Below are 57671 nucleotides of genomic sequence, written 5' to 3' on the forward strand. Positions count from 1 at the left end.
CTGGGCTTCGATGACCTGAAGCAACCCGCTGTCGAATTCCGCGTAACTACTTGTTTACCAAGGAGTTTTCCGTTTCGACTGCGCCGGAAGTGGGGCGAATTATAGACGTCCAGAATCTGCCGTCAACCCTTAATTTTGTATTCTTTATCAATTAGTTAGGATTGATTAAAAAATCATCAACAACCTACTCCTTCTATATAGAAGAGATAGATCAGACAACTCCAGCTGCCCTCAGAACAGCGACCTTCTCAGGCCCCAACCCCAGTACCGTTTGTAGCACCTGGGCCGTATGCTCACCCAATAGAGGAGGCGCGCTTCGATATTCAACAGGCGTCTTGGACAGCCGCATAGGACTGGCTACCTGAGGCACCCTCCCCGCCAGCACATGAGGCAGCTCCATCGCCAGGCCACGCGCCTTTACCTGCGGATCGGCAAACACCTGCGCAAGATCATTGATCGGCCCACACGGCACACCGATCCGCTCCAGCAATGACACCCACTCGGCTGTCGTCTTGAAAACGGTGACCTGGCGAATCAGCGGGATCAACTGCGCTCGATTAGCCACCCGCATCTGGTTAGTGGCAAAACGCGCATCATCCGCCCACTGCGACTGCCCGGCAGCCTCAGCAAACTTGCGAAACTGCCCGTCATTACCCACCGTCAGGATGAAATCGCCATCGGCGGTGGGAAAATCCTGATACGGCACGATGTTCGGATGAGCATTACCCAGGCGCTTGGGCGAAACACCTGTGGTCAGGTAGTTCATTGCCTGATTAGCCAGACAAGCCACCTGCACATCCAGCAACGCCATATCTATATGCTGCCCGCCACCGTCATGGTCGCGATGCGCCAGCGCCGCAAGGATCGCTACGCTTGAGTAAAGCCCAGTCAGAATGTCCGTCAAAGCCACCCCAACCTTGACGGGCCCCGCCCCCTCCTCGCCCTCGGGCCGACCGGTCAGGCTCATGAGCCCACCTAAACCCTGGATCATGAAGTCGTAACCCGCGCGCGACGCATACGGACCGGTCTGACCAAATCCCGTAATCGAGCAATAAATCAGCTCCGGGTTGATTGCCTTGAGCGACTCATAGTCCAGCCCATACGCGGCAAGACCACCCACCTTGAAATTCTCGATAAGAATGTCTGACTTGGCTGCCAGCTCACGCACCAGCTTATGACCCTCCGGCCGAGTGAAGTCGATGGTCACCGACTCCTTATTACGGTTCGCCGAAAGGTAATACGCCGCCTCACTCGTATTCTCGCCGTAGGCGTCCTTAAGGAACGGAGGCCCCCATGCTCGAGTGTCGTCACCTTTACCCGGTCGCTCAACCTTGATCACCTCAGCCCCAAGGTCCGCAAGAATCTGCCCGGCCCATGGCCCCGCGAGCACCCGCGATAAATCCAGTACTCGTAAATGCGAAAGCGCGCCCATGCCCATGCTCCTATTAATAGAAAGCCTGGAGACCGGTTTGCGCACGCCCCAGAATCAAGGCATGTACATCGTGGGTGCCTTCATAGGTGTTGACCACCTCAAGATTGACCAGGTGACGCGCCACGCCGAACTCATCGGAGATCCCGTTGCCACCCAGCATATCCCGCGCCATACGCGCGATATCCAGCGACTTGCCGCACGAGTTGCGCTTCATGATCGATGTAATCTCTACAGCAGCCGTCCCCTCGTCTTTCATCCGCCCCAGACGCAGGCAGCCTTGCAAGGCCAGGGTGATTTCGGTCTGCATGTCGGCCAGCTTCTTCTGGATTAACTGGGTAGCGGCCAGTGGTCGCCCGAACTGCTGGCGATCAAGGGTGTATTGGCGAGCGGTGTGCCAGCAAAATTCCGCAGCACCCAACGCGCCCCATGAAATTCCGTAGCGCGCCGAGTTGAGGCACGTGAAAGGCCCCTTCAAACCACGCACGTCGGGAAAAATGTTCTCTTCCGGTACAAATACGTTTTCCATCACGATCTCACCGGTAATGGACGCACGAAGACCCACCTTGCCATGGATCGCCGGAGCACTCAGGCCCTTCCAGCCTTTCTCCAGGATAAACCCACGGATATCACCGGCATCGTCCTTTCCCCACACCACGAACACATCCGCGATCGGGCTATTGGTGATCCACATCTTGGCACCGGTAAGGCTGTAGCCCCCATCCACTTTGCGCGCGCGGGTTATCATCGCGCCCGGGTCGGAACCATGGTCAGGTTCCGTCAGACCAAAACAGCCGATCCACTCGCCGGACGCCAGCTTCGGCAGGTACTTCTGTTTCTGCGCCTCTGTACCGAACTCATTGATTGGCACCATGACCAGTGACGATTGCACACTCATCATTGAGCGATAACCCGAATCGACACGCTCCACTTCGCGAGCAATCAACCCGTAGCTGACGTAATTCAAACCGCTGCCACCGTACTGCTCGGGAATCATTGCCCCGAGCAGTCCGGTTTCGCCCATTTCACGGAAGATGGCAGGGTCGGTCTTCTCATGACGGAAGGCTTCAAGTACGCGCGGCGCCAGCTTGTCCTGCGCGAATTGCTCGGCCGTGTCGCGCACCATGCGCTCTTCTTCGGTGAGCTGTTGATCCAGCAGGAGTGGATCGATCCAGTTGAAGCTTGCCTTGCCAGCCATGAATAAGTCCTCGGGGGGAGAATCAGAAGTCGTGCATGCAGCGTAGGTCGACCAAGAGGAGACGGCAAACGAGGTTTCCGCATAGCCTTGTGATAATTTGTCACTTCGTAATACCCAAGATCGCCGCAGACGCGCCTTTGATGTGAGAGCACGGTACATGCGCAGAAAAATCCCCAGCACCACCGCCCTTGTCAGCTTCGAAGCCGCAGCCCGTCACGAGAGCTTTACCAAGGCGGCCCAAGAGCTATCCATTACCCAAGGCGCCATTTGTCGACAAATTGCCAGCCTTGAAGAGTTCTTGAGTGTGGAGCTGTTTCGACGCTCGCGACGTGGCGTCAAACTCACCGAAGCGGGGTTGTCCTATAGCCGCAGAGTTGCCACGCAACTGGACGCCGTGGAGCGCGACACCTTGTCGGTGATGGGCCAGCAGGGCACCAATGTCATCGAGTTGGCCGTGGTGCCGACTTTTGGTACGCAATGGCTGATCCCACGCCTGAAGGACTTCCAGCATCAGCGCCCGGAAGTCATCGTCAACCTGACCAACCGCACGCGCCCTTTCCTGTTTGCAGACACGGAATTCGACGCAGCCATCTACTTTGGCGACGCCGACTGGTCCGGTACCGAATCCCACAGACTGATGGGCGAAAACCCCGTTCCGGTCTGCAGTCCAGGCTTGCTCGGCACACGAAAGCATTTCAGCCCACAGGAAATAGCTGAACTGCCACTGCTGCAACAGACCACGCGCCCTTATGCCTGGCGCCATTGGTTCAATGCCCAGCAGCTGAGCGTACCCCGCGACATGACAGGCCCCCGTTACGAACTGTTCTCGATGCTGTCCCAGGCAGCCATGCACGACATGGGCATAGCCCTGATTCCGCCTTTCCTTATCCAGCGAGAGCTTGAAGATCAGCGTTTGGTGATCGCTAACCCGGAAGCGCTGAACAGTTCCAAAGCCTATTTCCTTATGATTCCCGAGAGAAAGGTCGAATCTGCCTCGCTGCGCGCTTTCAAAGACTGGCTGCTTGAGCAGTCGCGGCGCTACAACCCCAGCATTTAAAGGACAAAACAGAATTGCTGACCTTGTAGTCAGACTACATAAAGCCCTACAGATATATTTATATGTCGCAATTTAGCCGACCGTACCTTCCTGATCAAAAAAGCCTAAACCTCATTATTTCCAAGGCTTTCAGCGACTCTCATTGTTCAATGCGCGACGTTTTATGGCAGTCACTAAAAAACACGCTATAAACACTGTTATCCCTCTAACTCTATGACGTTAAAGAGATTACTTTCTTATATTGCGACAATCAGTCACACGGTGACTTGTAGTTAATTATTCGTCACCCGTCATAATCCCTTGAAGGCCGTAAAGTTCGCCTGCAAAATGCCGCGCCCCGCTGTCATTTTTGCGGGGCCGTGCTGATCGGCCGCCCCAGTTGCGCCACTCGCGGCGCACTGGCCTTTTTACAAAAAGATCAAAAGCAAAAAGATCATGCAGGAGATTTGACGTGCACATTGGTGTTCCTCTCGAAACCCAGACCGGTGAAACGCGGGTGGCTGCCACCCCGGAAACCATCAAGAAGCTGATCGGCCAAGGCCATAAGGTCACGGTACAAAGCGGAGCAGGCGCCAAGGCCAGCATCGTCGACAGTGCCTATGAAGCGGCGGGCGCAATCATTGGCAGCGCCAACGATGCCTTCAGCGCCGAGCTGATTCTCAAGGTGGCGGCGCCCAGCGACAGCGAACTGGCGCTGATCAAAAGCGATAGCGTCCTGGTGGGCATGCTCAACCCGTTCAGCAACGAAACCATCGCCAAGCTCGCCGGGCATGGGATTACTGCCTTCGCTCTCGAGGCGGCGCCGCGTACATCACGCGCCCAAAGCCTCGACGTGCTGTCTTCTCAGGCTAACATCGCCGGTTACAAGGCGGTGTTGCTGGCCGCACACCACTACCCGCGCTTCATGCCAATGCTGATGACCGCCGCAGGTACCGTGAAAGCGGCGCGCGTGTTGATCCTTGGCGCCGGCGTTGCGGGCCTGCAGGCCATCGCCACGGCGAAACGTCTGGGTGCAGTGATCGAAGCCTCCGACGTGCGCCCGGCAGTAAAGGAACAAATTGAGTCTCTCGGCGCCAAGTTCGTCGACGTGCCCTACGAAACCGATGAAGAGCGCGAGTGCGCCGTCGGGGTCGGCGGCTACGCACGCCCAATGCCCGCGAGCTGGATGCAGCGTCAGGCCGTGGCCGTGCATGAACGCGCCAGGCAGGCCGATATTGTCATCACCACCGCCCTGATCCCTGGCCGCAAGGCGCCGACCTTGCTCAGCGCCGAGACCGTCGCGCAAATGAAGCCAGGTTCGGTGGTCATCGACCTCGCCGCCGCTCAAGGCGGTAATTGCCCACTGACCGTCGCCGATCAGGTCGTCGTGGAAAACGGCGTGATCATCTGCGGCCCGACCAACCTCGCCGGCGCAGTGGCCGCCGACGCCTCGGCCCTGTACGCGCGCAACCTGCTGGACTTCCTGAAGCTGGTTTTCACCAAGGAAGGGCAGTTTGAAATCAACCTCGAAGACGACATCGTCGCCGCGTGCCTGATGTGCCGCGACGGCCAAGTCATCCGCAAAAACGCCTAAGCAGGGATTCAGACAATGGAAGAGCTTATCTCCCCAGGTATCTACAACCTGATCATCTTTGTGCTGGCGATCTATGTCGGTTATCACGTGGTCTGGAACGTCACCCCTGCGTTGCACACGCCGTTGATGGCCGTGACCAACGCAATCTCGGCGATCGTGATCGTCGGCGCCATGCTCGCAGCCGCCCTCACGGTTACCCCACTGGGCAAGACCATGGGCACCCTGGCCGTTGCCCTCGCGGCGGTGAATGTATTCGGCGGTTTTCTGGTAACCCGCAGGATGCTTGAGATGTTCAAGAAGAAAGCGCCCAAGGCTAAAGAAGAGGTGCAGAAATAATGAGCATGAACCTTGTCACGACGCTTTACCTGATCGCCTCGATCTGTTTCATCCAGGCTCTCAAGGGCCTGTCACACCCCACCACGTCGCGGCGTGGCAACCTGTTCGGCATGCTCGGCATGGCGCTGGCGGTGCTGACGACCGTGGGCCTCATCTATAAGCTGGGCGCTGAACTGGCGACGGCCGGCATCGGCTACGTGATCGTCGGCCTGCTGATCGGCGGCACCGCCGGCTCGATCATGGCCAAGCGCGTGGAAATGACCAAGATGCCGGAGCTGGTGGCATTCATGCACAGCATGATCGGCCTGGCTGCGGTATTTATTGCGATTGCCGCAGTGGTCGAGCCGCAGTCCCTGGGTATCGTCAAACAGCTGGGGGACGCGATCCCTGCCGGTAACCGTCTGGAACTGTTCCTCGGCGCAGCCATCGGCGCCATCACCTTTTCCGGTTCGGTGATCGCCTTCGGCAAACTGTCGGGCAAGTACAAGTTCCGCCTGTTTCAGGGCGCACCAGTACAGTTCGCGGGTCAGCATAAGCTGAACCTCGTGCTCGGCCTGACAACCCTGGGCCTGGGCCTGCTGTTCATGCTCACTGGCAACCTCACGGCCTTTGCGCTGATGCTGGCCCTGGCGTTTGTACTGGGCGTGCTGATCATCATCCCCATCGGCGGTGCCGACATGCCGGTGGTGGTGTCGATGCTCAACAGCTATTCCGGCTGGGCCGCGGCGGGCATCGGCTTTTCGCTGAACAACTCGATGCTGATCATCGCCGGCTCACTGGTGGGCTCCAGCGGTGCGATCCTGTCGTACATCATGTGCAAGGCCATGAACCGTTCCTTCTTCAATGTACTGCTCGGCGGTTTCGGCAATGCGCCGGATGCCGGTGCGGCGGCAGGGTCTAAAGAAACACGCCCGGTGAAGTCCGGCTCGGCCGACGACGCGACCTTCCTGCTGACCAACGCCGACACCGTGATCATCGTGCCAGGCTACGGCCTGGCCGTGGCGCGCGCGCAGCATGCGCTCAAGGAACTGACCGAAAAACTCACTCACCGCGGCGTCACCGTGAAGTACGCAATCCACCCGGTGGCCGGCCGTATGCCGGGGCATATGAACGTACTGCTGGCCGAGGCGGAAGTGCCCTACGACCAGGTGTTCGAGATGGAGGACATCAACTCCGAGTTCGGCCAGGCCGACGTTGTGCTCGTGTTGGGCGCAAACGACGTGGTCAACCCGGCCGCCAAGAACGACCCGAACTCGCCGATCGCCGGCATGCCGATCCTGGAGGCGTTCAAGGCCAAGACCATCATCGTCAACAAGCGCTCGATGGCCAGCGGTTATGCCGGCCTGGACAATGAACTGTTCTACCTCGACAAGACCATGATGGTCTTTGGTGATGCCAAAAAAGTCATTGAAGAGATGGTTAAGGCCGTCGAGTAACCTGCTCCAGCGCAATACACCAAACCCCGGCCTGTCGTAGGCTGGGGTTTTTTATGTGCGGGCAAAACCGACCAAAGGCTCTAAATCAAGGCCTGGCATGCGACCATGGTAGCGCGCCGAAACTTTTTGAAATGACTAAACTGCGCACTTTGCTTCCGTAGCCCGAGATAACTATCCATGTACCGTGATCGTATCCGCTTGCTTTCATTGATGAACAAGGTCATGAGCGCGGCCGACGCCGCCGCACTGATCGAGGACGGCATGACCGTCGGCATGAGCGGCTTCACCCGCGCCGGCGAGGCCAAGGCCGTCCCCCACGCCCTGGCCGAACGCGCCAAGACGTCACCGCTGAAAATCACCCTGATGACCGGTGCCAGCCTGGGCAACGATCTGGACAAGCAATTGACCGAAGCCGGTGTGCTATCGCGCCGCATGCCGTTCCAGGTCGACAGCACACTGCGCAAGGCGATCAACGCTGGCCAAGTGATGTTCATTGATCAGCATCTGTCGGAAACCGTTGAGCAACTGCGCAACAGCCAGCTCAAGTTGCCGGACATTGCCGTGATCGAAGCGATCGCTATTACCGAGCAGGGGCATATCGTGCCCACCACATCGGTGGGCAATTCGGCCAGTTTTGCGATCTTCGCCAAGCAGGTGATCGTCGAGATCAACCTGGCCCACAACCCGAACCTGGAAGGGTTGCACGACATCTATATCCCCACGTACCGGCCGACTCGCACACCTATACCGCTGGTGAACGTCGACGACCGCATTGGCAGCACCGCAATTGCGATCCCGCCGGAAAAAATCGTCGCCATCGTCATCACCAACCAGGCGGATTCGGCTTCGACCGTGACGCCACCGGACAGCGACACCCAGGGCATCGCCGATCACCTGATCAACTTTCTCAAGCAGGAAGTCGATGCCGGGCGCATGACTAACAAGCTCGGCCCGCTGCAGGCCGGCATCGGCAACATCGCCAACGCGGTAATGTGCGGCTTGATCGAATCGCCGTTCGAAGACCTGACCATGTATTCGGAAGTGTTGCAGGATTCGACATTCGACCTGATCGACGCCGGCAAGCTGAGCTTCGCCTCCGGCAGCTCGATCACATTGTCGGAACGGCGCAATGCGGACGTGTTCGGCAACCTGGAACACTACAAGGACAAGCTGGTACTGCGACCACAGGAGATTTCCAACCACCCTGAAGTAGTCAGGCGTCTGGGCATTATTGGTATCAACACGGCGCTGGAGTTCGACATCTACGGCAACGTCAACTCCACCCACGTCTGCGGCACGCGGATGATGAACGGCATCGGCGGCTCCGGCGACTTCGCGCGCAATGCACACCTGGCGATCTTCGTCACCAAGTCGATTGCCAAGAATGGCGCGATTTCCAGCGTGGTGCCAATGGTCAGCCATGTGGACCACACCGAGCATGACGTCGATATCCTCGTGACCGAAGTCGGCCTGGCCGACCTGCGAGGCCTGGCGCCAAGGGAACGTGCACGGGTAATCATCGACAACTGTGTGCACCCGGCGTACCGCGATGCCCTCAACCGTTACTTCGAAGCGGCCTGCGCTGTCGGCGGGCACACGCCGCACATCCTGCGCGAAGCACTGAGCTGGCACATTAACCTGGAAGAAACCGGGCATATGCTCAAGGCGTGATGGATACAGATCCGAGCTGATGCACATACAGTTTGCTCAGCTCGCATACATCGCCCGTGATTATGTAAAAAACTGTACTGCTGTACCGGTGACTTCCTACTGAAATATCCTACAGCTCGCGGCGAAATTGCATATTTCGCCCCATTTCAGTGCGGACAAGTACAGTTGCCCCATTTACGTACAGTACAGCACCTCTAGACAGTTAACTGGGCCCTCACAATACAGGTGAACTGTATCTGGAGAGTCTTGCGCTCGAAGAGGATGATTGGCATCAGTTAAACCACTACCTAATCCCGCCATAAGCGGAAGGATGCAATCATGGAACGTACACTCAGTTCCGAACTGTTCTTCGAAGAAAAAGCTGTAAACAACCAGGCTTCCATGCCTTTGCGCGTTCTCGCCAACCTGATGTTGTGGCAACGTCGCATCTCCAGCCGCCACCAACTGGCTCGACTGGATTCGCGTCTGCTGGCTGATGCCGGTATCAGCGAAGCTCAACGCTACGAAGAGCTGAGCAAGCCGTTCTGGCGCTGATTGGCGCTCGCTGGCCCTGACCTTCCAAGTCCCCCGCCAGCAACCTGATTTGTCAAAACAAAGCCCGCCCCGGGAGACCGATGGCGGGCTTTGTTGTATTCGACGCCTGGACTTAAAGCAACTTGCATACAAACGGTACAGTTCTTTAAATGAATTTTTAGACAGGTACAATTTTGGCGTCGATATAAAACTACCCGAACACTCAAGCCGCAGCCTAATATCCCGGTACTACGTGGCAGACCGTGTACAGCTGACGTCTTATGCCCAACGGCAACAATTGCCCACTGCGCCACCTTGATTGTCCATCCACAGGAGTCACCCCATGTCCCGTCTTCGCCTGTTGAGCGCTGCCACGCTTCTTGTTGTGGCCACCAATGCTCACGCCAGCAGCTTTATCGTCACCACCGACTCCATCGTCGGCGCGCTGAAAGCCACATCCGATGCAACCTCCGACGCCACGTCCTCCCTGCGCGACAACAAAGTCGTACGCGCCGCCCGTGACGATGCCGCCAGTTTTGTTGCCAGTGAAGGCGCCATCCGTGGCGTCAAACTGGAGAGCGCCCTGGCGCAGATCCGCCAACAAGCGCCGCAGCTCAATACCGCCACCGATGCACAACTGGCCCAGGCAATTCTGGCCATCTGATAACAGCGGTGTAGGAAAAGGGAGCGCCAGCCGCTCCCGAACGCCGCTGCGCTGGCTCTCGCTGGGGCATTGCGCTAGCCTTGGCGCTCGTTTTCAAGCGTCGAGTCCCATGGCTTTTTCTTACCGCCTCTTCACCGTTGCCTTGTTGATGTGCGTCGGCTGGTCACCGTTGGCTTCGGCCTTTGATGTGACCGTGCAGAGCACCGTCGTCAGCGTATATGCCACCAGCAAGGTGACGTCTGCACCCTTCGACAGAAAAAGAATACTGGCCGCACGGGATGATGCTGCCGCTTTCATTGCCACTGACGGCCAATGGCGAGGCGCACGTCTGGAGTCCGCGCTGGATTACCTGCGCCGCACCCGGCCAAAACTTCATGCAAGCGACCTTGAACTGGCGCAGGCAATTCTCGTCCAATCGTCATCTTAATATTCTGGAGCCCTTCCATGCGTAGCCCGCTGATCGTCGCCGCCCTCGGCCTGCTGTTCCTGGCCGATATCGCCCAGGCGCAAACCCTCAAGGCCACCAGTAACATCGTCGTCCGCGCTTCTGCGCGCACCATCGATTTCACCTCGGACACCACCACCTCCATCCGCGACTCCAAAGTCGTGCGCGAAGCCCACGATGATGCCGCCAGTTTCGTCGCCACCAATGGCGAGATCCGTGGCGCACAACTCGAAGCCGCTTTCGATACCCTGCGCACCCGCGTGCCCGAAGCCCGCGATGCCACTGACCAGACCCTCGCCGAAGCTATTCTCGCTCTGTGAGGCGCCTGGTCGCCTGGCTCCTGGCCGGGACTGTGCTGCTAGGTGGCGGCGCAGCCCAGGCCAGCCTGCAACTGCGGCTCAAGACCGACGGTCTGAGCCCTGCCGAACAGCAAGCCAGCCAGGCGTTGCTCGATGAAGCGATGAGCGCCTTGCCGCCCCGTTTTATCGAGCAACTGGACCGCCGCATCGATGTCGGCTGGACCGACCAGATGCCCGAAAACGCTTATGGCCAAGCCTCACTGGTGTCCGAGCTGGACCTCAACCGCAACCTGCTCGCCAGCCTCACCGACGGCAGCGCCGCCGCCCAAAAGACCCACCGCCCCCACGGCACCGTGCGCCGGGAAATGCTCGCCACCGTGCTGCATGAACTGACCCACATCTATGACCGTGCGCGCCTGTGGTCCAAGGACGACCGCGCGCTGATCAACCGCTGCAGCCGCCAGAACAGCATCACCGGTCTGATCGGCCTGCCGGACGAATGCCGTGGGCAGAACAACCGCCGCTTCACCCTCAGCGATGATCCACGCCTGCTGGACATCGCCGGCTGGCCGCAATATGTGGGCCGGCGCGGCGAACGCGAACAGCACAACCGCCAGATCGCGCGCAGCCCTGACCTCTACGAAACCACCAGCCCGCTGGAGTTCGTGGCGGTCAACATGGAGTACTTCCTCCTTGATCCGAGCTACGCCTGCCGTCGCCCTTCGCTGTTCCGCTATTACAAGGAACACTTCGGCTGGGCTCCTCCCCAGCAGGATGCCTGCGAAAAGACCTACGCCTTTCTCAATGCCGGCAATGACTTTGCCAAAACGCCACTGGGCCATGTCGATCCCGAGCGCGTCTACGAAATTGATTACCTGCTCGCCGAAGCCAACCAGAACCTGGTCAGCCGCTGGGGCCACAGCATGCTGCGGCTGGTGATCTGCGCCCCCGGACGCCCTCGCGGCCCGGATTGCCGGCTGGACCTGGACCAGCACCTAGTGTTGTCCTACCGCGCATTCGTCGGTGACGTACAGCTGTCGAGCTGGGATGGCCTGGTGGGCAAGTACCCTTCACGCCTGTTCGTGCTGCCGCTGGCCCAGGTGATCGACGAGTACACCAAGACCGAGCTGCGCGGCCTCGCCTCCGTGCCGCTGAAGCTGTCACGTCAGGAAATCAACGACACCGTCGAACACGCCGCCGAGATGCACTGGAGCTACGACGGCAACTATTTCTTCATTTCCAATAACTGCGCCGTCGAAAGCCTCAAGCTGTTGCGCAGCGGCAGTGCCAACCCGCAACTGACCGGGCTGGACAACATTACCCCCAACGGTCTGCTTGAAGTTCTGCAGGCACGGGGCCTGGCGGACACCAGCGTACTGGACGACAAACGCAAGGCGCTGCGCCTGGGTTATCACTTCGACTCGTTCCGCGAGCGCTATCAGGCGATGTTCGATGTGCTACGCAAATACCTGCCGATCAAGCAGGCCGAGGTCGAAGACTGGTTGGCGCTCAGTGCCGAAGAGCGCCGTCAATGGTTCGGCCAGGCCGACCTGCGCACCAGCGCTGCCTTGCTGCTGCTGGAGCAGGCCAGCTTTCGCAGACAGCTGATGCTGGCCCAGGATGAAGTCAAACAACGCTACCTCGGTGCCCGCGAGCTGAAGAATGGCGGCATGGAGAAGGCCAACGCGACGCTGCAACAGATCCTCGCCAACAGCGGCTTTCTCAGCCGCCCGGCGGAGTTGCTCGGCAGCAGCGGTTACGGTCTGCCGCAGCCGTCCGAAGCCAAGCGCCTGGAATCGGAAAGCGCCGAACGCCAGAAGCAACTGCAATCGCTGACCGGTGAGCTGGATAAGGAGGTAAGGGCGCTGCTGGAGCCATCCCGCGCCGCCGAGATTGCCGCGTGCGAGGCTAACCTCAAGCAACTCGGCGAACACCTGCGCAGTCTCCATAAAGCCGCTGGTGGTCTCGAACTGCCATAGACCCTGTGTTGCAACACAGTCCAAATGTGAGAGGGAACTTGCCCCCTCCCCCATAAAGCCAGGCTGTATAAATTCAAGCAGCCTGAAATTTTTACCGTGTGTCCCCTGTTTCCCCGGCGAAAGCTGGCTGAAAGCTTACGCGTCTAGGATCGCCTTCACTGTCGGCAACAGACCGACTGTTAACAACAACAATGGTGACCCTGATGTCCGCTAGTAAACGCCTGCTTGCCCTCACTCCCCCCGTACGCCTCGTGCCTTTCGTTCTGCGCTGACCCAACCGGTTCGCCATTCCCTAGCCGCGCTACGCCTGGAGTATTCCTATGCTGACTTTCCTTGGCTTTGCCATGGTCATCACGTTCATGTTCCTGATCATGACCAAGCGCCTGTCCGCGCTGATCGCCTTGATCATCGTGCCGATCCTGTTCGCGCTGTTCGGCGGTTTCGCACCGAAGATCGGCCCGATGATGCTCGAAGGCATCACCAAGCTTGCGCCGACCGGCGTGATGCTGATGTTCGCCATTCTCTACTTTGCCCTGATGATCGACTCCGGCCTGTTCGACCCGGCCGTGCGCAAGATCCTCAAGATGGTCAAGGGCGACCCGCTCAAAGTGTCGGTCGGCACCGCCGTGCTGGCTCTGGTTGTGTCGCTCGACGGTGACGGCGCCACCACCTACATGATCTGCGTGGCGGCCATGCTGCCGCTGTACAAACGCATCGGCATGAGCCCGCGGATCATGGCCGGCTTGATCATCCTCGCCGGTGGCGTGATGAACATGACCCCCTGGGGTGGCCCGACCGCCCGTGCGGCCAGTGCGCTGCATGTAGACCCATCCGACATCTTCGTGCCCATGATTCCGGCCATGGCTGCCGGTGTAGTCGCAATCCTCGTGATCGCTTACATGTACGGCAAACGCGAACGTGCGCGCCTGGGTGAGCTGCACCTGCAGGGCGACGACATCGATCACAGCGACATCAGCGTGTCGCAATTCCCGGACGCCCGCCGTCCCAAGCTGATCTGGTTCAACGGCGCGCTGACCCTGGGCCTGATGTGCACACTCATCGCCGGCCTGTTGCCGCTGCCGGTGCTGTTCATGGTGGCGTTCAGTATCGCCATGATCGTCAATTACCCGTGCCTGCAACAACAGAAAGACCGCGTCGCCGCACACGCCGGCAGCGTACTGGCGGTGGTCGGGCTGATCTTCGCCGCCGGTATCTTCACCGGCATCCTGTCAGGCACCGGCATGGTCGACGCCATGTCCAAAAGCCTGCTGGCCGTGATCCCGGAAGCTCTGGGCCCATACCTGGCGGTAATCACCGCACTGGTGAGCATGCCGTTCACGTTCTTCATGTCCAACGATGCGTTCTACTACGGCGTACTGCCGGTACTTGCCGAAGCCGCCAGCCACTACGGCATCACCGCCGTGGAGATGGCCCGCGCCTCGATCGTCGGCCAACCGGTGCACTTGCTCAGCCCGCTGGTGCCGTCGACGTACCTGCTGGTGGCCTTGGCCGGTATCGAATTCGGCGATCACCAGCGCTTTACCCTGAAGTGGGCAGTGCTGGTATGCCTGTGCATAATGGTCGCCGCATTGCTGATGGGGATTTTTCCGCTGTTCAGCACTCTATAATCCTACCGACTCACTCACCGCGCGGCGCTGCAGCTTGCGCGGTTTAACATTTGCTCAAAGGAATACACATGGAATGGCTGACCAATCCGGAAATCTGGATTGCCTTCTTCACCCTGACGGCCCTCGAGATCGTCCTGGGCATCGATAACATCATCATGATTTCGATCCTGGTCAGCCGCATGCCCAAGCACATGCAGGCGCGCACCCGGATCTTCGGCCTGGCCCTGGCGATGGTCACGCGCATCCTGTTGCTGCTGTCGATCACCTGGGTCATGCGACTCACGGCTGACCTGTTCGTGGTGTTCGGCCAAGGCATTTCCGGTCGCGACCTGATCCTGTTCTTCGGTGGCCTGTTCCTGCTGTGGAAAAGCTCCCAGGAGATGTACCACGCCCTGGAAGGTGAAGACGAATCCCACGACGAACCCGGCGGCAAGGGTGGCAAGTTCATCTACACCATCATCCAGATCGCGATCATCGACATCGTGTTCTCCCTGGACTCGGTGATCACCGCCGTCGGCATGGTGTCCCATGTGCCGGTGATGGTCGCGGCCATTGTGGTCGCGGTGCTGGTGATGATGCTGGCAGCCGGCACCATCAGCGCGTTCATCGACAAACATCCGTCGCTGAAGATGCTGGCGCTGTCGTTCCTGCTGGTGGTGGGTACCGTGCTGATCGCCGAATCCTTCGACGTGCACGTGCCAAAAGGCTACGTCTACTTCGCCATGGCGTTCTCGCTGGCGGTGGAAGCGGTCAACATCAAGATGCGTACCGCCATCGCGAAAAAGAAGAAACAGCAGGATCCGGTGAAACTGCGCAAGGATGTTCCGGGTCAATAACCCGGAACGTCGCGCACCACAAACGGCCTGCAGGAGCGAGCTTGCTCGCTCCTGCATATGACAGTTTTGTTTCAATCCTCACTTTAGCTATGCGATGCTGGCGCGCAGCCCATTCGCCAACTACAGCTTAAGTACAAGACGTAGAACGGCACGCGGCAACTTTCCTTCGCTCCTCATGGAGCACACCCACACGGGGGGCCGAGCATGCTGACCTTGCTCAATCTGCTTTCCGCCGTGACCCTGCTTATCTGGGGCACGCACATCGTCCGTACCGGCATTCTGCGGGTCTACGGTTCCAATTTGCGCCAGGTCATCGGGCAGAACATGTCCAGGCGCTGGCTGGCCTTCGTTGCCGGTATCCTGGTAACAGCCATGGTGCAAAGCAGCAACGCCACCGCGATGCTGGTGACATCCTTTGTCGGCCAAGGCCTCATGGGGCTGGTGCCTGCACTGGCGACCATGCTCGGTGCCGACGTCGGTACGGCGTTGATGGCGCGGGTGCTGACCTTCGACCTGTCCTGGCTGTCACCGCTGCTGATTTTCCTCGGCGTTATCTTCTTCCTTTCGCGCAAACAGACGCGTGCCGGTCAAATGGGCCGCGTGAGCATCGGCCTAGGCCTGATCATCCTCGCCCTGCAATTGATCGTCGAAGCTGCCGGGCCGATCACCCATGCTCAGGGCGTCAAAGTGATCTTCGCCTCGCTCACTGGCGACATCCTGCTCGACGCCCTGATCGGCGCGCTGTTCGCGATGATTTCCTACTCCAGCCTGGCCGCCGTGCTGCTCACCGCCACCCTGGCCGGTGCGGGTGTGATCGGCCTGCACGTGGCCATCGGCCTGGTGATCGGCGCCAATATCGGCAGCGGCATACTGGCCTTCCTCAGCACCAGCATGCAAAACGCCGCCGGGCGCCAGGTAGCGCTGGGCAGCCTGCTCTACAAACTGATCGGCCTGCTGCTGATCATCCCGGTGCTCGACCCGCTGGTGCTGTGGATGGACAGCCTGGACTACAGCGCCCAGGGCATGGTCATCACCTTTCACCTGCTCTACAACGTCAGCCGCTGCCTGATCCTGCTACCCACCATCGGCCCGATGGCGCGACTGTGCGAGTGGCTGCTGCCGGAGCGCGAAGAGGTCAACGGCAAGGCCAAGCCGCGCCATCTGGACGCTGCCGCCCTCGCCACACCGAGCCTGGCCCTGGCCAACGCCGCGCGGGAAACCCTGCGCCTGGGTGACCTGATCGACAACATGCTGATGGCCATGCAGGAAGTGCTACGCGGCAAGCAAACCGCCATCACCCAGGAAATGCGCAGCCTCAGCGACGACGTCGAGGCACTGTACAGCGCGATCAAGCTTTACCTCGCGCAAATGCCCCGCGAAGACCTGGGCGAACACGACAGCCGCCGCTGGGCCGAAATCATCGAACTGTCGATCAACCTGAAGCTGGCCGGCGACCTGATCGAGCGCATGCTGCGCAAGGTGCAGCAGCAGAAGACCTCGCAGCGCCGCCAGTTTTCCGAAGTCGGCCTGGAGGAGCTTTCGGGCCTGCACAGCCAGTTGATCGCCAATCTGCGCCTGGGGCTGTCGGTGTTTCTGAGTGCCGACCCGGAGAGCGCACGCCAATTACTGCGCGAAAAACGTCGCTTCCGCGCCCAGGAGCGCCGCCTGGCCCACGCCCACGTCAGCCGACTGCAGCACAAGGTCGTACAGAGCCTGGAGACCAGCTCCCTGCACCTGGAGCTGATTGCCGACATGAAGCGTCTCAACTCGCTGTTTTGCAGCAGCGCCTATGTCGTGCTGGAAACGTCCGACACCGGCGCACTCTCCGCCGACGATATTGCCGACATCACGCATTCACCCTGAACGGATGGTGGCCTGTGAAGTCAGTTAAAGCTGACCTCACTCGCCAGGAAGCTTGTTATGCGTCGCCTGTTGTTCGCTTGTCTGCTCATGGGTTCTGCCCATGCCTTTGCTTTTGACCGTTTGCAAGTCGAGGGCTACACCTTGCCCAACGGCCTGCAAGTGCTGCTCAAGCCAGGCACCGAGCGCGGGCATGTGGCGATCCGCATGGTGGTCGGCGTGGGCCTGGATGACTTCAGTTGTGAGCAAAAAGAGCTGCCGCACCTGCTCGAACACCTGCTGTTCAGCGGCATCGACGGCGGCGGCGAAGGTGATCTCGAAGACCGCATGCAAGCCCTGGGCGGTGAGTGGAACGCCTACACCAGCAACGCCGACACCACCTTCGTGATCGAGGCCCCGGCGCAAAACCAGCGCAAGGTGCTCGACCTGCTGCTGGCCATCCTTACCCGTACCGAACTGACCGACGCCAATATCAGTGCCGCCAAGCGCGTCGTCGAGCGCGAGGACGGCGGTCATTACTCGCACCTGCAGCGCCTGCTCGACCGCCAGGACCTGGGCCACACCGCCAGCAATCAATTGGCTGTCGAGCTGGGCCTCAAGTGCGCCGAACGCGCCGAGGTCGGTCAACTCACGCGCGACCAATTGGAGGCGCTGCGCAAAAACTGGTACGCCCCCAACAACATGACCCTGATCATCGTCGGCGACCTCGACAAACTGCTGCCGGCCTACCTGGAGCGCACCTACGGCGAACTCGATCCAGTCGAGCCGACCGACCACCTGGCCCTGCCCGAAATCCAGCACACCGCAGCCCACCATCGCGACCTGATGCACGGCTGGGTCGGTGACGGCGCCAAGCTGCATTGGCTGTTTCCCGAACCGATGCTGGACGATCAGCATGACCAAACCTACGACCTGCTCAAGGATTACCTGGACTGGGCGTTGTACCGCGAACTGCGCCTCAGGCACGGTTTGTCCTACGGCCCCTGGAGCGAGCGCGAAGTACTCGGTGGCGTTGGCTTCCTCAGCCTGAATGCCGATCTTGAACGCGAAGACCTCCCCGAGGCCGAACAGGTGCTGCACGACCTCACCGCCAGGTTACTCAAGGACGGCCTCGACCCGGCCACCTTCGCCCGCCTGAAGCAGGCTGCCATCGCTCGCCAGGCCTGGGCCGTGCAGGGCAACAGCGCCCTGGCCGACTATTATTGGGCCGCGTCCGGCGAGTACGCCAACGGGCGCTTCAGCGACCCGGTCAAGCGCATCAAGGCGGTCAGCCTGGAGCAGACCAACCAGGCCATGCGCCGGGTGCTCAAGCAACCGGGCTACTGGCGCATTGAAAAACCGCTGCTCAGCTACGACGCCCTGAACTGGATCGGTGCCGGCATGCTTGGGCTGATCGCAATTGTGTTGATCGGCGTACGCAGTTATCGCAAACGGATCGCGCAGTGAGCCACCGCACACGCGCACCGAAACGCTATCCTGTCCTGGACCTTTTCCTACACCTACTGCGAATCGCCGAATGCCAAACCTGAGTCACGTAATCCAGCGCATCCTCGAACTGATGAAGCGCTACCCAGGGGTGATCGCACTCGGCGGCTTCATCTCGGGTGTGGGTAGCTTCATTCTGGTGGACCGCCAGCAGGGCATGGCCAGTTGGATCGCGGTGATCATGCTGGTGAGCTGGTTGTGGCTGATGCTGGAAAACAGTTTTACCCAACTGTTCGCCAAGCTGTTCAAGCGGGAAATTCCCGAGCCCCTGTTGCGCTATGCCACCCAGATGATCCATCAGGAAAGCCTGTTTTTCGTGCTGCCGTTTTTCTTCGTCACCACCGCCTGGAACAGCGGCCAGTCAGTGTTCACCGGCCTGCTCGGTGCGGCGGCGCTGGTGTCGATCATCGACCCGCTGTATTACAAATGGCTGGCACCCAAGCGTTCGCTGTTCCTGGCTCTGCACACCCTGACACTGTTTGCCGCACTGCTGACCGCGCTGCCGATCATCCTGCACCTGACCACCGCCGAGAGTTACAAGCTGGCGCTTGGCGTGGCCATGGCGCTGTCGATTCCAAGCCTGGCGTTGAGCCTGCCGCTGCGCAGCCTCAAGGGCTGGGCGATGCTGCTGGGGGTCACGGCCGCCATCGGCTGCGCCGGCTGGTTCCTGCGCAGTTGGGTGCCGCCCGCCACGTTGTGGATGACCGAAGTGGCCATCAGCACGCAGATGCAGGATCGCACACCAGGCGACGACCTCAAGGAGGTCAACGCCGCCCAGTTGCGCAGCGGCGGGTTGTACGCCTACACCGCCATCAATGCGCCGCGCGGGCTGGATGAGCGGATCTACCATGTGTGGAAATTCAACGGCAAAGAGGTCGACCGCATCGCCCTCGATATCCACGGCGGGCGCAAGGAAGGCTACCGCGCCTGGACTCACAAACAGAACTTCCCCGGCGACGCAGCAGGGCGCTGGCAGGTGCAGGTGCTCACCGAAGATGGGCAAGTGATCGGCGTGCTGCGCTTCAAAGTGACGGACACAGCACAAACGGACAATCCCACGTAAGCGGTGGAGAAATCCCCCGATAGCGATTTCAGCCTCAGCCAAAAAACCAGTAGCACACCGAAATCGCCGCAACCACACCAGCAAACTCTGCCAGCAACGCACACCCAACGGCATGCCTTGCCCGCTGGATCCCGACCGACCCAAAGTACACCGCCAACACGTAAAACGTGGTCTCGGTGCTGCCTTGAACCGTCGCCGCCACCAACGCGGGAAAGCTGTCCACGCCCTGAGTCTGCATGGTCTCGATCAGCATCGCCCGTGCCGCGCTGCCAGAGAACGGTTTGACCATCGCGGTTGGCAGGGCATCGACAAACCGCGTGTCCATGCCGGTCCACGCCACCAGATGACGGATGCCTTCCAGGCCGAAGTCCAGCGCCCCGGAAGCACGCAATACGCCGACCGCGCAGAGCATCGCCACCAGGTAGGGCAGCAGGTTTTTCGCCACATCGAAGCCTTCCTTGGCCCCTTCGACAAACGCCTCGTACACCTTGACCTTGCGCAGCGCGCCGATCAGCAAAAACAGCATGATCAAGCCAAACAGCGTCAGGTTGCCAAGGATCGACGACAACCCGGCCAGCGCAGTGGCGGACAGGGTCGCCAGCAACGCCATGAAACCACCCAGCACCAGCGCACCGGGGATCAGGTAGGCCAGCACCACCGGGTCCCACAACCGCAGGCGTTGCATCACCGCCACCGACAGCAGGCCCACCAGGGTCGAGGCGCTGGTGGCCAGCAGGATCGGCAGGAACACCAGTGTCGGGTCAGCGGCGCCTTGCTGGGCGCGGTACATGAAGATAGTCACCGGCAACAGCGTCAGCGACGAGGCGTTGAGCACCAGGAACAGGATCTGCGCGTTACTGGCGGTGTTGGGGATGGGATTGAGTTCCTGCAGCGCCTTCATGGCCTTCAGGCCAATGGGCGTCGCGGCGTTGTCCAGGCCCAGGCCGTTGGCGGCGAAGTTGAGGGTAATCAGGCCGATGGCCGGGTGGCCGGCCGGCACTTCGGGCATCAGTCGGCGAAACAGCGGCCCGAGGGCCTTGGCCAGCCAGTCGACGATCCCGGCTTTTTCAGCGATGCGCAAAAAGCCCAGCCATAACGTCAGGGTGCCGAACAGCAGCACCATGACCTCCACCGACAATTTGGCCATGGCGAAAATGCTTTCGACCATCGCCGCGAAAATCCCGGCGTTACCGCCCACCAGCCATTGCGCCAGTGCTGACACCATTGCCACGACAAAGAAGCCAAGCCACAGGCCATTGAGCATCAGTTGAATCCCCCCGAAAGATGGGGCGAATGATAGCGGGGCTGACAGAAACGACAAACCCCGGAATGTTCCGGGGTTTGTTTCAGCACCTGAGTGCAATCAGCCGCGAGTGGCCTGGGCGGTCGGCACCGCAGTCCGGGTGCGCCAGTGCGGCAGCGAGTTCCAGTAGCGCTCGCCCTTGGCATCGTCGTACATGCCTTCCCAGCGAGAGATCACCAGCACGGCCAGGGCGTTGCCGATCACGTTGAGCGCAGTGCGCGCCATGTCCATGATGCGATCGACGCCAGCGATGAAGGCCAGGCCTTCCAGCGGAATGCCCACACTGCCCAGGGTAGCCAGCAACACCACGAAGGACACGCCCGGCACGCCGGCAATCCCTTTGGAGGTGACCATCAGGGTCAGCACCAGCATCAGTTGCTGGCCGATCGACAGGTCGATGCCGTACAGCTGGGCGATAAAGAGGGCGGCAATGCTCTGGTACAGGGTCGAGCCGTCGAGGTTGAACGAGTAACCGGTCGGCACCACAAAGCTGCAGATCGCCTTCGGCGCGCCGTAAGCTTCCATCTTCTCGATCACGCGCGGCAGCACGGTCTCGGAACTGGCGGTGGAGTAGGCCAGTACCAGTTCATCCTTGAAGATGCGCATCAGCTTGAGCACCGAAAAGCCGAACAGGCGGGCGATCAGGCCCAACACCACAAAGGCGAAGAACAGGATGGCGACGTAAACCAGGATCACCAGCTTGGCCAGCGGCAGCAGGGAGGCGAAGCCGAAGTTGGCGACGGTCACTGCGATCAGCGCGAAGACCCCGATGGGGGCGTACTTCATGATCATGTGCGTGACTTTGAACATGCTCTCGGACACGCCCTGGAACATGGTCACCAGCGGCTCGCGCAACTCCGGCTTGAGACTCGACAAGCCGAGGCCGAAGAGTACCGAGAAGAAAATGATCGGCAGCATCTCGCCGCGGGCGACGGCGGCAAAGATGTTCGAGGGGATCAGGTTGAGGATGGTCTGGATGAACGCGTGTTCATGCTGCACCTCAGCGGCAGTCGCCTGGTACTTGGAAATATCGACGGTGCCCAGGGTGCTCATGTCGATGCCCGCACCCGGATGGAACAGGTTGGCCAGCAACAGGCCGACCACGATGGCGATAGTGGTGACAATTTCGAAGTAAAGGATGGTTTTGACACCAATTCGACCCAGTTTTTTCGCGTCACCAACACCAGCGATGCCGACGATCAGCGAGGAAATCACAATCGGGATGACGATCATCTTGATCAGGCGAATAAAGATATCGCCTGCCGGCTGCAAGACATTGCTGATCCACCAGGCCTTTTCAGCACTGAAATGGTTGAGCACCGCACCGATTGCAATCCCCAGCACCAGACCGATGAGGATCTGCCAGGCGAGGCTTAGTTTTGCCTTCTTCATGTCATTACCCTTACTTCACGTGAACTTAAGGCAAATGCGCCAGCCGCAACGCTCGAGAGCGAAAAAGTGTGTGCACCAGCCTCCGTCGAAAGTTACCGCCGCATGGCCGAAATGGCTTACTGGCAGGCGAAAAAAGCCGCAACTATTCCCATGCAAGGGAGCAACGTCTAATGCCGTAAACGCCTACCCTATGCAGAATCGGCATGGCTTTTTGGGGGAATAACTGTCTGAGTGGTCAGCTCGATTACGCCAATCTGAACGGCAAATAGGCCGTGAACCTGCCATTACAGGCTTGCTCAGAGCGTCAGACGCGTGCTGGGTGGCTGGCACGGCCTCTCGAAAATTAACGGAGCTCGCGTCAGAAATACCCGATGGCGCAGACAAAACTTTCTCGATAGATGGTCGCGAAGACACAACCGGCAATGGTTGATGACGAGCGAAAACGAAATGTTCGGCTAAGGCCGACATGGGACGCCGCCATCAGAGCAGTGAGCCCGTCGCAAGTTCAACAAGCTTGAGGACCTGTGAACTTGCGCCGCAGCTTTTCGCCTGACCCGGCCCTTGCGCAGGCACTCCCTGTACCCGTAGGTCACGCCGATCTCGATTGATCAGAGCAACCCGGCCCCCTGGCCATGCATCGCCCTTGGCGAGCGATGCAGACATAAAGAAGCGACGGGCCTCTTTCTATGGACGCCGGCCCCGCAGACGCTGGACGCGTCATACGGAACCTAGTACCAATTCGGATCTTTCTTGAGCTGTTCCATCAACAGCTTTTGCATGCCTTCGTCCGGCTTACCGATAAATCGGTAATCGGCGTGCCGCGTCGGCGATTTGTCCTTCGGCAAACCGGCCGGGACTTGCACCAACAGGGCGTAGGCATCTTCCTTGTCGAAGCTGACGGCGACGATCAGACGCTTGTTCAGGCAAGTGTCTGCGGTCTCGCAGAGCGGCCCCATCAAGTACTTGTCGCCATCTTCCTCAACAGCAGTCATCTGCTGTTCGGCCGAGCCGGACAGGTTCATCACCCATTCCGGCAAGCGCTCTTCTTTCTTCACCACGTCTCGCCAGGTTTCACGGTACTGCGGGTCCGCACTGAGCAATTCGTTGGCTCGGGTCTGACCATCATTGGCGGCCATCGCCAAACCGCTGCCGCCCAATAAAAGGGCGACAGTAATGGCTTTAAAAGAAAGAGTGGTCATCTTCAGCCTCGGCCTTTACGACCAAAGAAGAACGAAGCGATGAACATCACCAGGAAGACAACGAACAGGATCTTGGCGATACCCGTGGCGGTGCCGGCGATGCCACCGAAGCCCAGGACTGCAGCCACAATGGCGATGATCAGAAACGTGATTGCCCAACTCAACATGGTGATTCTCCTTACGCTTTCATAGGGGGTAACAGCTGTAGTGCAGTGCGGTCGCTCAATACAGCGCCCGATTTATTGCCTAGAACACCCAACGCTCTTGTACCGGCAGCTCGTCCAGGGTGTTGTCCTGGTCGACCACGCGCAATTGCGGGGCAGTCACATCGGCAGCCGCGCTGGCGATGGAACGAAAATGGTTTTGCGTCATGGCTGGACGGTCGAATTGGGGCATTTGCTGCTGACTCTGCTGCCAGTGCTGCAGCTGCTGGCCGCCAATCAACGTGACCATGAGGGCCAGGCTGGCGAACAAACCCTGTTGCAGGCGCAGTGGCGATACACGCAGTTGGCTGAGGCTTTGGCGAGTCATGCTGCATTTCTCCCGCATTCTGATTATTCGTTCATGACGTTCTTGGGAGATGTATTGCAGAGCGCATGCCAGCTTTTTTTCAAAATAAATATCAATAAAATCAATAAGTTATAATTACATCCAATACAAACGCCCCAGCATCCTGCACGATGCCCGCCTGTAGGCCGTGCGAAATGCACGATGGCCAGTGGTCGGGTCAAGGGATAGAACCTGTCGCATCGCTTGCCGAATTGGCACCAAGGGCTAAAAAGGGCGTGCTGTAGGAAGGTGCGCAGATAGCTGCGCGAAGTCGCCTTTTATGAATCAGAATAAACCATGCAACTTGCCCGATTATTCCGGGACTAATCACCATCATTATTTAAAGTTAAGGAGCGCGGGACAGATGGAATCAGCCAAGGAACTTCAAGGCCGCATTCTTTTAGTGGATGACGAATCCGCGATCCTCCGCACCTTCCGTTACTGCCTGGAGGACGAAGGCTACACCGTAGCTACCGCCAACAGCGCCGCCCAGGCCGATGCCTTGATGCAGCGCCAAGTGTTCGACCTGTGTTTCCTCGACCTGCGCCTGGGCGAAGACAATGGTCTGGATGTGCTCGCCCAGATGCGTATTCAGGCGCCGTGGATGCGCGTGGTGATCGTCACTGCGCATTCGGCCGTCGACACCGCCGTGGATGCAATCCAGGCCGGCGCGGCCGATTACCTGGTCAAGCCGTGCAGCCCGGACCAATTGCGTCTGGCCACCGCCAAGCAGCTGGAAGTGCGCCAGCTATCCGCGCGCCTGGAAGCGCTGGAAGGCGAAGTACGCAAACCCAAGGACGGCCTCGACTCCCACAGCCCGGCGATGATGGTGGTGCTCGAAACCGCACGCCAGGTGGCCGGTACCGACGCCAACATCCTCATACTGGGCGAGTCTGGCACCGGTAAAGGTGAGCTGGCGCGGGCCATTCATGGCTGGAGCAAGCGCACCAAAAAATCCTGCGTCACCATCAACTGCCCGTCGCTCACGGCGGAATTGATGGAGAGCGAGTTGTTCGGCCACAGCCGCGGTGCCTTCACCGGGGCCAGCGAGAGCACACTGGGTCGGGTCAACCAGGCAGACGGCGGCACGCTGTTTCTCGACGAAATCGGCGATTTTCCCCTCACTCTGCAGCCCAAGTTGCTGCGTTTCATCCAGGACAAGGAATACGAACGTGTGGGCGATCCGGTTACCCGCCGTGCCGATGTGCGTATCCTCGCGGCCACCAACCTGAACCTGGAAGACATGGTGCGCGACGGCCGCTTCCGTGAAGACCTGCTTTACCGCCTCAACGTGATCACCTTGCACCTGCCGCCGCTGCGCGAGCGCAGTGAAGATATCCTGACCCTGGCGGACCGCTTCCTGGCGCGCTTCGTCAAGGACTACGCCCGACCGGCGCGAGGTTTCAGCGACCAGGCCCGCGAAGCGCTGCTCAACTACCGCTGGCCTGGCAATATCCGCGAACTGCGCAACGTCGTGGAGCGCGCGAGCATCATTTGCCCCCAGGAAAAAGTCGAGATCAGCCACTTGGGCATGGCGGAGCAACCGACCAACAATGCGCCGCGCATCGGTGCCGCGCTGAGCCTGGATGAGTTGGAAAAAGCCCACATCGGCGCCGTGCTGGCCACCAGCGACACGCTGGATCAGGCGGCCCGTACCCTCGGTATCGACGCCTCGACCCTGTACCGCAAACGCAAACAGTACAACCTGTGAGCTGTACCTTATGAAGCTTGCGATGAAACTGCGCACTCGGTTATTCCTGAGCATTTCCGCACTGATCACCGTGGCCCTGTTGGGCTTGGTGCTGGGGCTGGTCAGCGTGATGCAAATGGCAAAAAGCCAGGAATCCCTGATCCGCAACAACTTCATCACCCTGGACCTGGGGCTCAAGCTGCGCCAGAGTCTGGGGGACCAGTTGATCCTGATGCTGGAGGAGCAACCGGATTCCAAGGCCCTGGAAACGGCCAAGCAACAGTATTTTGCGTTGCTGGACGAAGGCATCGCCCATGAAAAGCGCGATGGACGAATCAACGGTTTCAGCCAGGCGCGCGTCGACTACCTGGATTTTCTCAAAGCCTTCGACGAAGCCCAGCGTTCGCCACTGGCGAACAAAAAAAATCAGAAACTGACCGAGAGCTTCAATGCCCTGCGCAACGGCCTGATCACCGAACACAAACAAGCCCTGGAAAACATCAACACCAGCGAACACAAATCGCGCAGCCGTGCCTTGTTGATCGCCGCAGCCCTGGGGGTGGTTGGGCTTGCCGTGCTGATTATCGGCTTCATCACCGCCCATGGCATCGCAAGGCGCTTTGGCGGACCGATCGAAGCCCTGGCCAAGGCGGCCGACAGGATCGGCCAAGGTGATTTCGAGGTGACGCTGCCGATCTCCTCAGCGGCGGAAATGAACCAGCTGACGCGGCGCTTCGGCATCATGGCCGAGGCGCTGCGCCAGCATCAGGCAACCAATGTCGACGAACTCCTGGCCGGCCAGCAGCGCCTGCAAGCGGTGCTCGACAGCATCGACGACGGCCTGCTGATGATCGATCGCCAGGGCCGCCTGGAGCACCTCAATCCCGTGGCGCAGCGTCAGTTGGGCTGGGATGAGGAGCGCCTCGGGCAAGGTTTGGGTGAAGCGCTGATGCGTCCGGAACTGGACGAACAACTGCAACTGGTGCTGCGCGGTGGCAACCTGGAGCGGGCGCCGGAAGATCTGGAAGTGGAAGTCGAAGGCGAATTGCGCCTGCTGACCTACAGCCTGACACCCGTAAGCCACACCCAGGGGCATATCCTCGGCGCGGTGATGGTGCTGCATGACGTCACCGAGCAGCGTGCCTTCGAGCGGGTGCGCAGCGAGTTCGTCTTGCGCGCCTCCCATGAGCTGCGCACGCCAGTGACCGGCATGCACATGGCGTTTGGTCTTTTTCGCGAGCGCGCGAAGTTTCCGTCGGAGTCGCGGGAAGCGGACCTGCTGGATACGGTCAACGAAGAAATGCAGCGCCTGATGCAGTTGATCAACGACCTGCTCAACTTCTCGCGCTACCAGAACGGCCTGCAGAAACTCACGCTGGGGCCGTGCGACGTGACGGATTTGCTTGAGCATGCGCGCGCCCGCTTTGCCGAGACGGCAAATGCGCAACATATTGAATTGCTGGTGGAGGCCCAGGCTGACGTGCCACGGCTATACGCCGATCAGGCGCAACTGGAACGAGTGCTCGACAACCTCTTGGCCAACGCACTGCGTCATACCGCCGAAGGCGGGCAAATCCACCTGCAGGCGCGACGCCATGGCGAGCGGGTGATCGTCAGCGTCGAGGACAATGGCGAAGGCATCGCCTACGGCCAGCAAGGACGCATCTTCGAACCCTTTGTGCAGGTGGGGCGCAAAAAAGGCGGTGCCGGCCTGGGGCTGGCGCTGTGCAAGGAAATCGTGCAATTGCACGGCGGCCGCATGGGCGTGTATTCACGGCCGGGGCAGGGCACGCAGTTTTATATGGCGTTGCCCCTGTAGTTCGCAGGCTCTATCGGGAGCGAACCCTGTGGCGAGCAGGCTTGCCCAAATGCCTTCCAGTTAAGCGCAGATTCCCTGTGGCGAGCAGGCTTGTCCTGCGTTGGGCTGCGCAGCAGCCCCAAAACCAGGCGCTGAGCCGTATCAGGTACACCGCGTTTTGCTGGATTGGGGGCGCTTCGCACCCCAACGCGGGGCAAGCCTGCTCGCCACAAAGCCCGCTTGCCACAAGGCCCGCTCACCATAAAGGTTGCTCTCCACAGGCCTGCCCGGGGTTTAGCGTTGGTTCAGGGCACTCAGGATCGCCGCGCTTTCGGCGTCCGGCGTACCGTCGAACAGCGAGGCACGGAAGTGCATCTGGAATGCCGAAATCACATGCCGCGTGGCCACGTCCAGCTCGCCGGTCTGTGGCGTCGGGTAGCCCAACTTCGCCAACTCTTCCTGGAACCAGGTGATGCTCGGCAGCTGCGTGGCGTACTGCTGCTGGAAGCGGGCAACCGCCTTGGCATCGGGCCACAGGCCCAGGCCTTCGTTGGCCAGACGCTTCCAGGGGAACAAGGGACCAGGGTCGAGTTTGCGCAGCGGCGCGATGTCGCTGTGACCGATGATGTTCTTGGGATCGATGCCGTTGCGCTTGCTGATGTCCTTGAGCAGCACCACCAGGGATTTCACCTGAGCCTCCGAATAGGGGTACCACAGGCGACCGGTCGGAGTGTCCTTGTACCCGGGGTTGACGATTTCGATGCCGATGGAGCTGGAGTTGAGCCAGGTGCGACCCGCCCACTCGCTTTCACCGGCATGCCAGGCGCGCTGGCTCTCATCCACCAGCTTGTAGATGGTGGCGCTGGCGTCGTCGCCGATCAGGTAATGGCTGCTGACCTGGCCGTGGGTGAGCAGGGCCAGCGAGCGTTCAAGGTTGGTCGAGGTGTAATGGACGATCACGAACTGCACGCGATTGTCGTGGTTGACCGAAGGATGGTTGGTGTCGAGGCGCGGACCGCTGGAGCAGCCGGCGAGCAGAACAAGCAGGAAGGCGAAGTACAGGGTTTTCATGGCGGGAGACGTCACGCTGAAGACGGTAATGCAACAGTGTAACGTAACGTGTGTGATGCAGCGCTCAAATTACAAAATGGAACATCTTTATGCCGCCTGCACCTGATTACGCCCCGCAGCCTTGGCTCGGTACAACGCTTCGTCGGCGCGTTTGAGCGCCAGATCGCTGCGCTCGCCCGGCTGGAACTGCGCCACGCCCATGGACAGGGTGATCGTCACTGGCTCGCCCTTGAAGTGGAAGGGGCAGGCCTCGATGGCCGATCGCAACACTTCGCCCACCGCCAGCGCCTGGGTGAGTGAGGTGTCGGGCATCAGCAACACAAATTCTTCGCCGCCAAAGCGCGCAATAAAGTCGCGGCCATGCAGGTGCTTGCGCAGCACGTTGGCGATGATCTTCAACACTTTGTCGCCGGCCAGATGGCCGTAGCCGTCGTTAACGCGCTTGAAGTGGTCCAGGTCCAGCATCGCCAGGGACAGGCTGTTGCCCTGCTGATGCCAGGCGTTGACCTCGTGGTCCAGGCGCTCGCTCCACGCCGCGCGGTTGGGCAGGCGGGTCAGCGGGTCAATCAGGGCCTTCTGGCGCTGCACTTCCATGTGTTCGCGATAGCCCAGGGCTTCCTGTTCCATGTTAGCGACGCGTTCGGCCAGCCCCTGTAGCCGCGCCGCCATTTCTTCCTCGCGCTGGTCCCGCTGCTGGCGGTGTTCGTCCATGGTGCCGAGCAAGCCTTCGATATGGCTTTCCAATACCTGCTTGAGGCTGTCCAGATCGGCCGCGTCCTGCACGCTGCTTTGCAGGCCGTCGACCTGTTCACGTATCTGCGTGTCCAACTGGCGGGCAGCGGAGCGGCTGTCAAGATGATCATCGCTGGCCACCTGCAGGTGGCCCTGGAACGCTTCAAGACGCTCGTTGAGGTGCTTGAGATACGCTTCGAACTCATGCTGGCCGCTGTCGGTGACCGCCAGCATCAGCACCGCCAAGTCATCGAGGATCGGCAGCAGCTCGTACCAGTTCAAGCCATTGGCCAGGCGCTCGCGCATGGCTTCGGCCTGGGGCCGGTGGCGCTCGGGCAGGCTCAGGTCTTCCAGCAGGCCGAGCAAGGTGCTTTCGATGTGCCGGGCCACGGAGCTATAGGTAGGCTCCGGCGAGTCGGGCAGGGCATAACCGCTTTCTGCGAGCTGCTCGTCGGCTTCATCGTTTTCAAGAACGGGTGGCAGCGACAGGCTGCCGATGCTGGTCTCATCGGGTGTCTCAACCGGCACTTCGGGGGTTTCGATAAAGGCCGCAAGTGCGCTTTCTTCGCGCGGCTGTTCGGTTTGAGGTTCGGGTTCAGGATCAACGGTGGGTTCAGCGACGGCGCTTTCTGCAACCGCCGCTTCGACCTTCGGTTGTACGTTGACATCAACCGGAGGCGCCGCCGCCAGCTTTTGCGGCGTCGGCGAGACCTGGGGTAGCGGTTCGGATGACGCAGCGGCCTGCTCTTCAGTGACAGGCTCGGGGGTGGCCGGTGTTGGCGCTGGCTTTGCCGCAGGCTCATCGGCCACCGTCTCGGGAGCGACCTCCCTGGCGCTCCCGAACAAGCGTTGCAACAAACCTGGACCAGGCCGTGGGGTTTCGCCGTCAGCTTCCAGGTTATTCAACGCCTGCCCTTGCAGGCTGCTCAATTCGCTGAGCAGCAACGGAATCTCACGCGCCTGCCCCACACGACTGTCCAGTTGCTTGGCGAAAGCTTTGAGCGGACGCGCTACCTCGCGCGGTAGTGGCAATTGCTGCAACTGCGCGACCAGAGCGGTGAGCGCGGTGCTGATCTGGTCAACCCGGGTTTCGCGGCGCTGTTCTGAATCGAGTACGGCTTTTTCCAGGCGCGGCAGCAAGGCGGCGAGGGCAGCGTCCATGTCGTCGGTGCGCACCACATCGCGCATTTCCTTCATGCATTGGTCGACGGCGCGGTCGGTACCTTCAGCGGCCAGCGTGCTGCGCACCAGGCCGCGCCGCAGCAGGTCGAGGCGGGCAGCCCAACGACGTTCGAGCTTGTCTTGCTGCTCGATACTTAACAGGTATTTTTCTTTCCAACGCTCGGCATCGTCGCTCATGCAAGGGGTCCGCGAGGGCTGGTGCTCAACGCGGGCAATGCATCAACCGTGAGCGAACCCGGCAGACGAATCTCTACCGCGACGGGCAGGTGATCGGAAATGGGCTGCGCCAGCACCTGCACACTTTCCAGCGTGAGGGTCGGGCTGAGCAGGATATGGTCCAGGCAGCGCTGCGGGCGCCAGCTGGGGAACGTCGCCTCGACCTGCGGCGCCAGCAGCCCGAGGTCACGCAACGGTGAATTGAGCAGCAGGTCGTTGGCGTGGGTATTCATGTCCCCCATCAACACCTGGTGCTTATAGTTGCCGATCAGCTCGCGCACGTAGGCCAGCTGCAGATTCCGCGTTCGCCCGCCGAGGGCGAGGTGCATCATCACCACTACCAGGGCTTCCGGGCCTTCGCCAAACCGCACAAGGATTGCGCCACGCCCCTTAGGGCCTGGTAACGGGTGATCCTCAATGGCCGTTGGCTTCAGGCGGCTGAGCACGCCATTGCTGTGCTGCGCCAGACGCCCGAGGTTGCGATTGAGTTGCTGATACCAGTAGGGAAAGCCACCGAGCTGGGCCAGGTGTTCCACCTGATTGATATAGCCCGAGCGCATGCTGCCGCCGTCGGCCTCCTGCAACGCGACCAGATCAAAGTCGTTGAGCAGGGTGCCGATTTTCTGCAGGTTGCCGGTACGTCCCTTGTGGGGCAGCAAGTGCTGCCAGCCACGAGTGAGGTAGTGCCGATACTTCTCGGTACTGTTGCCCACCTGGATATTGAAGCTGAGCAGGCGCAGCCGGCTGTCCGCTGGCAGGCCCGTTGATTCCAGGTGATGTTCATTGACCCGCGGTTCGTGCAGGCCAATGCCACGTTCGGTTCCCCAGCGGCGCATGACGAGCCCCTTACTTGGCTGCACGCTCTTTGGCGATCAACTGGTCGGCGACATTGAGGGTCGCTTCAGGACCACCAGCAGTGCCCAGGTCGAAACGGTATTTGCCGTTGACGATCATGGTAGGCACGCCTTGCACGCCGTACTTCTGCGCGAGCTCCTTGGCCTGCTTGATCTGGCCCTGGATGGCGAAGGAGTTGAAGGTGGCGAGGAATTTGTCCTTGTCGACACCCTGGGTGGCAACGAAGTCAGCCATTTCGTCCGGCTTGGTCAGGCGCTTGCCTTCTTTCTGGATCGCGTTGAATACGGCGTTGTGCACCTTGTGCTCGACACCCATGGCTTCTAGAGTCAGGAACAGCTGACCGTGGGCATCCCAAGGGCCGCCGAACATGGCGGGGATGCGTTTGAAGTTCACGTCTTTGGGCAGTTTCTCAACCCACGGGTTGATGGTCGGTTCAAACTGGTAGCAATGCGGGCAGCCATACCAGAACAGCTCCACCACCTCAATCTTGCCTGGCACCGAAACCGGCACCGGGTTGGCCAGCTCTACGTAGGTTTTACCGGCTTCAAGCGACACATCGGCAGCCTGAGCGGTCATGCCGAAAAGACTGGCCGTGACGAGAGCGGCGCTGAGGATCAGATTACGCATGCTTTACTCCTGGACAAATAAAGTCGCCTCACGCGACCCTTTGTTGTGACAGGTCTACGCGGACATGAGTTCGTTAGTGTAACGGCAGCGGCCACAAAAAAGGGCGGCCTGGGCCACCCTTTTTATGCTTGCATCGCGCGATTAATCGAGTGTTAACGTCGTAGCCCGTCAGTGCAGACCCTGGATGTAGCTGGAGAGGGCCGCAATGTCCTCATCGCTGAGCTTGCGGGCGATGGTGCGCATGGTCATCGCATCGCCATCGTTGGCCCGGCCTGCGTCTTCCTTGCGAAAATCAGCCAGCTGTTTGGCGATGTACTGCGCGTACTGACCGCTCAGGTGCGGGAAACCGGCAGCGGCATTGCCTGTGCCATCGGGCGCGTGGCAACCGGTGCAGGCCGGCAGGCCCTTGCTCAGGTCACCGCCACGGAACAGCTTTTCGCCACGGGCGACCAGCTTGGGGTCAGCGGCGCCCACGCTGCCTTTCTGGCCGGCAAAGTACGCCGCGAGGTCGGCGATGTCCTGGTCACTGGAGTTGGCCAGCAGGCCGGTCATTTCCAGCACCGTGCGCTTGCCGTCCTTGATATCGTGCATCTGCTTGGCCAGGTAGCGCTCACCCTGACCTGCCAGCTTGGGAAAGTTTGGCACCGGGCTGTTGCCATCGATCCCGTGGCAAGCACCGCATACAGCGGATTTTGCCTTGCCTGCGGCAGCGTCACCCGCCGCATGGGCAACGCCGGTGATGCCCAGGGTCAACAGCAGACTCACGATCAGTTTGTTCATCAGCCAATCCAATTATTCATCCAACGGCGACCACAGGTTTTAAACGTTATCCACCGGTTTACTCATCATCAAGGGATCGATGACCTGGTGATCTCCAGCCTTGCGGCTCCTGCACAAAACCACGCGCGGCATTGCCTTTGAACACAAACTCGGTTGTACAGCGCCCGGGGTTCCTGTGTAGCCTGAGCGCCATGAAAGCACACACAAAATCTGCGGCATCATATACTCGCGCTACTTAAACGGAAACGACACCGCTTGCCGCGCCCTTTTTCGGCACCGCTCACATCGGAAATCTCATGCAACTCAAGAATCCCATCCTCGGCCTGTGCCAACAGTCCACCTTCATGCTCAGCGCCGCCAAAGTGGACCAATGCCCGGATGACGAAGGCTTTGAAGTCGCCTTTGCCGGCCGCTCCAACGCTGGCAAGTCCAGCGCATTGAATACGCTGACCCACGCCAGCCTGGCGCGCACCTCGAAGACCCCGGGCCGCACGCAGCTGCTCAACTTCTTCAAACTGGACGACGAGCGTCGTCTGGTCGACTTGCCGGGTTACGGTTACGCCAAAGTGCCTATCCCGCTGAAGCTGCACTGGCAGCGTCACCTGGAGGCGTACCTGGGTGGCCGTGAAAGTTTGAAAGGGTTGATTCTGATGATGGACATCCGTCATCCAATGACCGACTTCGACCTGCTGATGCTCGACTGGGCTGTCGCCAGCGGCATGCCGATGCATATCCTGCTGACCAAGGCCGACAAGCTCACCTACGGCGCGGCGAAGAACACCTTGCTCAAGGTGCAGTCCGAAATCCGCAAAGGGTGGGGTGACACCATCACCATCCAGCTGTTCTCGGCGCCAAAGCGCATGGGCCTGGAAGATGCGTACACCGTGCTGGCCGGCTGGATGGAATTGGCGGACAAGGGCGCAGAAATCGCCGAATAGCTTTTCTGCGGGCAAAAAAAACCCCGGACTTCGTATGGGGAGGGGAAGTTCGGGGTTCAAGTTCCGGACCGCTAGGGCGGGGCCCGGATATCTGCCAACACTTAACACAACATAGGAGCTTTGAAGGGCTTCACCACCCATTCAGAGACTCTGAGTGACAATTCACAGGTTAAGTTCCGGCTCGCTCGAAAAACTCTGAAATAACTGAAGTCCATTTCCCACGCCAGACGCTGTGCCACCGCTCATCGCCGGTGGCAAACGCCCGCCGTCAGTGCGCTTCGTCCCAGTTGTTGCCCACGCCTACTTCCACCAGCAGTGGCACGTCCAGTTGCGCGGCGGCGCTCATGTGCTCACGAATCCTCTCGCTGACCTCGGCGACCAGATCCTCACGTACCTCCAGCACCAATTCATCGTGTACCTGCAGGATCACCTTGGCATCCAGGCCCGAGTCGGTCAGCCAGTTATCCACGCGCACCATGGCCTTCTTGATGATATCGGCGGCGGTGCCCTGCATCGGCGCGTTGATGGCCGTGCGCTCGGCGGCCGCACGTTCCTGGGGTTTGTTGGAATTGATATCCGGCACGTACAGGCGGCGGCCAAAGAAGGTTTCCACGTAACCCTGGTCGGCCGCCTGGGCGCGGGTGCGCTCCATGTACTCGCGCACCCCGGGATAGCGGGCGAAATACACATCGATATAAGCCTTGGCGGTCTTGGTATCGACGCCAATGTCCTTGCCCAGCTTCTGCGCGCCCATGCCATAGATCAGGCCGAAGTTGATCGCCTTGGCACTGCGGCGCTGGTCGGAAGTGACCTCGTCCAACTCCACCTTGAACACCTCGGCCGCAGTGGCGGTGTGCACATCCAGATTGTGGCGGAAGGCATTCATCAAGCCTTCGTCCCTGGACAGGTGCGCCATGATGCGCAGCTCGATCTGCGAATAGTCCGCTGCCAGCAGCTTGTAGCCCTTGGGCGCAACAAACGCCTGGCGGATGCGTCGCCCTTCAGCGGTGCGCACCGGAATGTTCTGCAGGTTCGGGTCGCTGGAGGACAGACGCCCGGTCGCCGTCACCGCCTGGTGATAAGACGTGTGGATACGCCCGGTACGCGGGTTGATCTGTTCCGGCAGGCGGTCGGTGTAGGTGCTTTTGAGCTTGCTCATGCTGCGGTACTGCATCAGCACCTTGGGCAGCGGATAGTCATCTTCGGCCAGTTTGGCCAGCACTTCTTCCGCCGTCGAGGCCTGCCCTTTACCAGTCTTTTTCAACACCGGCATGCCGAGCTTGTCGTAGAGAATAGAGCCGAGCTGCTTGGGAGAGCCCAGGTTGAACGCCTCACCGGCGATCTCGAATGCCTGGCGCTCCAGCTCGACCATCTTGTTGCCCAACTCGATGCTCTGGATACCCAGCAGCGCCTTGTCCACCAGCGCACCCTGGCGCTCGATGCGCGCCAACACCGGCACCAACGGGATTTCGATATCCGTCAGCACACTGGCCAAGCTCGGGATCGCGGCCAATTGCGCGTGCAGCGCCTGGTGCAGCCGCAAGGTCACGTCGGCATCTTCGGCTGCATACGGGCCAGCCTGTTCCAGCGCGATCTGATCAAAAGTCAGCTGCTTGGCGCCCTTGCCAGCGATGTCCTGGAAACTGACAGTGTCGTAGTCCAGGTACTTCTTGGCCAGGCTGTCCATGTCGTGCCGAGTGGCGGTGGCGTTGAGCACATAGGATTCAAGCATGGTGTCGAAGGCGATACCGCGCACGGTGATGCCTTGCTCAGGGTCGCCGCCGATGGCGCAGTTGGCCAGGATGTTCATGTCGAACTTGCCGTGCTGGCCGACCTTGAGCTTGGCGGGGTCTTCCAGCAGAGGTTTCAAGGCCAGCAGCACGGTGTCACGGTCCAGTTGGTCCGGCACGCCGATGTAGGAGTGAGTCAACGGGATGTAGGCTGCTTCATGGGGCTGCACGGCAAAGGAAACCCCGACCAATTGCGCTTTTTGCGCGTCGATGCCGGTGGTTTCGGTGTCGAACGCGAACAACGGCGCGTCCTGAAGCTTTTTCAGCCATCGTTCGAAGGTCGGCTGATCGAGGATGGTGGTGTAGGTCGTTTCCACGGGGGCTGTCAGTGCAGTTTCGACGACCTCGGCCACCACCGGCGCGGCGCTCAGTTCGACGCGCTTGGCATCGCGCTGAATCTCGTCGTACCAGCTCTTGAATTCGAGCAGGGTATACAGCTCAAGCAGCTTTTCGCGGTCCGGCTCGATCAGATGCAGGTCGTCCAGGCCGATATCCAGCGGCACGTCGATTTTGATGGTGGCCAACCGGTAAGACAGGAACGCCATCTCGCGGTGCTCTTCCAGCTTGGCGCGCAGGGTCTTGGCGCCGCGAATCGGCAGGCTCGGCACAATGTCCAACTGCTCATAGAGCTCTTTGAGGCCACCATTGACGCCCACCAGCAAGCCGGACGCGGTCTTCGGACCAATGCCCGGTACGCCCGGAATGTTGTCGGACGAATCGCCCATCAACGCCAGATAGTCGATGATCTGCTCCGGAGCGACACCAAATTTCTCCTTCACGCCCTCTACGTCCATCGCGCTACCGGTCATGGTGTTGACCAGGGTAATGTGCCCGTCCACCAGCTGCGCCATGTCCTTGTCACCGGTGGAAATCACCACTGGCCGGCTGGCGGCTGCGCTGCTGCGGGCCAGAGTGCCGATCACGTCATCGGCTTCGACGCCTTCGACGCACAGCAGCGGAAAGCCCAGGGCGATCACGCTCTGGTGCAGCGGCTCGATCTGCAAGCGCATGTCGTCGGGCATGCTCGGGCGGTTGGCCTTGTAATCGGCGTACATATCATCGCGAAAGGTCCCACCCTTGGCGTCGAACACCACCGCGAACGGGCTGTCCGGATACTGCCGGCGCAGGCTCTTGAGCATGTTCAGCACGCCCTTGACCGCGCCGGTCGGCAGGCCCTTGGAAGTGGTCAGCGGTGGCAGTGCATGGAAGGCGCGGTACAGATAAGAAGAACCGTCCACCAGGACGAGGGGCGCTTGGCTCATGAGCAGGATCAACCTTTTCGGCGGGTCAGGCGCTAGAATAGCCGGACCAATGAAAACAAAGGGACAAGGTTATCATGCGTACATTCAATCGCCTGCTGTTGACTGGCTTGATTGCACTCGCTCCGATGGCTGCCATGGCAGCAGACGATGCGCCGTCGGCCGACCCGGAAGTGACCATTCGCACGGAAGGCGACAAGACCATCCAGGAGTACCGCCAGAATGGCTTCCTGTACGCGATCAAGGTCACCCCCAAAGGTGCGCCGCCGTATTTCCTGGTGCGCGCGGACGGAACCGACGCGAACTTCATCCGTTCTGACCAGCCGGATATGCTGATTCCGTCATGGAAGATCTTCGAATGGAAATGATTTCCCCACTTTAATCGACGCTGCAATCCGCAGCGTCCGTAACGGCAGTTTACCCATGTCTGTGTTCACCCCCCTGGCTCGGCCCGAGCTGGAAACCTTTCTCGCGCCCTACGGGCTCGGCCGCCTGCTTGACTTCCAGGGGATTGCCGCTGGTAGCGAAAACACCAATTTCTTCATCAGCCTGGAACAGGGCGAGTTCGTCCTGACCCTGGTTGAGCGCGGCCCGGTGGCAGAAATGCCGTTTTTCATCGAGCTGCTCGACGTACTGCACGACGCCGACCTGCCAGTGCCCTACGCGCTACGCACCACCGACGGCGCCGCCTTGCGCGAGTTGGCCGGCAAACCGGCGCTGCTGCAACCGCGCCTGGCCGGCAAGCACATCACGCACGCCAACGCGCAGCATTGCGCCCAGGTCGGCGAACTGCTCGGCCACCTGCATCTGGCCACTCATGGCGATAAAGTGCTGGAACGCAAGACCGATCGCGGGCTGGACTGGATGCTCAGTGAAGGGACGCAGCTGGTTTCGCACTTGAACGCCGCGCAGCAACGCCTGCTGCAGGACGCGCTGGCCGAGATCCAGGTGCACAAGGCCGACATCCTGGCCCTGCCGCGCGCCAACCTGCATGGTGACCTGTTCCGCGACAACGCGATGTTCGAAGGCACGCACCTGACCGGCTTGATCGACTTCTACAACGCCTGCTCCGGGCCGATGCTGTATGACGTCGCGATTGCGCTGAATGATTGGTGCTCGAACGCGGATGGCGCAATCGATGGGCCGCGTGCCCGTGCCTTGCTGGGCGCCTACGCGGGACTGCGACCGTTCACTGCGAAGGAAGCCGAATTATGGCCGACGATGCTGCGGGTGGCGTGCGTACGGTTCTGGCTGTCGCGCCTGATCGCCGCTGAGTCGTTTGCCGGGCAGGATGTGCTGATTCACGATCCAGCGGAATTCGAACACCGCTTGGCGCAACGCCAGCAGGTCACTGCGCACCTGCCGTTCGCGCTTTAGAGACCCACTCGGTCAGAAAATGTAGGAGCGGGCTTGCTCGCGAATGTGGTGTATCAGTCAAGGATGTACCTACTGACGCACTGCATTCGCGAGCAAGCCCGCTCCCACTTGGGTTGAGCGCCGATTTTTAGAGCGAATCCAGGCAGCCCGCCAGGTCGTTACCCAGCTTGTCCAGCACCTGCTCATAACCCTGGGCTGTGGCCGGGGTGTAACCGCCCAACGCATCCAGTTCAGCCAGTTTCACCGGCAAACCCGCGACCAGCGTCTCGGCCAAACGCGGGCGCAGCGGCGGCTCGCTGAATACACAGGTCTTGCCCACTTCCTGCAGACGCGTGCGCATCGCCGCCACATGCTGGGCGCCCGGCTGCACTTCGGCGGCAACGCTGAACACGCCGGCATGCTTGAGTCCGTAGGCCTCTTCGAAGTAATCGAAGGCTTCGTGGAACACGAAGTAAGGCTTGCCCGCGATCCCCGCCAGGCGCTTCTTCAGACGCGCATCCAATGCGTCCAGACGCTCGTCGAAAGCCTTCACGTTGCTCTCATAACGAGCGGCATTCTGCGGGTCGGCGGCACTCAGGTCCGCCGCCATGCGCGCAGCGATCACCCGCGCATTGACCGTGGACAGCCACAAGTGCGCATCCAGGCTGCCCGGACGGTGATCGTGATCATGCTCGTCGGCATCATCGGCGTGAGAGTGGCTATCTTCGGCGAAGCGACGCAGCTTCATGCCTGGCAGGTCCTGCACCGCCACTGTTGGCGCGCTGCGGCCCTTGAGTACGCGCGGCAGGAAGCTTTCCATGTCCGGGCCAATCCAGTACAGCAGGTCCACCGACTGCACGCGCCGTACGTCGGATGGTCGCAGCGCGAAGTTATGCGGCGATGCGCCCGGCGGCAATAACACCTCGGGAACCGCCACGCCGTCCTGCACAGCAGCGGCAATGAGCTGCAACGGCTTGATGCTGGTCAGCACCTTGACCTCGGCCTGAGCGGCCCCCGCAACGAAAAAACTGGCGACAAATATGACAAAAACTGGAAAAAGTCGGGACACGATGACCACTCAATGGCGTAGGAACGGGTAACATAATAACGTCTCTATCAAATGTCTGTCGCCGCTCATGCCTAAAACACCGCTTGCCAGCCGTCCCCATGACCATTCTCACTGCGTGCACACCGCGCTGGCGGAAGCCGACACCCTGTGTGCACAAAAAGGTCTGCGCCTGACCGCCCTGCGTCGGCGCGTGCTGGAGCTGGTGTGGCAGAGCCACAAGCCGCTGGGCGCCTACGATATCCTCGGCGTGCTCAGCGAACAGGACGGCCGCCGCGCTGCGCCGCCTACCGTGTATCGCGCGCTGGATTTCCTGCTGGAAAACGGCCTGGTACACCGCATCGCCTCGCTCAACGCCTTCGTCGGCTGTAACCACCCCGAACACGCACACCAGGGCCAGTTCCTGATCTGCCGCGAATGCCACGCCGCCATCGAGCTTGAACAAAAAAGCATCAGCGACGCGATCATCAAGAGTTCTGCCGAGGTGGGCTTTCAGGTCGAAGGGCAAACGGTCGAAGTGGTCGGCCTGTGCTCGGGCTGCCAGGGGGCTTGATGAGCAACGCGTTAATCCGCCTGGAGCAGGTCGGGGTCACGTTCGCCGGGCAAACCGTGCTGGATAACATCGCGCTGAGTGTCCAGCCACGGCAGATCGTCACCCTGATCGGCCCCAACGGCGCCGGCAAGACCACCCTGGTGCGCGCCGTGCTCGGCCTGCTCAAGCCCGACACCGGCAGCGTGTGGCGCAAGCCCAAACTGCGGGTGGGCTACATGCCGCAAAAACTGCACGTCGATCCGACTTTGCCGTTATCCGTGCTGCGCTTCTTGCGCCTGGTGCCCGGCGTTGATCGCGCCCGCGCCCAGGCCGCGCTCAAGGAAGTCGGCGCCGAGCAGGTGATCGACAGCCCGGTGCAAAGCATCTCCGGCGGCGAAATGCAGCGCGTGCTGCTGGCCCGCGCTTTGCTACGCGAGCCCGAGCTGCTGGTGCTCGATGAACCGGTGCAAGGCGTCGACGTGGCCGGCCAGGCCGAGCTGTACAGCCTGATCACCCGCCTGCGCGACCGCCATGGCTGCGGCGTCCTGATGGTGTCCCACGACCTGCACCTGGTGATGAGCACCACCGACCAGGTGGTGTGTCTCAATCGCCACGTTTGCTGCTCCGGCCACCCGGAACAGGTGAGCGGCGACCCGGCCTTCGTCGAGCTGTTCGGCAAGAACGCGCAGAGCCTGGCGATCTATCACCACCATCACGACCACGCCCACGACCTGCATGGCGCCGTGGTCGATGATCCTTCTGCACCCCACGTGCACGTTCACGGAGATAGCTGCAAGCATGGCTGATTTTCTGCTCTACGCCCTGCTGGCAGGCTTGGCTCTGGCGTTGGTGGCGGGCCCGCTGGGCTCGTTCGTGGTGTGGCGACGCATGGCGTATTTTGGCGACACCTTGTCCCACGCCGCGCTGCTGGGCGTGGCCATGGGCTTTTTGCTGGACGTGAGCCCGACCATTGCCGTCACCGTGGGCTGCCTGCTGCTGGCGGTGCTGCTGGTGACCCTGCAACAGCGCCAGCCACTGGCCTCCGACACCCTGCTGGGCATCCTGGCACCGAGCACTTTATCGCTGGGCCTGGTGGTGCTGAGCTTCATGCATGAAGTGCGCATCGACCTGATGGCCTACCTGTTCGGTGATCTGCTGGCGATCAGCCCGACCGACCTTGCGTGGATCCTCGGCGGCAGCGCTGCCGTGCTGGTGCTGCTGGTGACGCTGTGGCGCCCGCTGCTGGCGATCACCGTGCATGAAGAACTGGCCACGGTCGAAGGCTTGCCGGTACCGGCCCTGCGCATGGCTCTGATGTTATTGATCGCGGTGGTGATTGCTGTCGCGATGAAGATTGTCGGCGTATTGTTGATCACGTCGCTGCTGATCATTCCCGCCGCCGCCGCCCAGCGCCATGCCCGCTCACCGGAGCAGATGGCAATCGGCGCCAGCCTGTTGGGAATGCTCGCCGTCTGTGGGGGCCTGGCGTTGTCCTGGTTCAAGGACACGCCGGCCGGGCCATCGATTGTGGTCGCGGCCGCTGCCCTGTTTCTGCTGAGTTTTGTCCTGCCCCGTCGAGGGGTGTAGACTTGCTCGCTTTTTGCGCAATTAGAGAGTCGCAGGAATGAAGCCGTTCACCTCCCGTTATCTGCTCCTTGCCGCATTTTCCCTGCTGCTGGGCGCCTGTCAAAGCACACCGCCCGCCGCCCTCGCGACGCCGGACGCTCGCGCGGCGGCCATCGCGCAGCTGGAGCAAAACCTGGCCAGCAGCGAGCTGGCCACCGCCGAGGATCAACTGGCGGCCTTGCAGGCACAAACGCCCAACGACCCGGCGCTGGAAACTTACCAACGCCAGTTGGCCGAAGCCTACTTGCAGCGCAGCCAGATCGTCCTGCAAAAAGGCGACGTCAACGCCGCTGCCACCGCCCTGAGCCGTGCCCGCGCGCTGATGCCCAAGGCACCGGCCCTCACCGGCGGCGTCAACAGTGCCATCAGCCATGCGCGCAAAGCCGAGCTGGACAAAGCCGAGGCGGCCTTGAAAGCCGCCGAAGCCAAGCCGCCTGCCAAGGTCATCGACCCGGCCGCGCCCAGCACCACCGTGGCGTTGAACCTCACCGATATCCAAGCGCTGCGCCATCAACTGGATGCGATTGCCACCGATGTGGTGAATTACCAGTGCGACGTGAGCATCCAGGCGCCGCGCACCGAAGATTACCCGTGGCTGGCCACGTTGCTGACCAAACGGGTTAAACGGATTGATTCGGGGTATGAGCTGAAGATCCACCGGCAGATCCTGAAACACATTCCGGCGCAGGTAGTGCTGATTCCGCGCAAGGCGGACTAAAGCATCGCAGGCAAGCCAGCTCCCACACTTGAATGTATTCACGCTTCAAATGTGGGAGCTGGCTTGCCTGCGATAGCGGTCTGACAAACAGCGAAGGACTTAAGCCGGAATCGCCTTGGCCTTGGCCTCACGATCCCAAACCCGATGCTCGGCAATCGCCGCAAAGAACGCCTTGAACGCCTTCGCATCCGCGCCCACGATCAGCCCCTCGTCCGCTTCCAGTCTCAGCAGATCCAGCAGTGGTTTCACGTCATTGGCGACCGCAATCGCCTTCAGGTGCTTGTACGCCTCCAGCACATAGTGCAGCGCCACACCGTCAGTGCTCAGCGCGTCTACCGACGCTTTACCGCCCGGGATGAACACCGCGTCAAAGGCAATCGACGGCATGCCTTCCATCGACGCATCCACCGGCAGCGTCTTGCCATCCGCCGTGGTCACAGGCGCCGAGGTCGGCCCCAGCAACTTGGCGTGGGCACCTTCGGCCTCCAACGCTTTTTTCATCGCATCAATCGCTGCGCCGTCCACGCCATTGGCGGCCAGAATTGCCACCTTGCGCGTCTTGATATCACCTGACAGCAGGTTCACCTGGCTCAAGGCCGGCGATTTTTTCACCGACGCCTCACGCACAGGCACGGTGCCTTTGGTCGGCGCAGGCAGGCCCAGGTTCTGCGCAACGCGCTTGGCCAGTTCCAGGTCGATGTTGGCGAGGATCTCGTTGACCTGACGGGCACGGATGTACTCGCGCTCGACCTTGCCCAACTCGAAGCTGTAGGCCGCGATGATGTGCTCTTTCTCATGGTGGCTCATGCTGTTGAAAAACAGCGTGGCCTGGGAGAAATGATCGCCGAACGACTCACTGCGCTCACGCACCTTGTTGGCGTCGACGCGCTCGTAATACGTTTCGAAACCGCCGTCAGTCGGGCCCGCCGGTGTTTCCTTCGGCCAGCCGCCGTCGATGGAGTTGGGCTCGTAGGCTGCGCGGCCTTTATCGATCACGGTGCGATGCTGCGCGTCGCGCTGGCCATTATGGAACGGCGCAACGGGACGGTTGATCGGGATCTCGTGAAAATTTGGTCCGCCCAGTCGGCTGATCTGCGTGTCCGTGTAGGAAAACAGACGGCCTTGCAGCAGCGGGTCGTTGGTGAAGTCGATACCCGGCACGATATGGCCTGGGCAGAAGGCAACCTGCTCGACCTCGGCGAAGAAGTTGTCCGGGTTGCGGTTAAGCACCATCTTGCCCAGCGGGGTGATCGGCACCAGCTCTTCGGGGATGATCTTGGTCGGATCGAGCAGGTCGAAGTCGAAGTTATGCTCGTCTTCTTCTGCAACGATCTGCACGCCGAGTTCCCATTCAGGGTAATCGCCGCTCTCAATCGCTTCCCACAGGTCGCGACGGTGGTAGTCGGTGTCTTTACCGGCCAGCTTCTGCGCTTCGTCCCACACCAGGGAGCAGGTGCCGACCTTTGGCCGCCAGTGAAACTTGACGAAGCTCGACTTGCCTTCGGTGTTGATCAACCGGAAGGTGTGCACGCCAAAACCCTGCATGGCACGCAGGCTTTTTGGAATGGCACGGTCGGACATGGCCCAGATCACCATGTGCGCCGATTCCGGCTGCAACGACACGAAATCCCAGAAGGTATCGTGGGCCGAACCGCCGGTAGGAATCTCGTTATGCGGCTCAGGTTTTACGGCGTGCACAAAGTCAGGAAACTTGATCGCGTCCTGAATGAAAAACACCGGCATGTTGTTGCCCACCAGGTCGAAGTTGCCTTCCTCGGTGAAAAACTTCACGGCAAAACCACGCACGTCACGTACCGTGTCGCCGGAGCCGCGCGGGCCCTGCACGGTGGAGAAGCGCGCGAATACCGGGGTCTTGTGCTCCGGGATACGCAGGAAACCGGCCTTGCTCAACGCCGAGTGGTCTTCGTAGGTCTGGAAGTAACCATGGGCGCCGGTACCACGGGCATGCACGATGCGCTCGGGGATGCGTTCATGGTCAAAGTGCGTGATCTTTTCACGCATGATGAAGTCTTCCAGCAGCGACGGGCCACGCGCGCCGACCTTCAGGGTGTTCTGGTTATCAGAGATCTTCACGCCCTGGTTGGTGCGCAGGGCCTGGCCGGTCGCATCGGAACGGAATTCTTCCAGCGCCTGCAGTTTGGCGTTGGTATTGCCTCGGTCCAGGGTATCAGTGCCCGCGAGTTCACTCTTCGGCGGGGTGGCTGGCTTCTTGGTACTCATCAGTCAAAACTCCTTAGTCAAAGTGGCCAGAGCGGTCCCCGGCTCGTTTGAGCGAAACCCCGGACACGGCACCCGGGAGATCGAATTGCTTAGGTAGTGACTGACAGGGTTTTGAGCCGTTCCTTTTTTATGACCTTTGGTCTCGTTATTGCCAAATCGCTGAATGGATGCGAAATAAATGCTAAGAAACGCTATACGGACAGGCTAAAATGCGCGCCCGGCTAACCGCTGATCCCTTTTCCATGCGCCCCACAAGGTTCGCTACGTGATCGAGTTTCAAAACGTCCATAAAACTTACCGCGTCGCCGGTAAGGATATTCCCGCCCTGCACCCCACCAGCCTGCGCGTCGAAAATGGCCAGGTGTTCGGCCTCATTGGCCACTCGGGTGCGGGAAAAAGTACCCTGCTGCGCCTGATTAACCGCCTCGAAGAACCGAGTGGCGGGCAGATCACCGTCGACGGCGAGGAAGTCACCGCGCTGGACGCCAACGGCCTGCGCCGCTTCCGCCAACAGGTCGGGATGATTTTCCAGCACTTCAACCTACTGGCGTCCAAGACCGTCGCCGACAACGTGGCACTGCCGCTGACCCTGGCCGGCGAGTTGTCGCGCAAGGCCATCGACCTGCGCGTGGCTGAATTGCTCGCCCGCGTGGGCCTGTCGGACCACGCCAAAAAATACCCGGCGCAACTGTCCGGCGGTCAGAAACAGCGCGTCGGTATCGCCCGCGCCCTGGCGACCAAGCCGAAAATCCTGCTGTGCGACGAAGCCACCAGCGCCCTTGACCCGCAAACCACGGCGTCGGTGTTGCAATTGCTGGCCGAGATCAACCGCGAGCTGAAGCTGACCATTGTGCTGATCACCCATGAAATGGACGTGATCCGCCGCGTGTGCGACCAAGTGGCCGTGATGGACGCCGGCGTCATCGTCGAGCAAGGCTCGGTGGCCGAGGTGTTCCTGCACCCCAAGCACCCGACCACCAAGCGTTTCGTGCAGGAAGCCGACCAGATCGACGAAAGCGAGCAGCGCGATGATTTCGCCCACGTGCCAGGCCGCATCGTGCGCCTGACGTTCCAGGGAGAGGCGACCTACGCGCCATTGCTGGGGACCGTCGCCCGTGAAACGGGGGTGGACTACAGCATCCTCGCCGGTCGGATCGACCGCATCAAAGATATTCCCTACGGGCAACTGACCCTGGCCGTAACCGGCGGTGACATGGACGCCGCGTTTGCGCGATTTACCGCTGCCGATGTCCATATGGAGGTGCTGCGCTGATGGACGTACTACTGCATTACTTCGATAAGGTTGACTGGGCTGACATATGGGTTGCCACTGGCGACACCATGCTGATGCTCAGCACCTCGCTGCTGTTCACCATACTGGTGGGCCTGCCGCTGGGCATTCTGCTGTTTCTGTTCAGCCCACGGCAGCTGCTTGAGCAAAAAGCCACCTATAGCGTGCTGGCATTTATCGTCAACGCTATACGTTCTCTGCCGTTTATCATTCTGCTGATTGTGATGATCCCGACGACGGTCTTCATCACTGGCACTTCGCTTGGCGTGGCCGGCGCGATTCCACCGCTGGTGGTAGGTGCTTCGACGTTCTTCGCGCGGCTGGTGGAAACCGCATTGCGTGAGGTGGATCGCGGCATCATCGAAGCGACCCAAGCCATGGGCGCCACCACTCGGCAGATCATCGTCAAGGCGCTTCTGCCGGAGGCAAAATCCGGCATCATTGCGGCAATCACCGTCACCGCTATCGCTCTGGTGGGTTACACCGCCATGGCAGGCGTGGTGGGCGCCGGTGGTTTGGGTGATCTGGCGATCCGTTATGGATACCAGCGTTTCCAGAACGATGTCATGGTCGTTACCGTAATCATGCTGATTGTGCTGGTACAAATTCTGCAGACCATCGGCGACAAGCTGGTGACACACTATTCTCGAAAATAACGGCCATTGACGGCCAGAAGCCGGCAATTAACCGAACAAGGAGCTTGCTGCATGAAAAAACTACTGGTTGCTTTCGCCGCCGTTGCGGCGTTTTCCGCCCACGCCGAAACCCTCACCGTCGCAGCCTCGCCGGTGCCGCACGCGGAAATCCTCGAGTTCGTGAAGCCTGCGCTGGCCAAAGAAGGCGTGGACCTGCAGGTCAAGGTCTTCACCGACTACGTGCAGCCCAACGTGCAGGTTGCGGAAAAACGCCTGGACGCCAACTTCTTTCAGCACCGCCCGTATCTGGATGAGTTCAACAAAGCCAAGGGCACTCACCTGGTGAGCGTCGGCGGCGTGCACCTGGAACCCCTGGGCGCGTACTCCAGCAAGTACAAGAAGCTCGACGAGCTGCCGGACGGCGCCAACGTGGTCATCCCCAACGACGCCACCAACGGCGGCCGCGCCCTGTTGCTGCTGGCCAAAAACGGCCTGATCACCCTGAAGGACCCGACCAACATCCTGTCGACCATCAAGGACATCACCGCCAACCCGAAAAACCTGAAATTCCGCGAACTCGAAGCCGCCACCCTGCCGCGCGTGCTGACCCAGGTTGACCTGGCGCTGATCAACACCAACTACGCCCTGGAAGCCAAGCTGGATCCGTCCAAGGACGCGCTGGTGATCGAAGGCAGCGACTCGCCTTACGTGAACATCCTGGTGACCCGCGAAGACAACAAGGACTCGGACGCCGTGAAGAAACTGGTAGCCGCCTTGCATACCCCTGAAGTGAAGCAATTCATCGAAGAGAAATACAAGGGTGCGATCAAGCCGGCGTTCTGATCCGGCCCTGAATACCCGATCTCCGGTCTGATGGAGGTCAAAAAGTGGGAGGGGGCTAGCTCCGATCGCAGTGTTTCAGTCAACTCATAGGTCGACTGATTCACCGCGATCGGAGCTAGCCCCCTTCCACTTTTTTGTGCCTGCTTTATTTGCGCTGCAACAACCCAGGCAACTGTGCCACCAGCTTCTTGCTGTTCAACGGCGCGCGGATAAACCCGCGCTGAGTACCGTCCGGGCCGATAATCGCGAGGTTGCCGCTGTGGTCGACGGTGTAGTTGGGCTTGCTGGTGTCAGCCGGGATGAACGGGATGCTCACGGCATTCGACAGCGTCTGCACCTCATCCACCGTCGCACCGGTCAAGCCGCGGAACTGCGGATCGAAGTAGCCCAAATACTGCTTGAGCTGCGCCGGGGTGTCGCGGTGCGGGTCGACGCTGACCAGGATCACCTGCAACGTGTCCACAGCCTCCTTGGGCAATTCACTCTTGATCTGGCGCAACTGGGCGAGGGTGGTGGGGCAGATGTCCGGGCAGAAGGTATAGCCGAAGAACAGCAGGCTCCACTTGCCTTTCAACGCGTTGACGAGCACCGGTTGGCCGTTCTGGTCTTGCAAGGTCACCGGCGGTAATTGGCGACTTTGCGGCAGCAGGATGATGCCCGCGTCGATCAACGCCACAGAGTCGACCTGACCCCTTCCCGAGAGCGCCTTGTTAACCATCAGGCCCAGGATCAGCGCCACCAGAGCAATCAGCATGAAAACGGTTTTTTGAGTTCGAGTCATAGGTTCAACAGTCGTTAATGGTTTACGAACGCGGCGATAAGCGGCAGCAACAGGTGCCGGAGTGTAAAGCAGGAGAAGCAGCTGGGTGTAATGCCGCACCAGGATACGTAGTACGTATCATGCTTCGGCATGTATCTGACTTCGTTATCGGGGGGCAAACAGTAGCTGGCCGTCTCCACGCAGGGCTACGGGGGATGAAGGCGCAGTGATATCAAACAGTGTGTAAGCCAGCGTGATATGCGCCACATCCCTGGGCATGTCGCGGTCGACGATAAACCGCACCGGCATTTCTATGCGCTCGCCGGGTTGCAGCACTTGCTGGGTGAAGCAAAAGCACTCGGTCTTGTGAAAGTACGGCGCGGCTTGCGCCGGGGAAATGCTCGGCACCGCCTGGGCGGTCATGGGTTTGTCGGTGGGATTGTAGGCCACGAACAGCATCTCGGTGACGGCGCCTGGGTGGACCACGACGTCGTCAGCCTTGGAATGGAACTCCCACACCATATTGGCGGCATTGGTGGACACAAACTGCACCCGTACCTGGCGCATCGAGTCCACGGCCTGTGATCCCTCATAGTGCCCGGTGGCCTTGTCATTGACGCCGAACACGTTGAGCAGCGCGTCGTAGATGGGCACCAAAGCGAAGCTCAACGCGAACATCGCCACCGCAAGAATCAGCAGTCGAGCGATAAACCGTTTGAGCGGAACAGATTCAGCCATAACACCCACCCAGTATCAGCAAGGGCAACACGATCCGGAACATCGTCGAGTATAGACAGCACCGGCAGCCTCGCGATGGGCACAGGAAATCAGTGAAAAACGATCAATCCCACCCAATAAAGTCAGGAGCAGAAACGTTTTTGCGACTAAAATTTGCAACTGGTTATAGCCCCTGCGCATAACCCTGAATTAATTATGACAAATGCATCTTAGGGGCTCGTATAAACGAGCTAACTTCTCCTTTTTCCTACACCTGTTTCACTGGAGCCACCATGAATACCGCCGCATTGCGCGAGCAGATTTCCCGTGCCCATCACCACGAAGCCAGCACGGGCCAGCTGGCCCTGCAGCTGGAAAAACAATTGCCGCACCTGCACTCGGCCATTTCCCTGGCTGAAGGTGATCGCAGCGCAGTCATGACGCGTTTCGTCACCGCCTACATTGACCTCGTCCCGGACCTGCTGGACGCCGCCAATGACGTAGCACGCGCAGCCGGTATCGAAAGCCAGATCAAACCGGTACTGAAGATTGCCGAGCATTTCTTCCTGCAGCCTCCGTCAATCCTGGCCGGGCACGAAGGCCTGGAAGGTTTGCTCGATGAGGCCTACCTGGCGCATCGCTTGGTGGAAGAAGTAAACGATCTGTATATCAAGCATTTCGGTCAGCCATTGATTCCGGCGGATACCACCGTGGCCAACCTGATTGCCCACCAGTTGATCGGCGAAGCCTTTGCCAACCAGTTGGACGAGGCCGTGCACCTGGCCGTGGATGAAATGCTAAACGAAGAGAGTTTTGCGCTGGAATCGGTGGAGAGCTACCGGGAAAAGCTGAGAAGCCCGAACACGGAAGCCGCGTGGAAGCGCTGGCCGTGCCTGTCGCGGCAGTTGGGCGTTGAACTGGCACTGGATCAGCCTGCCTGACCTCTCCAGCCAAAAGATCAAATGTGGGCGGGAGCAAACGCCTTCTTATCAAACAAAAATAGCGTGTTGATTTTAAAGCCTGAAATTTCACCCAGCCCATGAGCTTTTTCAGTCAACCACCTCCCTGTGGCGAGCGGGCTTGCCCCGCGTTGGGGTGCGCAGCGCCCCCAATCCAGCAAAACGCGGTGTACCTGATACGGCTCAGCGCCTGGTTTTGCGGCTGCTGCGCAGCCCAACGCAGGACAAGCCTGCTCGCCACAGGGAGTCTTCGCTTAACTGAACGGCATTGGGGCTTGCCCGCTCGCCACAACGAGCCCGCTCAACTTGGCGGAGCCTCCCTGGTGTTCAAGCCGGGGCGGATCCAATCCCGGTTGTAGTCCTTATCCGCCCTTCCAGACGACGCTTGAGCCCTCGCGCCTCAATCACCAGCTTCGAGCCCTTCGCCGCATTTGCACGGCCCCATTCCTCCAGCAATTCCAGGCACGAATGGTCGATGTAGCTCAGGTTATTGAGCGGCACATGCACGGTGGTCCCCGCCGGCACAGTCGACAGCACCTGGGTCAGCGCCGGTACCTTCAAGAAGGTCGCCGCACCGGTCAGACGCAATTCCATCTCGGCGTCCTGCGGCAGGTCGATCAGGCTGACCTTCAAGCGTGAGGCCTTGAACGCGAGCTTGAGCAACGTCAGGCCGAAGCCCACCAGCACGCCCGTCAGCAAATCGGTGAAAATGATCGCCAGGGCCGTGGCCGCGTAGGTGAACATCGGCATCCGCCCATAGCGTCCCAATGCCTTGAACGCTTTGATGTCCACCAGCTTGATCCCGGTGTACACCAGCACGCCGGCCAGGCTCGCCACCGGAATGCTTTGCAGCACGCTCGACAGCAGCAGCACGAAGCCCAGCAACCAGACACCATGGAACATCGCCGACAGGCGCGTGGTGGCGCCGGCCTGAACGTTGGCCGAGCTGCGCACGATCACGCCGGTCATCGGCAGGGCGCCGACCAGACCGCAGAGCATGTTGCCTACACCTTGAGCAGACAATTCCTTGTCGAAGTCCGAGCGCTGCCCACTGTGCATACGGTCAACCGCAGCGGCGGACAACAGCGTTTCGGCGCTGGCGATGAACGCCACCGCGAACGCCGCGATCAGCAACTGCGGATCGGCCAGGTTGAGCAGGTCGCTGGGCCGCAGCCAATCGATGGCGTCCGCCAGGTTTTCCGGCACTTCCACGCGCTTGACCTGCAACGCCAGCACCAGGCTGGTCACCGTCGCCAGGCCTACGCCGAGCAGGGCACCGGGCACAAAGCGCAGTGTTTGCGGGCGCAATTTGTCCCACAGGTACATCACCAGCATGGTCGACACACCCAGCAGGCCGGCCTGCCAGCCAAGGCCGCCACCCAGGGTCGGAATCGCTTCAACCAGCGCCGCCGGGAAGCCCGTGAGGTTGTCCAGACCCGAAGGCTTGGGCGCACCGTCGAGCATCACATGCACCTGCGACAGCACAATCAACACGCCGATACCCGCGAGCATGCCGTACACCACGGCCGGCGCCGTCACGCGGAACCAGCAGCCCAGGCGCAAACGCCCGGCCACCAGTTGCAGGAAGCCCGCCAGCAGTAGAATCGGCCCGAGCATCAGCATGCCGTGCTGACGCACCAGCTCGAACACCAACACCGCAAGACCCGCTGCCGGACCGCTGACCTGCAGCGGCGACCCCGCCAGCCAGCCCACCACCAGCCCGCCGATGATCCCGGTAATCAGGCCCTTGGCCGGCGGCATGCCGGACGCAATCGCGATACCCATGCACAAGGGCAGGGCGACCAGAAACACAACCACGGAAGCGAGCAGCTCCCGCGGCAATACAGCTTTCAATTGAGCAGCACGCATGATGACTCTCCCGAGGCATTCGCCGGGCGCGGTAAAGCCTGGCTGCATCCATGGCAGCCACCGCTTTACCCGGCAGGGAAGTGTGTTAGAAGCGCGCTTTAGGCGTCGCGGATGGAATCGGACCTTCACCGCCCAACGGTCGGAACGCCGACTGATCCGCGTCGTAGGCCCGGATCTCGCTGGTCTCGATGTTGTAGATCCAGCCATGGATGAACAACTGACCATTGGCCATGCGCGAAGCCACGGAAGGGTGGGTGCGCAAATGCTGCAACTGGGCGATGACGTTTTCTTCGGTCAGCACCTGCATGCTTTCGCCTTCGTTGGCGCAGTCGCAGTTGTCATGGACCATGGTCTTGGCGACCTCGGCATGACGCAGCCAGGCCTTGACCGTCGGCATCTTCTCCAGGCTCTGAGGGTTGAGCACTGCGCGCATGGCGCCGCAGTCGGAGTGGCCGCATACGATGATGTGCTGCACGCCCAGAGCGAGTACCGCGTACTCGATGGCGGTGGATACGCCGCCATTCATCTGGCCATAAGGCGGAACCACGTTGCCCACGTTACGGGTCACGAACAGGTCGCCGGGCGAGCTTTGGGTAATCAGCTCGGGCACGATGCGCGAGTCGGCGCAGGTAATGAACATCGCACGTGGGCTCTGGGCCGTGGCGAGTTTCTTGAACAGTTCTTCCTGCTGGGGGAAGACGTCGTGATGGAAATGCAGAAAACCGTCGACGATGTGCTGCAGCGCTGCATCGGCGGACTCCGCCACTTGAGGGGCTGAAGCCGACGCAGCCAACGGCTGTTTATCGTTATCACTCATGATTGATCCTCATACTTTATGCAGGGCAGGGTTCAGCTCAGTTCGACGCCAGAGCCGTGAAATAGTTGTGCAACTGCCACAACCAGGTCACCGACTCATTGGTCACTCGCTGAACAAGGTAACCATCGAAACTTAACTCAAACTGAATGAACCGCTCTAGATCGCGGGTTTCAGTGATGTCAAAACGCGACCATTCCTACAGTAACGGTGTACCTCACCTGATCAGTCTATAACAGCGCCATCTGTCTGCCCGGTGGGCAGAACGCCGTGCAATCGAGGTTATACCCCTCCCGACGGTCCATGCCCAGGCGCTTGATCGCCTTGCTGAACCGCTGCGCCAACAGATCCGCAAACGGCCCCTCGCCGCGCATGCGCACGCCGAATCGACTGTCGTACACCTCACCGCCGCGCACCTGGCGCACCAGGCTCATTACGTGGGCCGCGCGCTGCGGATAATGCGCCGCGAGCCACTCCTCGAACAGCGGCGCCACTTCCAGCGGCAGGCGCAGCATCATGTAGGCCGCACTTTGCGCCCCGGCGGCGTGGGCTTCGGTGAGCAGGCTTTCCAGCTCACTGTCGTTGATCATCGGGATCATCGGCGAGCACAGCACACCCACCGCAATGCCGGCCTCGCGCATCACGCGAATGGCCCGCAACCGCGCCTTGGGCGCCGCCGCGCGCGGTTCGAGGATACGCTTGAGTTCATCGTCCAGGCTGGTGAGGCTGATCATCACCGCCACCAGCCGTTGCCGGGCCAGTTCGGTGAGCAGGTCAAGGTCGCGCAGTATCAGCGAGCCTTTGGTGATGATGGTCACCGGGTGCCGATAGCGCAGCAGCACTTCGAGGAGTTGCCGAGTGATTTTATGTTCGCGCTCAATAGGCTGGTACGGGTCGGTATTGGAGCCCAGGTTGATCGGCGCACACACATAGCCGGGCCTGGACAGCTGCTGCTCGAGTACCTGGGCCGCATTGCTTTTGGCGATCAGGCGGGTTTCGAAATCCAGCCCTGGCGACATGTCCCAATAGGCATGGCTGGGCCGCGCGTAGCAGTAGATGCAGCCATGCTCGCACCCGCGATACGGGTTGATCGAACGATCGAACGGCAGATCCGGCGAGCTGTTGCGCGTGATGATGGTTTTGGCCGTTTCGATGCGCACTTCGGTGCCCTGGGTCTGCGGGACTTCCTGATGCCAGCCGTCGTCCTCGGCCACGCTGACGGTGGGCGCAAAGCGATTATGCAGATTGGTGGCCGTACCCCGGCCACGGGGCGGCAGCGCAGTGGTCATGAAAATGCCTCGATACTGTTTTTATGTACAGTATCGAGGTGAGAAGGTTATGACCAGTGCCGTCCGGCGGTCAGTGCTTTTGCGTGACTTGCCCCAGATCATCGCCCGAGGTGCTGCGCATATCGCTCTTGCGCAACTCGGCCACCTCGCTGGCGGTGATCGGCGCGCCTTTATTGCCCCAGCTGCCACGGATGAAACTGACCACCTGTGCCACTTCCTCATCCGACAAACGCCAGGCAAACGCCGGCATGGTAAAGGTCGATGGCGCCGTGTGGGTGGCCGGCAGGGTGCCGCCGTTCAACACGATGTTGATCAACGACGTGGCATCCGCCGTCTGCAGCACCGGATTGCCCGCCAGCGCCGGGAACACCCGCGTGTAGCCATGGCCATCGGTACGGTGGCAGGCCGCGCAGTTGTCGATGTACACCGACGCGCCCGGTTTGCTGTCATCACCCTTCCACAGCGCCTCGGCCACCTGCTTGTCGTATTGATGCGGCGCGTCCTTGGAATCGACTGCAGGCAGGCTCTTGAGGTAGCGGGCGATAGCGGTCAGGTCGTCTTGCGACATGTACTGCATGCTGTGCACTACAACGTCACTCATGCCGCCAAACACCGCGCTGCGGTCGCTGCGACCGGTCTTGAGAAACTGCACCAGTTGCTCTTCGCTCCAGCTACCCAGGCCGTCCTTGTGATCGCCGCGCAGGCTCTTGGCGATCCAGCCTTCCAGCGGCGCGCTGCCAGAGAGGAACGCGTTGCCATCGGCAGCGCTGAGGGCTTTTTCCTGCATGGTCAGCGCTCGCGGCGTATGGCACGCGCCGCAATGACCGAGGCCCTCCACTAGGTAGGCGCCACGGCTGATCACCGGATCGGCATCCGCTGGCGCCTGGTAATCCGCCACCTCAGGGGCAAACATCCAGCGCCACGCCGCCAACGGCCAGCGCATGCTCAGGGGCCAGGGAATATCGCTGTCCCGGTTTTCCTGGGCGACCGGTTCCACGCCTTTCATGAAGTAGGCATACAGCGCCTGCATGTCGCTTTCGCTGACACGCGCATAAGACGGGTAGGGCATCGCCGGGTAAAGCGTACTGCCGCTCTTGGCGACGCCATGGCGTACGGCCTTGTCGAAGTCTTCGAAGCTGTAGTTGCCCAGGCCTGTCTTGTCCGGGGTGATGTTGGTGGAATAGATCACACCGATGGGGGTTTCCATCGGCAGGCCGCCGGCGAACGGCTTGCCGTCCTTGGCGGTGTGGCAGGCCACGCAGTCACCGGCGCGGGCCAGGTATTCGCCCTGCTTGATCAGGTCGTTTTCGGCAGCGCTCACCGAGCAACTGCTGAAAAGCGCCAGGGTCGCGATCACAAATGCTTTCATGCTCATCGCTCCTTATGCCTGAACCAGTGGGCCGGGGTTTTTCAGGTACTGCTCGCGGATCGCCCGGGCCGACCAATAGGTCAACGCAGCCACCAGACCGGTAGGGTTGTAGCCCAGGCCTTGTGGGAAAGCGGATGCGCCGGGTACAAACACATTGTGTACATCCCAGCTCTGCAGATAGCGGTTCAACGCGCTGGTTTTCGGGTCGGTGCCCATGATCGCGCCGCCGTTGAGGTGGGTGGTCTGATAAGACGCCGTATTGAAATGCTCGCCGACTTTCTTGCCGAGCAGGGCAATCGACTTGGGGTTCATCGCCTCGGCGACCTTGCTCATTTTCTCGACCATGAAGCGGTTCATCTTGATGTCGTTTTCCTGCCAGTCAAACGTCATCCGCAGTAACGGCAGGCCGTAGGCATCGCGGTACACCGGGTCCAGATCGAGGTAGTTGCCCCGGTAGGATTGATGGGCGCCGTGAGCATCCATCGACACCTGATGGGTGTAGTAATCGGCGGTGGCGCGCTTCCACGCACTGCCCCAGGCCGCTGTGCCCGGTGGGTTGGACGTGCCGGCAATCGGCCGGCTGCCCGCCTGGTTGACCCACATCGGCGAGCCGCCGACAAAGCCATGGGGGCCGTGGTCGAAGTTGTCCGCGTTGAAATCATCGATGGCCACGCCATTGCCGCCCGCACCGATAAAATTATTGGTGTGGGTGTCCTTGTCGAAGAACGCCTTGATGGTAGCCATGTTCTGGTACGCAAAGTTACGGCCCACCACACCCTCGTTGGTGATCGGGTCGTAGGGCTTGCCAATGCCCGACAGCAGCATCAGCCGCACGTTGTGGAACTGGAAAGCACCGAGGATCACCAGATCGGCCGGCTGCTCGCATTCGCGGCCCTGTGCGTCGATGTAGGTCACGCCGGTGGCTTTGCTTTTGGTGCTGTCGAGATTGACCTTGAGCACGTGGGAGTTGGGCCGCAGCTCGAAGTTGGGCACCTGGCGCAACGCCGGCAGGATGTTCACGTTCGGCGATGCCTTGGAGTACATGTAGCAGACATAGCCGCTGCAAAATCCGCAGAAGTTGCACGGCCCCATCTGCGCGCCATAGGGGTTGGTATAAGGCCCCGAGGTATTGGCCGACGGCAGGTTGTAGGGTTTGTAACCCACCTCGGCCGCCGCTTTCTGAAACAGCTGTGCGGAGACGGTATTTTTCTGCGACGCCAACGGGAACGGATTGGAGCGATCCGGCGCATACGGGTTGCCGCCACGCCCTTCGCCCACCAACTGACCGTTGACGGTCCAGGCCTGGCCTGAAGTGCCGAAGACCTTCTCCGCATAGTCGAAAAACGGCTCCAGCTCTTCGTAACTGACGCCGAAATCCTGGATGGTCATGTCTTTGGGGATGAAATGTTTGCCGTAGCGCTCTTCGTAATGGCTGCGCATACGCAACTCGATGGGATCGACGCGAAAATGCACGCCCGACCAATGCAGGCCCGCACCGCCGACGCCATTGCCCGGCAAAAAGGCGCCAAGCTGGCGGTTGGGCAGGGCGACATCATTCACGCTATGGCGAATGGTCACCGTCTCCTTGGAAATGTCCTGGAAGAGCTTTTTACGCACGCTGTAGGTCAGTTCGTCGATGACCTGGGGATAGTTGCCGTCCGGATAAGTGTCCTGCATCGGGCCGCGTTCCAGCGCTACCACGTTCAGGCCCGCCTCCGTGAGCTCCTTGGCCATGATTGCACCGGTCCAGCCGAAGCCTACGATCACTGCATCGACTTTCTTCATGATGGTCGCCACGTTTATGCCCTCTCGCCGCGCATGGAAACAGCCGGGAAGGGGTATTGCTCGTTGCGTTCCACCCAATCCATGAAATCGGCGCGGGCGCCGGGGAAGCCGATCATGGTCCAGCCGACCATGCCTTTGTTGCCGCCGTGGATCGGGTCGCAGAAGAACCCTTCCTTGGTGTTTTGCAGCAGCAGGTTGAAGAACATCTTTGGCGGCACCGCGCCGAAATGCGTGGACACTTCAGCGCCGCCCGCTTCGAGGCGCCGGAGCATATCGTCCCGGGTAGCGCTGTCTTGCGCAGCAAACACTTTACCGTTGAACGCCTTCGACCAGGCATCCGTGGCGGCAATGCCCAGGCGATAGATCTCCCGGGGCACCAATTTGCTCTGCCAGCCCATCTCCGGCGCGGCGTCGGCATTGAACGGGCCCTGCATGAACCACAGGGCTCCGCTGGCATAGGGCGTGTTCATCTGGCGGTCGATATATTCCGGCGCGCCAGCTTCCAGGGCGCCTGGACCTTGCGCATCGGCGGGAATCAGACGCTCGACGGCGGCGTTGATAAACGCCCATTCCTCGGCAGTGAAATAGCTGGGTTCGTAAGCGTCGCCAGCCGCAACAGGCTTGGCCGCAGCGGCTTCTACCGGCGCGGGCGTGGCCATCAACATCGAGCCGCCAAGGCCGGTGCTGGCCACCGTGACCACCGGGATCAAGGTCAAGGATTTGCGCAGAAAATCACGCCGGGGGTTGTCTTGATCTTGATCAGACATGGGTGCACCTCATCATGTGGTCACGGGTTTGTCAGCCGCTTCTGGGGAGCGGCTTGGGCAATCATTGGTTACAAATGATAGCAGGCTAAGCATCCGTAGACCTCGTTAAGCGCCGAACAAAAAAATGTGGGAGGGGGCTTGCTCCCGATAGCGTCGTGTCAGTCAGCCGGTCTTTCAGCTG

Annotated in this window: 51 protein-coding genes; 28 read left to right on the forward strand and 23 right to left on the reverse strand. The window is 60.5% G+C overall.

Going from position 1 to position 57671, the window contains the following annotated elements; genetic code table 11:
• Nucleotides 1-211: 211 nt before the first annotated feature.
• On the reverse strand, nucleotides 212-1432 hold the full coding sequence (locus tag TU75_RS21165) for a CaiB/BaiF CoA transferase family protein (RefSeq protein ID WP_060550023.1): 1221 nt from the start codon (nucleotides 1430-1432) through the stop codon (nucleotides 212-214).
• Between the two features lie 13 nt (nucleotides 1433-1445).
• Complete coding sequence (locus tag TU75_RS21170) at nucleotides 1446-2627, reverse strand: acyl-CoA dehydrogenase (RefSeq protein ID WP_060550024.1); 1182 nt, start codon at nucleotides 2625-2627, stop codon at nucleotides 1446-1448.
• Nucleotides 2628-2784: 157 nt separating this feature from the next.
• On the opposite strand from TU75_RS21170, the gene TU75_RS21175 reads away from it, so the two are divergent.
• The 15 genes from TU75_RS21175 (at nucleotide 2785) to TU75_RS21245 (ending at nucleotide 19472) form a co-directional block, all read left to right on the forward strand.
• Nucleotides 2785-3684 (forward strand): LysR family transcriptional regulator, encoded by a 900-nt coding sequence (locus tag TU75_RS21175; RefSeq protein ID WP_060550025.1) that lies wholly within the window; start codon nucleotides 2785-2787, stop codon nucleotides 3682-3684.
• Between the two features lie 451 nt (nucleotides 3685-4135).
• Nucleotides 4136-5257, forward strand: a complete 1122-nt coding sequence (locus tag TU75_RS21180) for a Re/Si-specific NAD(P)(+) transhydrogenase subunit alpha (RefSeq protein ID WP_060550026.1) — start codon at nucleotides 4136-4138, stop codon at nucleotides 5255-5257.
• A 15-nt stretch (nucleotides 5258-5272) separates the two neighbouring features.
• Complete coding sequence (locus TU75_RS21185; protein ID WP_003233786.1) at nucleotides 5273-5593, forward strand: NAD(P) transhydrogenase subunit alpha part 2; 321 nt, start codon at nucleotides 5273-5275, stop codon at nucleotides 5591-5593.
• Nucleotides 5593-7029, forward strand: coding sequence for an NAD(P)(+) transhydrogenase (Re/Si-specific) subunit beta (locus TU75_RS21190; protein ID WP_003233784.1), 1437 nt, complete (start codon nucleotides 5593-5595; stop codon nucleotides 7027-7029). Before TU75_RS21185 ends, TU75_RS21190 begins: the two co-directional genes overlap by 1 nt.
• A gap of 177 nt (nucleotides 7030-7206) precedes the next feature.
• Nucleotides 7207-8700, forward strand: a complete 1494-nt coding sequence (scpC, locus tag TU75_RS21195; protein WP_003233782.1) for a succinyl-CoA:acetate CoA-transferase ScpC — start codon at nucleotides 7207-7209, stop codon at nucleotides 8698-8700.
• Between the two features lie 318 nt (nucleotides 8701-9018).
• Nucleotides 9019-9234: a DUF1127 domain-containing protein gene (locus TU75_RS21200; RefSeq protein WP_003233780.1), complete on the forward strand. Its 216-nt coding sequence runs from the start codon at nucleotides 9019-9021 to the stop codon at nucleotides 9232-9234.
• 322 nt (nucleotides 9235-9556) lie between these two features.
• On the forward strand, nucleotides 9557-9877 hold the full coding sequence (locus tag TU75_RS21205) for a DUF2388 domain-containing protein (protein WP_003233778.1): 321 nt from the start codon (nucleotides 9557-9559) through the stop codon (nucleotides 9875-9877).
• 109 nt (nucleotides 9878-9986) lie between these two features.
• A complete protein-coding gene (locus TU75_RS21210) occupies nucleotides 9987-10304 on the forward strand; it encodes a DUF2388 domain-containing protein (RefSeq protein WP_015373425.1) in 318 nt (105 codons plus the stop codon).
• 17 nt (nucleotides 10305-10321) lie between these two features.
• The gene (locus TU75_RS21215; protein WP_060550027.1) at nucleotides 10322-10642 is read left to right on the forward strand and encodes a DUF2388 domain-containing protein; all 321 of its coding nucleotides are present in this window, start codon (nucleotides 10322-10324) and stop codon (nucleotides 10640-10642) included.
• The gene (locus TU75_RS21220) at nucleotides 10639-12600 is read left to right on the forward strand and encodes a DUF7844 domain-containing protein (RefSeq protein WP_060550028.1); all 1962 of its coding nucleotides are present in this window, start codon (nucleotides 10639-10641) and stop codon (nucleotides 12598-12600) included. The genes TU75_RS21215 and TU75_RS21220 overlap by 4 nt, the downstream gene beginning before the upstream one ends.
• A gap of 320 nt (nucleotides 12601-12920) precedes the next feature.
• Nucleotides 12921-14228: a CitMHS family transporter gene (locus TU75_RS21225; protein WP_003233770.1), complete on the forward strand. Its 1308-nt coding sequence runs from the start codon at nucleotides 12921-12923 to the stop codon at nucleotides 14226-14228.
• A gap of 68 nt (nucleotides 14229-14296) precedes the next feature.
• Complete coding sequence (locus TU75_RS21230) at nucleotides 14297-15064, forward strand: TerC family protein (RefSeq protein WP_003233768.1); 768 nt, start codon at nucleotides 14297-14299, stop codon at nucleotides 15062-15064.
• Nucleotides 15065-15268: 204 nt separating this feature from the next.
• A complete protein-coding gene (locus TU75_RS21235; RefSeq protein WP_003233766.1) occupies nucleotides 15269-16927 on the forward strand; it encodes a Na/Pi cotransporter family protein in 1659 nt (552 codons plus the stop codon).
• 57 nt (nucleotides 16928-16984) lie between these two features.
• Nucleotides 16985-18370: a M16 family metallopeptidase gene (locus TU75_RS21240; protein WP_060550029.1), complete on the forward strand. Its 1386-nt coding sequence runs from the start codon at nucleotides 16985-16987 to the stop codon at nucleotides 18368-18370.
• 70 nt (nucleotides 18371-18440) lie between these two features.
• Nucleotides 18441-19472, forward strand: coding sequence for a DUF5924 family protein (locus TU75_RS21245; RefSeq protein WP_015373421.1), 1032 nt, complete (start codon nucleotides 18441-18443; stop codon nucleotides 19470-19472).
• Nucleotides 19473-19506: 34 nt separating this feature from the next.
• On the opposite strand, the gene TU75_RS21250 is transcribed toward TU75_RS21245, so the two are convergent.
• The 5 genes from TU75_RS21250 to TU75_RS21265 all read right to left on the reverse strand — a co-directional run bounded on the left by TU75_RS21250 (nucleotide 19507) and on the right by TU75_RS21265 (nucleotide 23897).
• A complete protein-coding gene (locus TU75_RS21250; RefSeq protein WP_015373420.1) occupies nucleotides 19507-20736 on the reverse strand; it encodes a nucleoside recognition domain-containing protein in 1230 nt (409 codons plus the stop codon).
• 99 nt (nucleotides 20737-20835) lie between these two features.
• Complete coding sequence (gene gltP / locus TU75_RS21255; RefSeq protein ID WP_003233758.1) at nucleotides 20836-22167, reverse strand: glutamate/aspartate:proton symporter GltP; 1332 nt, start codon at nucleotides 22165-22167, stop codon at nucleotides 20836-20838.
• A 728-nt stretch (nucleotides 22168-22895) separates the two neighbouring features.
• The gene (locus tag TU75_RS21260) at nucleotides 22896-23366 is read right to left on the reverse strand and encodes an inhibitor of vertebrate lysozyme family protein (RefSeq protein WP_060550030.1); all 471 of its coding nucleotides are present in this window, start codon (nucleotides 23364-23366) and stop codon (nucleotides 22896-22898) included.
• A gap of 2 nt (nucleotides 23367-23368) precedes the next feature.
• Entirely contained in the window at nucleotides 23369-23533 is a 165-nt protein-coding gene (locus TU75_RS27010; RefSeq protein WP_003187386.1) for a DUF1328 domain-containing protein, read from the reverse strand.
• A 79-nt stretch (nucleotides 23534-23612) separates the two neighbouring features.
• Nucleotides 23613-23897, reverse strand: coding sequence for a hypothetical protein (locus TU75_RS21265; RefSeq protein ID WP_003233754.1), 285 nt, complete (start codon nucleotides 23895-23897; stop codon nucleotides 23613-23615).
• 382 nt (nucleotides 23898-24279) lie between these two features.
• Here TU75_RS21265 and algB point away from each other — a divergent pair, with 382 nt between their 5' ends.
• Both algB and TU75_RS21275 read left to right on the forward strand, forming a co-directional pair.
• Nucleotides 24280-25626 (forward strand): sigma-54-dependent response regulator transcription factor AlgB, encoded by a 1347-nt coding sequence (gene algB, locus TU75_RS21270; RefSeq protein ID WP_003233753.1) that lies wholly within the window; start codon nucleotides 24280-24282, stop codon nucleotides 25624-25626.
• A gap of 10 nt (nucleotides 25627-25636) precedes the next feature.
• Entirely contained in the window at nucleotides 25637-27424 is a 1788-nt protein-coding gene (locus TU75_RS21275) for a KinB sensor domain-containing domain (protein ID WP_060550031.1), read from the forward strand.
• 273 nt (nucleotides 27425-27697) lie between these two features.
• On the opposite strand, the gene TU75_RS21280 is transcribed toward TU75_RS21275, so the two are convergent.
• The 5 genes from TU75_RS21280 to TU75_RS21300 all read right to left on the reverse strand — a co-directional run bounded on the left by TU75_RS21280 (nucleotide 27698) and on the right by TU75_RS21300 (nucleotide 32866).
• Nucleotides 27698-28474 carry an N-acetylmuramoyl-L-alanine amidase gene (locus TU75_RS21280; RefSeq protein ID WP_003233748.1) on the reverse strand — a complete coding sequence of 259 codons (777 nt, stop codon included), beginning with the start codon at nucleotides 28472-28474 and terminating at the stop codon, nucleotides 27698-27700.
• 87 nt (nucleotides 28475-28561) lie between these two features.
• Nucleotides 28562-30565, reverse strand: a complete 2004-nt coding sequence (locus TU75_RS21285) for a GGDEF domain-containing protein (RefSeq protein ID WP_060550032.1) — start codon at nucleotides 30563-30565, stop codon at nucleotides 28562-28564.
• A complete protein-coding gene (locus tag TU75_RS21290; protein ID WP_003233744.1) occupies nucleotides 30562-31440 on the reverse strand; it encodes an endonuclease/exonuclease/phosphatase family protein in 879 nt (292 codons plus the stop codon). Before TU75_RS21290 ends, TU75_RS21285 begins: the two co-directional genes overlap by 4 nt.
• 10 nt (nucleotides 31441-31450) lie before the next feature.
• The gene (gene dsbA, locus TU75_RS21295; RefSeq protein WP_060550033.1) at nucleotides 31451-32086 is read right to left on the reverse strand and encodes a thiol:disulfide interchange protein DsbA; all 636 of its coding nucleotides are present in this window, start codon (nucleotides 32084-32086) and stop codon (nucleotides 31451-31453) included.
• Nucleotides 32087-32254: 168 nt separating this feature from the next.
• Nucleotides 32255-32866: a c-type cytochrome gene (locus TU75_RS21300; protein WP_003233740.1), complete on the reverse strand. Its 612-nt coding sequence runs from the start codon at nucleotides 32864-32866 to the stop codon at nucleotides 32255-32257.
• A gap of 296 nt (nucleotides 32867-33162) precedes the next feature.
• Between TU75_RS21300 and yihA the strand changes: the two genes are divergently transcribed.
• On the forward strand, nucleotides 33163-33804 hold the full coding sequence (yihA, locus tag TU75_RS21305) for a ribosome biogenesis GTP-binding protein YihA/YsxC (RefSeq protein WP_003233738.1): 642 nt from the start codon (nucleotides 33163-33165) through the stop codon (nucleotides 33802-33804).
• A 268-nt stretch (nucleotides 33805-34072) separates the two neighbouring features.
• Here yihA and polA read toward each other — a convergent pair whose 3' ends face one another.
• Nucleotides 34073-36856: a DNA polymerase I gene (gene polA / locus TU75_RS21310; RefSeq protein WP_060550034.1), complete on the reverse strand. Its 2784-nt coding sequence runs from the start codon at nucleotides 36854-36856 to the stop codon at nucleotides 34073-34075.
• A 74-nt stretch (nucleotides 36857-36930) separates the two neighbouring features.
• Here polA and TU75_RS21315 point away from each other — a divergent pair, with 74 nt between their 5' ends.
• Nucleotides 36931-37221, forward strand: coding sequence for a DUF2782 domain-containing protein (locus tag TU75_RS21315; RefSeq protein WP_003187366.1), 291 nt, complete (start codon nucleotides 36931-36933; stop codon nucleotides 37219-37221).
• Nucleotides 37222-37276: 55 nt separating this feature from the next.
• A complete protein-coding gene (locus tag TU75_RS21320; RefSeq protein WP_003233733.1) occupies nucleotides 37277-38230 on the forward strand; it encodes a homoserine kinase in 954 nt (317 codons plus the stop codon).
• Nucleotides 38231-38357: 127 nt separating this feature from the next.
• Here TU75_RS21320 and TU75_RS21325 read toward each other — a convergent pair whose 3' ends face one another.
• Nucleotides 38358-39287, reverse strand: coding sequence for a zinc ABC transporter substrate-binding protein ZnuA (locus tag TU75_RS21325; protein WP_041931548.1), 930 nt, complete (start codon nucleotides 39285-39287; stop codon nucleotides 38358-38360).
• Nucleotides 39288-39345: 58 nt separating this feature from the next.
• Here TU75_RS21325 and zur point away from each other — a divergent pair, with 58 nt between their 5' ends.
• Genes zur through TU75_RS21345 form a run of 4 tightly spaced genes read left to right on the forward strand, consistent with a single transcriptional unit; the run spans nucleotide 39346 to nucleotide 42151 of the window.
• On the forward strand, nucleotides 39346-39828 hold the full coding sequence (zur, locus tag TU75_RS21330; RefSeq protein WP_003233728.1) for a zinc uptake transcriptional repressor Zur: 483 nt from the start codon (nucleotides 39346-39348) through the stop codon (nucleotides 39826-39828).
• Nucleotides 39828-40613: a zinc ABC transporter ATP-binding protein ZnuC gene (znuC, locus tag TU75_RS21335; protein WP_003233726.1), complete on the forward strand. Its 786-nt coding sequence runs from the start codon at nucleotides 39828-39830 to the stop codon at nucleotides 40611-40613. Before zur ends, znuC begins: the two co-directional genes overlap by 1 nt.
• Nucleotides 40606-41394 (forward strand): zinc ABC transporter permease subunit ZnuB, encoded by a 789-nt coding sequence (gene znuB / locus TU75_RS21340; protein WP_003233724.1) that lies wholly within the window; start codon nucleotides 40606-40608, stop codon nucleotides 41392-41394. The genes znuC and znuB overlap by 8 nt, the downstream gene beginning before the upstream one ends.
• Before the next feature lie 37 nt (nucleotides 41395-41431).
• Nucleotides 41432-42151, forward strand: coding sequence for a PA5502 family lipoprotein (locus tag TU75_RS21345; protein ID WP_060550035.1), 720 nt, complete (start codon nucleotides 41432-41434; stop codon nucleotides 42149-42151).
• 99 nt (nucleotides 42152-42250) lie between these two features.
• Here TU75_RS21345 and katE read toward each other — a convergent pair whose 3' ends face one another.
• On the reverse strand, nucleotides 42251-44392 hold the full coding sequence (gene katE, locus TU75_RS21350; RefSeq protein WP_060550036.1) for a catalase HPII: 2142 nt from the start codon (nucleotides 44390-44392) through the stop codon (nucleotides 42251-42253).
• A gap of 265 nt (nucleotides 44393-44657) precedes the next feature.
• Between katE and TU75_RS21355 the strand changes: the two genes are divergently transcribed.
• The 3 genes from TU75_RS21355 to TU75_RS21365 are packed head-to-tail and all read left to right on the forward strand — an operon-like array spanning nucleotide 44658 to nucleotide 47161.
• On the forward strand, nucleotides 44658-45665 hold the full coding sequence (locus TU75_RS21355; RefSeq protein ID WP_060550037.1) for a methionine ABC transporter ATP-binding protein: 1008 nt from the start codon (nucleotides 44658-44660) through the stop codon (nucleotides 45663-45665).
• On the forward strand, nucleotides 45665-46339 hold the full coding sequence (locus TU75_RS21360) for a methionine ABC transporter permease (protein WP_060550038.1): 675 nt from the start codon (nucleotides 45665-45667) through the stop codon (nucleotides 46337-46339). The genes TU75_RS21355 and TU75_RS21360 overlap by 1 nt, the downstream gene beginning before the upstream one ends.
• A 51-nt stretch (nucleotides 46340-46390) precedes the next feature.
• Nucleotides 46391-47161 carry a MetQ/NlpA family ABC transporter substrate-binding protein gene (locus TU75_RS21365; protein WP_060550039.1) on the forward strand — a complete coding sequence of 257 codons (771 nt, stop codon included), beginning with the start codon at nucleotides 46391-46393 and terminating at the stop codon, nucleotides 47159-47161.
• A gap of 145 nt (nucleotides 47162-47306) precedes the next feature.
• Here TU75_RS21365 and TU75_RS21370 read toward each other — a convergent pair whose 3' ends face one another.
• Together TU75_RS21370 and TU75_RS21375 are read right to left on the reverse strand one after the other, a co-directional pair.
• Nucleotides 47307-47942: an SCO family protein gene (locus TU75_RS21370; protein WP_015373406.1), complete on the reverse strand. Its 636-nt coding sequence runs from the start codon at nucleotides 47940-47942 to the stop codon at nucleotides 47307-47309.
• Nucleotides 47943-48086: 144 nt separating this feature from the next.
• The gene (locus TU75_RS21375; RefSeq protein ID WP_015373405.1) at nucleotides 48087-48659 is read right to left on the reverse strand and encodes a cytochrome c oxidase assembly protein; all 573 of its coding nucleotides are present in this window, start codon (nucleotides 48657-48659) and stop codon (nucleotides 48087-48089) included.
• A gap of 272 nt (nucleotides 48660-48931) precedes the next feature.
• Here TU75_RS21375 and TU75_RS21380 point away from each other — a divergent pair, with 272 nt between their 5' ends.
• A complete protein-coding gene (locus tag TU75_RS21380) occupies nucleotides 48932-49579 on the forward strand; it encodes a hypothetical protein (protein WP_003233708.1) in 648 nt (215 codons plus the stop codon).
• Nucleotides 49580-49924: 345 nt separating this feature from the next.
• On the opposite strand, the gene TU75_RS21385 is transcribed toward TU75_RS21380, so the two are convergent.
• From TU75_RS21385 to TU75_RS21410, 6 genes are all read right to left on the reverse strand, one after another.
• Nucleotides 49925-51466, reverse strand: coding sequence for a SulP family inorganic anion transporter (locus TU75_RS21385; RefSeq protein WP_060550040.1), 1542 nt, complete (start codon nucleotides 51464-51466; stop codon nucleotides 49925-49927).
• 85 nt (nucleotides 51467-51551) lie between these two features.
• A complete protein-coding gene (locus tag TU75_RS21390; RefSeq protein ID WP_003233703.1) occupies nucleotides 51552-52283 on the reverse strand; it encodes a carbonic anhydrase in 732 nt (243 codons plus the stop codon).
• A gap of 227 nt (nucleotides 52284-52510) precedes the next feature.
• A complete protein-coding gene (locus TU75_RS21395) occupies nucleotides 52511-53569 on the reverse strand; it encodes a PA0069 family radical SAM protein (RefSeq protein WP_060550041.1) in 1059 nt (352 codons plus the stop codon).
• A 70-nt stretch (nucleotides 53570-53639) separates the two neighbouring features.
• Complete coding sequence (locus TU75_RS21400) at nucleotides 53640-54938, reverse strand: c-type cytochrome (protein ID WP_060550042.1); 1299 nt, start codon at nucleotides 54936-54938, stop codon at nucleotides 53640-53642.
• 12 nt (nucleotides 54939-54950) lie between these two features.
• Complete coding sequence (locus tag TU75_RS21405) at nucleotides 54951-56735, reverse strand: GMC family oxidoreductase (RefSeq protein WP_060550043.1); 1785 nt, start codon at nucleotides 56733-56735, stop codon at nucleotides 54951-54953.
• Between the two features lie 2 nt (nucleotides 56736-56737).
• Complete coding sequence (locus tag TU75_RS21410) at nucleotides 56738-57490, reverse strand: gluconate 2-dehydrogenase subunit 3 family protein (RefSeq protein WP_060550044.1); 753 nt, start codon at nucleotides 57488-57490, stop codon at nucleotides 56738-56740.
• Nucleotides 57491-57671: the final 181 nt, after the last annotated feature.

This window comes from Pseudomonas poae (assembly GCF_001439785.1).
In the GTDB taxonomy this organism is placed as follows: Bacteria; Pseudomonadota; Gammaproteobacteria; order Pseudomonadales; family Pseudomonadaceae; genus Aquipseudomonas; species Aquipseudomonas poae.

Bases quoted from the DNA above. Each gene is read 5' to 3' on its own strand.
- TU75_RS21165 (WP_060550023.1), bottom strand. From the start codon at position 1,432: ATGGGCGCGCTTTCGCATTTACGAGTACTGGATTTATCGCGGGTGCTC.
- TU75_RS21170 (WP_060550024.1), bottom strand. From the start codon at position 2,627: ATGGCTGGCAAGGCAAGCTTCAACTGGATCGATCCACTCCTGCTGGAT.
- TU75_RS21175 (WP_060550025.1), top strand. From the start codon at position 2,785: ATGCGCAGAAAAATCCCCAGCACCACCGCCCTTGTCAGCTTCGAAGCC.
- TU75_RS21185 (WP_003233786.1), top strand. From the start codon at position 5,273: ATGGAAGAGCTTATCTCCCCAGGTATCTACAACCTGATCATCTTTGTG.
- TU75_RS21190 (WP_003233784.1), top strand. From the start codon at position 5,593: ATGAGCATGAACCTTGTCACGACGCTTTACCTGATCGCCTCGATCTGT.
- scpC (WP_003233782.1), top strand. From the start codon at position 7,207: ATGTACCGTGATCGTATCCGCTTGCTTTCATTGATGAACAAGGTCATG.
- TU75_RS21200 (WP_003233780.1), top strand. From the start codon at position 9,019: ATGGAACGTACACTCAGTTCCGAACTGTTCTTCGAAGAAAAAGCTGTA.
- TU75_RS21205 (WP_003233778.1), top strand. From the start codon at position 9,557: ATGTCCCGTCTTCGCCTGTTGAGCGCTGCCACGCTTCTTGTTGTGGCC.
- TU75_RS21210 (WP_015373425.1), top strand. From the start codon at position 9,987: ATGGCTTTTTCTTACCGCCTCTTCACCGTTGCCTTGTTGATGTGCGTC.
- TU75_RS21215 (WP_060550027.1), top strand. From the start codon at position 10,322: ATGCGTAGCCCGCTGATCGTCGCCGCCCTCGGCCTGCTGTTCCTGGCC.
- TU75_RS21225 (WP_003233770.1), top strand. From the start codon at position 12,921: ATGCTGACTTTCCTTGGCTTTGCCATGGTCATCACGTTCATGTTCCTG.
- TU75_RS21230 (WP_003233768.1), top strand. From the start codon at position 14,297: ATGGAATGGCTGACCAATCCGGAAATCTGGATTGCCTTCTTCACCCTG.
- TU75_RS21235 (WP_003233766.1), top strand. From the start codon at position 15,269: ATGCTGACCTTGCTCAATCTGCTTTCCGCCGTGACCCTGCTTATCTGG.
- TU75_RS21240 (WP_060550029.1), top strand. From the start codon at position 16,985: ATGCGTCGCCTGTTGTTCGCTTGTCTGCTCATGGGTTCTGCCCATGCC.
- TU75_RS21245 (WP_015373421.1), top strand. From the start codon at position 18,441: ATGCCAAACCTGAGTCACGTAATCCAGCGCATCCTCGAACTGATGAAG.
- TU75_RS21250 (WP_015373420.1), bottom strand. From the start codon at position 20,736: ATGCTCAATGGCCTGTGGCTTGGCTTCTTTGTCGTGGCAATGGTGTCA.
- gltP (WP_003233758.1), bottom strand. From the start codon at position 22,167: ATGAAGAAGGCAAAACTAAGCCTCGCCTGGCAGATCCTCATCGGTCTG.
- TU75_RS21260 (WP_060550030.1), bottom strand. From the start codon at position 23,366: ATGACCACTCTTTCTTTTAAAGCCATTACTGTCGCCCTTTTATTGGGC.
- TU75_RS27010 (WP_003187386.1), bottom strand. From the start codon at position 23,533: ATGTTGAGTTGGGCAATCACGTTTCTGATCATCGCCATTGTGGCTGCA.
- TU75_RS21265 (WP_003233754.1), bottom strand. From the start codon at position 23,897: ATGACTCGCCAAAGCCTCAGCCAACTGCGTGTATCGCCACTGCGCCTG.
- algB (WP_003233753.1), top strand. From the start codon at position 24,280: ATGGAATCAGCCAAGGAACTTCAAGGCCGCATTCTTTTAGTGGATGAC.
- TU75_RS21275 (WP_060550031.1), top strand. From the start codon at position 25,637: ATGAAGCTTGCGATGAAACTGCGCACTCGGTTATTCCTGAGCATTTCC.
- TU75_RS21280 (WP_003233748.1), bottom strand. From the start codon at position 28,474: ATGAAAACCCTGTACTTCGCCTTCCTGCTTGTTCTGCTCGCCGGCTGC.
- TU75_RS21285 (WP_060550032.1), bottom strand. From the start codon at position 30,565: ATGAGCGACGATGCCGAGCGTTGGAAAGAAAAATACCTGTTAAGTATC.
- TU75_RS21290 (WP_003233744.1), bottom strand. From the start codon at position 31,440: ATGCGCCGCTGGGGAACCGAACGTGGCATTGGCCTGCACGAACCGCGG.
- dsbA (WP_060550033.1), bottom strand. From the start codon at position 32,086: ATGCGTAATCTGATCCTCAGCGCCGCTCTCGTCACGGCCAGTCTTTTC.
- TU75_RS21300 (WP_003233740.1), bottom strand. From the start codon at position 32,866: ATGAACAAACTGATCGTGAGTCTGCTGTTGACCCTGGGCATCACCGGC.
- yihA (WP_003233738.1), top strand. From the start codon at position 33,163: ATGCAACTCAAGAATCCCATCCTCGGCCTGTGCCAACAGTCCACCTTC.
- polA (WP_060550034.1), bottom strand. From the start codon at position 36,856: ATGAGCCAAGCGCCCCTCGTCCTGGTGGACGGTTCTTCTTATCTGTAC.
- TU75_RS21315 (WP_003187366.1), top strand. From the start codon at position 36,931: ATGCGTACATTCAATCGCCTGCTGTTGACTGGCTTGATTGCACTCGCT.
- TU75_RS21320 (WP_003233733.1), top strand. From the start codon at position 37,277: ATGTCTGTGTTCACCCCCCTGGCTCGGCCCGAGCTGGAAACCTTTCTC.
- zur (WP_003233728.1), top strand. From the start codon at position 39,346: ATGCCTAAAACACCGCTTGCCAGCCGTCCCCATGACCATTCTCACTGC.
- znuC (WP_003233726.1), top strand. From the start codon at position 39,828: ATGAGCAACGCGTTAATCCGCCTGGAGCAGGTCGGGGTCACGTTCGCC.
- znuB (WP_003233724.1), top strand. From the start codon at position 40,606: ATGGCTGATTTTCTGCTCTACGCCCTGCTGGCAGGCTTGGCTCTGGCG.
- TU75_RS21345 (WP_060550035.1), top strand. From the start codon at position 41,432: ATGAAGCCGTTCACCTCCCGTTATCTGCTCCTTGCCGCATTTTCCCTG.
- katE (WP_060550036.1), bottom strand. From the start codon at position 44,392: ATGAGTACCAAGAAGCCAGCCACCCCGCCGAAGAGTGAACTCGCGGGC.
- TU75_RS21360 (WP_060550038.1), top strand. From the start codon at position 45,665: ATGGACGTACTACTGCATTACTTCGATAAGGTTGACTGGGCTGACATA.
- TU75_RS21365 (WP_060550039.1), top strand. From the start codon at position 46,391: ATGAAAAAACTACTGGTTGCTTTCGCCGCCGTTGCGGCGTTTTCCGCC.
- TU75_RS21370 (WP_015373406.1), bottom strand. From the start codon at position 47,942: ATGACTCGAACTCAAAAAACCGTTTTCATGCTGATTGCTCTGGTGGCG.
- TU75_RS21375 (WP_015373405.1), bottom strand. From the start codon at position 48,659: ATGGCTGAATCTGTTCCGCTCAAACGGTTTATCGCTCGACTGCTGATT.
- TU75_RS21380 (WP_003233708.1), top strand. From the start codon at position 48,932: ATGAATACCGCCGCATTGCGCGAGCAGATTTCCCGTGCCCATCACCAC.
- TU75_RS21385 (WP_060550040.1), bottom strand. From the start codon at position 51,466: ATGCGTGCTGCTCAATTGAAAGCTGTATTGCCGCGGGAGCTGCTCGCT.
- TU75_RS21390 (WP_003233703.1), bottom strand. From the start codon at position 52,283: ATGAGTGATAACGATAAACAGCCGTTGGCTGCGTCGGCTTCAGCCCCT.
- TU75_RS21395 (WP_060550041.1), bottom strand. From the start codon at position 53,569: ATGACCACTGCGCTGCCGCCCCGTGGCCGGGGTACGGCCACCAATCTG.
- TU75_RS21400 (WP_060550042.1), bottom strand. From the start codon at position 54,938: ATGAAAGCATTTGTGATCGCGACCCTGGCGCTTTTCAGCAGTTGCTCG.
- TU75_RS21410 (WP_060550044.1), bottom strand. From the start codon at position 57,490: ATGTCTGATCAAGATCAAGACAACCCCCGGCGTGATTTTCTGCGCAAA.